We start from the raw sequence: 56,685 nt of genomic DNA on the forward strand, positions 1-56,685 counted from the left end.
ATCCTCTTCCTCTTCGATGGAGGAATGCTCAGCGACCAAGACCTCGCTGCCATCATATTTTCGGATGGCGAGCTGACCGAGTGGCGATTCGCCCATGCCGACGACCTCGACAGGCTCATGCCTGCACGGCTGGTCCGCCGAATCCGTACCGCCATCGAAGCCAAGAACCGCGGAACAGCGGCCTACGCGGAACACGGCGTCGAGCCGCACTTTCGGCCCTGACGCGTTGGTTGTGCGCAGCCGATCTGCGCTCCAGCCGACGAGGCTTGCGAAGCGAAGAGGTGGCGACACAGGGGTGGCCCCGGTCGGAGCCACCCCTGCCTGGTCCTACAGCGTTGTTACTTCTTCGGCGGGACCGTACAGAGCACTGCGGCCGAGGTGTTGTGCGCGTCGTCGACGCCGACGATGCTGGCGTCACCCTTCAGCGTGACCTTGTAGTCCACCGTTCCGCTGCCCGGCTTGACGTTCGGGGTGGCGCCGGGTGCCTGGACCAGCTTGATCCGCGTACCGCTCGGGTACGGGCCGAACACGGCCGAGCTGGCGGTGTCCCGGATGAACACGTCCACGGCGGTGTCGATCAGGTCGGTCGCGCCGATCGTGTAGAAGCCGTCCGGGTTGCTGGAGGCGGGCGTGTTGCCGGCCGGGTTGGTGCCCGGGACGCAGCCGGCGACCGGCGGGGTGGTGTCGTTCACCTTGATCGAGACGTGCTGGACGAAGGCGTCTCCGGCCGGGGCACCGTTGAGCAGGAAGGTCACCGTGCAGTGCAGGGTGGCGCCCTGGGTGGCTCCGGCGGACACCGTCAGGGTCTCGGCGAAGGTGGCGTCGGTGCCGCTGGGCAGGGTGATCTCCGCCTTGTCGAACGTCGCCGTCAGGCCGCCGTCGCACACGGCCTGGTGGGTGACCGTGACGTCCAGGTCGTGCAGGCCGGCGAGAATGGCCGCGCTCACGCCGTCGGAGCTGACCGGCACCAGGGAACCGCCGGTCGCGTTCACCACCGCGGTGGCCTGCCCGTCCGCGTCGAGCGCGCCGACGTTCACCGCAACCACGCGCGCGTTGTCGGCGGTCAGGTCGGCGATGGCTTCGGTGAGAGTGTGCCCGGCGCTCGGGTCGTGGCTGGGCGCGTCGCCGACCACGACCACGATCCGGCTGCTGCCGGTGCGGTAGTCGATCGCTCCCGTGCTGACCTGGACGAGGCCGTTCAGCCAGGCCTCGGGGAGGTCGCCGCCGCCGCCGGCGACGAGGGAGTCGACCCCGGCCTGCACGTCGGCCTCGCTGGCGGTCATGTTCTGCCGCACCTGGAACAGTTCGGCGCCGTCGGTTTCGTCGCGGTACGACGCCACGGCGAACTCGGCCGACGGCTGGCTGGCCCGTACGTTGGTGATGACCGCGTGCAGGTTGTCCCGTACGTTCGCGATCGCCCCGCCCATGGAGCCGGTGGTGTCCACGAGGAGGACGACGTCCGGCTTCGGGGGGATGGCCGGCGTGTGCACCGTTTTGTTGAGCACGAGCGCGGTGCCCGCGTTCATGGCCTGGGTGACGACGGCCGGCTCGACTCCGGGATCGGCTGCGGCAGCCGGTGCGGCGAGCGCTGTCACCAGGGCGACGGCGGCGCCGAGCGCTAGCGCGCTTCGACGGGCGACAATGTTCAAGATTTGCTCCTACATGGACGATATCGCGATCGCGACGGCGTCATCGTAGGGGGGGAAAAAGCTTCAAAATGGACGAACAGGGCGCGAGGCGCCGAACCATCCGAACAGCCGACCCCGGCGAGGGGAAGCCGTTCGGCCGTCGTACCGCGCCGTTCGGCGCCCTCGGGGCCGGCTCGGCGGCGTCAGGGCAGATTGCCCAGGACCACGCGTTCGGAGGTCAGCAAATACTCGCGCAGCAGCTCCGATGCCCGCGCCGCCTCCCCCGCCTCGTACATCGCCGTGATGTCCTCGTTCATCGCCACGAACGGGCGGTGCAGGGCCTCGGGATCCGGCGCCGCGACGAAGGCCAGCCGCAGCTCCGCGGTGAGCTGCCGCATCCAGCCGTCCAACCGCGGACTGCCAGCGAGCGCCACGATCTGCTCATGGAAATGCATGTTCGCCGTTCCCACGCCTCGCCAGTCGGCGGCTTCAGCGGCACGCCGCGCATCGGTGACCGCGGCCCGCATGCCCCGGGCGCGCGGCGGATCGACCGGCGCCTGGGCGAGCGCCGAGCATTCGAGCAGCGCGCGTACGCGGTAGATGTCGGCGATCTGCGCCGGGCTGAGCGTCGCCACGAAAACGCCGCGGTGCGGACGGCGCACCAGCAGGCCCTCCTCGATCAACGTGGAGAACGCCTCGCGGAGGGTGTTGCGGGAGACGCCGAGGGGGCCGGTCAGCGACGCCTCGGCGAGGCGGGTCCCCGGCGCCAGCTCGCCGTTGATCATCGAGTTGCGCAGCTGCTCCACCGCGCGTGCGGCGGAGCCCGGCTTCTCCATGGTCGTCACGGCCTCAGTCAACCAGCCAGGTCCGCGTGCCGGTCAGCCGGGCGCGCGCGTGAAGCGGATCCGGGCGCCCGGTCGGAGCTGGGCCGCGCGGTCCGCCGCCTGCGGGGTGAGGACCGCGATCACCGGGTAGCCGCCGGTCACCGGGTGGTCGGCCTGGAAGACGATCGGCCGGCCGTCCGGCGGCACCTGCACCGCGCCGCGGACCACGCCCTCGCTGGGGAGTTCCTCGGGGCGGGAGCGGGTCAGGGCCGGGCCGTCCAGGCGCAGCCCGACCGAGTTGCTCGCCGGCGAGACGGTGTACTCGGCACTGAGGAAGGTCTCGATCGCCGAGGCGGTGAACCAGTCGTCGCGCGGACCGAGGTCCACCTCGAATGATTCCTGAGGGTCGGGCGTGCTTGGGGAGACAGAGGAGACGGAGGAGACGGGCAGGCCACCGATCGGCAGGACGTCGCCGGGCACGGGCCGGGGCGGGCCAACCCCGGCGAGCTGGTCGGTGGAGCGCGAGCCCAGCACCGGCGGGACGTCGATCCCACCGCCCACAGCGAGGTAGCTGCGCAGACCCCGCTTGGGCATGGTGACCGCGACGGTGCCTTCCGCCGGCACGTGCACCACCTCCTCGACGCCCGCCGCGACGCCGTCCACAGTGAGCACCGCGTCCGTGCCGGTCAGCGCGAGCACGGCCGGTTCGTCGAAGGACACTCGTAGCCCACCGAGCGTGCATTCCAGGACCGCGGTGCCGGGCGGGTTGCCGACGAGGGCGTTGGCTCTCCCGTACGCGCCCCGGTCCACCGCACCGGACGGCGCGACCCCCTGGTGCGCATGGCCGGGGCGCCCCGCATCCTTGAGCACCGTCAACGGCCCGGTACGCAGCACCGTCATCCTCATCCCCGCACCGCCTTGAACACGACCCGTACGCCGGGGACGAGCAGGGCCGGCTCCGGCCGCGACAGGTCCCACATGCGTTCCGTGGTGCTGCCGATCAGCTGCCAGCCACCGGGGCTGTCGGCCGGGTACACGCCCGAGAAGCGGCCCGCGAGCCCCACCGAGCCCGCCGGTATCCGCGTCCGCGGCGTGCTGCGTCGGGGTACGTCCAGCGTCGAATCATCGCCGGTCAGGTAGCCGAACCCGGGGGCGAACCCGGCGAACGCGACGGTCCACCGGGCTCCCGTGTGCCGGGACACCACCTCGTCCTCGGTGATGCCGAGGCGCCCGGCCACCTCGGCGAGGTCGGGGCCGTCGTAGACCACGGGTATCTCGACCGTGCCGGCGCCGGCGCGCCCCGGGCCACCGGGCTCCAGCGCGGCCGTGGCCTCGCGGACGGCGGCCGGGGAGGTCACCGCCGGGTCCAGCCGGATCAGCACGGTGCGGGCCGCCGGGACCAGGTCGACGATGCCGGGCAGCCCGGCGTCGCGCAGAGCGGTGTACAGGGCGAGGGCCGCGTCGAGGTCGTCCACCTCGGCGAGCACGGCCTCCCGTCCGCAGCGCAGAAACCGGAGGTTCAATGCCCGGCTCCGGCGAAGGCGGTGATCCGTACGCCGGCCGCCGTGAGCTCGTCGTGCACCGCCCGGGCCATCCCGACGGCGCCCGGTGAGTCGCCGTGCACGCAGATGGAGTCGGCCTCGATCTTGATCACGGAGCCGTCGACGGCGACCAGGGTGCGGTCGGTGGCCAGCCGGACCATCCGCCGCGCCACCTCGGCCGGGTCGTCCAGCAGGGCGCCGGGCTCGCGGCGGGAGACCAGGGTGCCGTCCGCGTTGTACCCACGGTCGGCGAAGGCTTCGCGTACGGTCCGGAGCCCGGCGTCCTCGGCCAGCCGCAGGAAGGCGGAGCCGGGCAGGCCCAGCACCGGCAGGTCGGGGTCGTACCGGCGGACCGCGTCCACCACGGCGGCGGCCTGCTGCTCGTGGTGCACGACGGCGTTGTAGAGCGCGCCGTGCGGCTTGACGTAGAGGACCCGGTCACCGGCGGCGCGGGCGAGCCCGTCCAGCGCGCCGATCTGGTAGATCAGGTCCGCGACCAGTTCCCCGGTCTCGTAGTCGATGAACCGGCGGCCGAAGCCGGCCAGGTCGCGGTAGCTCACCTGGGCGCCGATGACCACGCCCCGGGCCACCGCCCGTTCGCAGGTGGCCAGCAGCGTACGCGGATCGCCGGCGTGGAACCCGCAGGCCACGTTCGCGCTGCTGACGATCTCGAGCATCGCCGGGTCGTCGCCGAGGCGCCAGGTGCCGAAGCTCTCGCCGAGGTCACTGTTGAGGTCCATGACGTTCCCTTCTCAGCCGGCCAGGTAGTCGAAGATCGTGCGGGCCGAGGTGATGCCCATGTACCACGTGAGGGCGGCGGCCAGTACGCCGAGGATGAGCAGCCAGGCGGGGTAGGCGTACCCCTTCAGCAGCTCGCGGCGCCGCCAGGCCGCGTACAGCAGGATGGTGAACCCGATCGGGAGGATCAGCCCGTTGAAACCGCCGGCGAAGACCAGCAGTGCCGACGGCGCGGTGCCGATCAGCAGGTAGATCACCGTCGAGACGGCGATGAACGCCACCGTCGCCCACGAGCGGGGGCGGCCCTCGCCGAGGGCGGGCGAGAAGGCGGTGAAGAACGACACGGAGGTGAACGCCGCGCCGACCACCGAGGTGATGGCCGCCGCCCAGAGCACGACGCCGAACGCCCGCTGCCCGAACTCGCCGGCGGCTGACTCGAACGCCTGCGCCGTGGCGTTGCCACTGGTGTCGAGAACGACGCCGCCGGCGACCACGCCGAGGATGGCCAGGAAGAGCAGGAAGCGCATCAGGCCGGTGACCGCGATGCCGGTGAGGGCCCCGCGGGTCACCTCCCGGATGTGCTCGGGGCCGGTCGTCCCGCTGTCCAGCAGCCGGTGGGCGCCGGAGTACGTGATGTAGCCGCCGACCGTACCGCCGATGATCGTGGTGATGGCCGCGAAGTCGACCTCGTCCGGCAGGACGGTCTGGCGCAGGGCGTCCCCGACCGGGGGTTGCGAGACGATGCTGACATAGAGGGTCAGCACGATCATGACCACGCCGAGCACGATGAGCAGCCGGTCCATGGCGACGCCCGCGCGTCTCACGGTGAAGACGACGATCGCGAGCAGCGCGCTGAGGGCGCCGCCGAGCTTGGGATCGAGCCCCAGCGCGGCGTTGAGGCCGAGCCCGGACCCGGCCACGTTGCCGATGTTGAAGACGAGGCCGCCGAGGATCACGAGGGCGGCGAGCAGGTGACCGGCGCCGGGGACGACTGCGTTGGCGACCTCGTGGGCGCGCCTGCCGCTGACCGAGATGATGCGCCAGATGTTCATCTGGACCACGAAGTCCACCACGATCGACATCAGGATGCCGAAGGCGAACGCGGCGCCCAGCTTCGCCGTGAAGGTGGTGGTCTGGGTGATGAAGCCGGGGCCGATGGCGCTGGTGGCCATGAGGAAGATCGCCCCGACGAGGGCGGTCCGGCGGGTTCGGGTGCGCGCGGTGGTGTCCGTCGGCATGAGCACTCCTGGATCGGTCGGATTCGATGGAGGCACCGTCGACGCTAGGGATTGTTCAACGATCACACAAGGGTTGTTCAACAATTAAGGACATGCCAGACGCTGGTACGCCGGACCGGCACGCTCTCCAGCGCCTCACTGACCGGCACGTCGTAGGTCGCACGCCGGACCATCCCGTCAGTCGGCAGGTACGCCCGTCCCGGGTCCCCCACCAGCACCAATGCGCCCCGGGCCGCGGCGCGGCGCAGGAAGGGCAGGACCCGACCGGCCATCTCGCGGCTGTAGAAGACGTCGCCGGCCAGCACCACCGCGGCCTCGTCGTATCCGCCGGCGAGCAGGTCGCCCTCGACGAGCTCGACGCGTACGCCGTTGGCCGCCGCGTTCGCCTCCGCCGCGGCGAGCGAGAGGGGGTCGATGTCGTTCGCCGTCACCGGCCGGCCACCCGCCCGGGCCGCGGCCACCGCCACCAGCCCGGAGCCGGTCGCGAGGTCGAGGACGGCGCGCCCGGCGACCAGCTCCGGGTCGTCCAGCACGTGGCGGGCGAGCGCCTGCCCGCCGGCCCAGGCGAAGGCCCAGAACGGCGGCGGCTGCTCCGCACCGCCGGCCTCGGTGCGTTCCCAGAGCTCGATCGGCTCCTCGGCCTGGTGCAGCACCAGCTCGGGCAGGAAGGGTACGGAGGCGAGCCGGGTGTTGGCCCGCACGAAGTCGGTAGCGGTGGACACCCCGCGATTCTGCTCAGCTGAGCCGCCGGGGTACCGATCAGGGTGCCAGTGCGGCCCGATGAACCCGGGAAGGGGAGGAGCATGCCGACACGGCTGGCAGCTGCCCTCTTCTGCGCCGCGATGACCGGCCTCGGCGTCCTCTTCGCCGCGGCTCCGGACTGGCGCACCCCCGTACGGCTGACCGCCGGCGTCTGCACCGTCCTGGCCCTGACCTGGGGCATCCGCCGGCACCGCCCCGAGCACCAGGGTCCCTGGCAGCTTCTCGGCGTAGCCGTCGCGCTGTCCGCGACCGGCTCGGCCGCGTACGGCGCCGGGCCCGGCCTGGCCGAGAAGCTCCCGTGGCTTCACCACCTCGGCATCGCCGTGCTGCTGACCTTCTATCCGGTCCTCGCCCTGGCGCTGTTCCAGTTCATCCGCCACCGCACCGACGGGCGGCGCGACCGCGGCGGCCTGCTCGACGCCCTCACCCTCACCTGCGGGGTGGGGCTGCTCTCGTGGACATTCGTCATCGGCCCGCAGGTCCGCGACACCGCCCTGTCCGCCAATGACCGCTGGATCGCCGTCGCCTTCCCCGTCGGCGGCCTGCTCTGCCTCGGCCTGCTGACCCGCCTGCTGACCGCCTCCGGCCGCCGGCTGATCGCGGCCGGTGTGCTCGCCGCGGGCATGCTCTCGATGCTCCTCGCCGACGTCGTCGCCAACCTCGCGACGCGGCACGACGACCTCAGCTACGTGGGCGTGTTCGGCCGGATCCCGCTCTACGCGGGCGTCGGCCTCGCCGCCATGCTGCCCTCGATGACCCAGCTGACCCGTACCGCCCCGCGGACCTCGACCGAACTGGGCCGGGTCCGGCTGGCGCTGCTGGCGCTCGCCTCGCTGGTCGCACCGACGGTGCTGGTCTTCCAGATGGGCGTCGACGGGCGCGTACCCGATCTCGAGATGATCGCCGCTCTCAGCGCGTGCACCTTCCTGCTGGTGCTGGCCCGGATGGCCGGCATCATGGCGAGTCACCGAATGGCCATGGCCCGCGAGCGCGGACTGCGGGAGGCCTCCGCGGCGCTGGTCTCGGCGAAGGACGCCGAGGAGGTCGCCGACGCCGTGCGCAAGGCCGTGGCGCAGCTGCTGCCCGACGACGTGCCGCACCGGGTCGTGCTGGCCATGGCGTACACCGAGCCCGGGCAACCCATCTCGGCCGAGGCCGCGGCCCAGTCGGCGCAGGACCGCGCCGCCGGGACCGCCGTGCGCCTGGTCGCCACCCGCGACGTCGACTGGGCGGTGGCCGTCCGGCTCACCCAGTTCAACATGGTGCTGCGCTGCCCGCTGGTGCTCGCCGACCGCCCGAACGGCGACCCGCTCGTCGGCGTCCTGCACGTCGGCGGCCCGACGTGGGCGCTGCAAGGCCTGGAGCGCGCCCTCGAGGTGCTCGCCACCCAGGTCGCCCTGGCGCTCGAGCGGATCGCGCTGAGCGTGGAGGTCATCCGCCGCAACAGCGAGGCGTACTTCCGCACGCTGGTGCTCAACACCTCGGACGTCATCCTGATCGTCGACGACGAGGACCGCGTCCGGTACTCCAGCCCGTCCGCCGTCACCGTGCTCGGCGGCGACCCGGTGGGCGCGACGCTGCCCGACATCATCCATCCGGGTGACCGCCCCCGGCTGGCCGAGGTGCTCGCCGCGGTTCGCGCCGGCGAGGTCGTGCAGAACGGCATCGACTTCCGCGCGGTCGGGCGCCGCCGTACCGAAGTCATGCTCGAGATGCACTGCCGCGACCTGCGCACGGACCAGACCGTCGCCGGCCTGGTGGTGACCCTGCGCGACGTGACCGAGCGCCGTCAGCTCGAGCGCGAGCTCACCCACCAGGCCTTCCACGACGCGCTCACCGGCCTGGCCAACCGCGTGCTCTTCGCCGACCGCCTGCAGCACGCCCTGGCCCGCGGCGCCCGCGACGGCTCGGTGGTCGGCGTGCTCTTCATCGACCTCGACGATTTCAAGATCGTCAACGACACCCTGGGCCACGCCGTCGGCGACCAGATGCTCGTCGCGGTCGCCGCCCGCATCGCCGGTGCCCTGCGCAGCGACGACACCGCCGCCCGCCTCGGCGGCGACGAGTTCGCCGCCCTGGTCGAGAACGTCCAGGACCCCGGCGCCGTCGAGGAGACCGCCAGCCGCATCCTGGCCGCGCTCGCCGAACCGATCATTGTGGACGGCGAAGCGCTGCAGGCCGTGGCCAGCATCGGCATCACCACCACCCCGGAGGCGGACAACGCCGACGAGCTGCTGCGCCAGGCCGACCTCGCTCTCTACGTCGCCAAGGGCGCCGGCAAGAACCAGTGGCGGCGCTACCAGAGCCACCTGCACGGCGCGATGGTGGAACGCCTCGAGCTGCGCTCGGCGCTGGACCACGCGGTCAACGAGGGCCACTTCCTGCTGCAGTACCAGCCGATCGTGAGCCTGGCCAGCGACGAGGCGGCCGGCTTCGAGGCGCTGGTGCGCTGGCACCACCCGACCCGCGGCCTGATCGCGCCGGACGAGTTCATCGAGGTCGCCGAGGAGAGCGGGCTCATCGTGCCGATGGGCCGCTGGGTGCTCGACCAGGCGCTGCACACCGTCGCGCAGTGGCGGCGCACCCTGCCCCGCACCCGCCAGCCGTACGTGAGCGTGAACGTCTCGGTGCGCCAGTTCCGCGAGGCCGGCTTCGTCGACCAGGTACGGGCGTCGCTGGAGTTCGCGGGCGTACCGCCGCAGGCCCTGATGCTGGAGATCACCGAGACCCTGCTCATCAGCGACGACGAGCAGATCTGGTCCGACCTGGAGATCCTGCGCGACCTCGGCGTCCGCATCGCCATCGACGACTTCGGCACCGGCTACTCGTCCCTGGGCTACCTGCGCCAGCGGCCGATCGACGTGCTGAAGATCGACAAGATGTTCATCGACGACATGGTCAACAACGACCAGCAGTTCGCCCTGGTACGCGGCATCCTCAGCCTGGCGCAGACGCTGAACCTGACCGTGGTGGCCGAGGGCATCGAGGACGCCACCCACCGCGAGATCCTGGCGCAGCTCGGCTGCCCGCTCGGCCAGGGCTACTACTACTCGTCCCCGCTGGACGCGACCGAGGCGTTGTCCTGGCTCCGCAATCCGCAGCCCATCGCCGCCTGACGGGGCCGCCCGTATAGTGGCGCCGTGACCACCACGGTGACCCGCAGGCTGAGGCCACCGGACGGCTATCACTTCTCCCGCACGGTGCGGTCCCTGCTGGTCGTCCGCCACGACCCGTGCGGCAGGCTCGCCGACGGAGAATTCTGGCTCTCCGCGCGTACCCCGGAAGGGCCGGCATCCCTGCAGCTCACCCGGACCGGCGCGGAACTGACCGCGACCGGACACGGGCCCGGCGCCGGCTGGATCGTCGAGCGGGCGGACGCGATCGCCGGGCTGCGCGACGATCTCGGCGACTTCCCCGCGCTCGCCGCCTGCCATCCGCTGGTCGCCCGCCTGGCCAAAACCTTTGCGGGCGTACGCTTCCCCGCCACCGGCCTGGTGTTCCACCGGCTGATCCGGGCCGTCCTGGAGCAGAAGGTCACCGGGATCGAGGCGCATCGGGCGTACCGGGCGATGGTCAAGCACTTCGGGGAGCCGGCTCCCGGGCCGGCCGGCCTGCTGCTGCCACCCGATCCGGAGGCGGTCGCGGCGACCCCGTACTGGATCTTCCATCCCTTCGGCGTCGAGCAGCGCCGCACCCAGGCCCTGCTGCGCTGCGCCGTCGCGGCGATGCGGCTCGAGCGCTGCGGGGACAGTGCCGAGGCGACGCGCCGGCTGGTCGCCATCCCGGGCATCGGCCCGTGGACCGCGGCGGAGGTGGTACGGACCGCGTACGGCGACCCGGACGCGGTCAGCGTCGGCGATTTCCACATCCCGAACACGGTGGCGTGGGCGCTGGCCGGCGAGGCGCGCGGCACCGACGCCCGGATGCTGGAACTGCTCGAGCCGTTCGCCGGGCACCGAGGACGCGTCTGCGAGCTGCTCGCCGCCGGGGGCATCGCGGCGCCCAAGTTCGGGCCGCGCATGCCGATCCGGTCCTTCGCGCGCTTCTGATTTCCGGATGATTCGAGCGCTTCCGATTTCCGGATGAAATGTCACACTGCACGGGTGGCTTTCACGTTGACGATCGACTGTGGCGGCGGCGGCATCAAGGGGTCCGTGCTCGACGAGGCCGGGACGATGCGGGCGCAGCCGTTACGGGTGCCCACGCCGTACCCGTTGCCTCCGGACCTGTTCGTCAAGACGCTGCTCGCCCTCGGTGAGCGGCTGCCGACCGCCGACAGGGTGACCGTGGGCATGCCCGGCATGCTGCGGCACGGCGTCGTCGTGGCGACGCCGCACTACGTCACCCGCAGCGGGCCGCGCACGAAGGTCGACCCGGAACTGGTCGAGGCATGGTTCGGCTTCGACGCGCGGACCGCGCTGGCCGAGGCGTTCGGCCTGCCCACGCTGGTCCTCAACGACGCCGAGGTGCACGGCGCCGGGGTCGTCGCGGGAACCGGCTGCGAACTGGTCCTCACCCTGGGCACCGGCCTGGGGTGCGCACTCTTCGACGGCGGCGCCCTCGCCCCGCACCTGGAGATGTCGCAGGCGCCGGTGCGCTGGGGAATGAGCTACGACACCTACATCGGCGAGCACGAGCGGCGGCGGCTCGGCGACGCGCTCTGGTCCCGCCGGGTCCGCAACGTCATCGATGGGCTGCGCCCGGTCTTCCTCTGGGACCGCCTCTATCTCGGCGGCGGCAACTCCCGGCTGATCACGCCGGCGCAGCTGGCCCGGATGGGCGACGACGTGGTGGTGGTCCCCAACACGGCCGGCATCGTCGGCGGCGTCCGCGCCTGGACCCTCAACGCCCGCTGATGCTGCCTTCCCCCGTCGCTCTGCTCTTGGACTTCGGCGGCGTGCTGGCCGAGGCCGCCCGCCACGATCCCGCGCCGCCCGAGCTCGTGCTGCGGCTCTACAACCTCACCGGCGGCGCCCTGTCCCCCGGCGATATCAACCGGTCACTGATCGCGGGCGCCGGGGCGTACGCCGCCTGGCGCGACCTCGACGAGCCGGACGAACTCCCCCAGGCGGAGGTCTGGCGCCGCTTCTTCACCCCGGACTGGCCGCAGCGCGCGCAGGAAGCCGTACGCGTCAACGCCGCCAAGCTCAGCTACGACTGGACCTGGCGCAACACCTGGGCCCTGCGCCCCGGCATCCCGGAGGCGCTGCGAGCGGCCCGCGCGGCCGGCCTGCCGATGGCCGTGGTCAGCAACACCCTGTGCGGCGCGGCCCCCCGCGATTTCCTGGCGAAGGCGGGCGTCGGCGGCCTCTTCGCGGCGCAGGTCTACAGCGACGAGGTGGGCGTCCGCAAACCCAACCCCGAGATGATCTGGCATGCCACGCGGGCGCTGGGCGTACCGACGGAGGACTGCTGGTACGTCGGCGACAGCTACCAACGCGACATGGTGTGCGCGCGGCGTGCCGAGACCGGGGTGGCGATCCTCATGCGCTCCCGGCGTACGGCGGCCGAGGATCCGGGGGCCCACGCCGTGCCGGACGTGACCGTGGACGACGGGTTCGGCCTGCGCGACCTGCTGCCCATCTGAGAGCCCTATGGCGCCGCTACAGCTTCGGCTGTTCGGCGCGGCCCGCTGCTGCTTCGTACACCTGCACGGCCACCGCGAGGTCTTGCCATGCCATTCCTACGCTCTTGAACAGCCGGGGCCGGTCGGGCGCTATCACGACACGCTTCGCGACGAGATCGGCGATGGTGCCCCGGACCCCGTCCAAGGCATCGTTCAGGAGTAGATCACCAGCCTCGCGTGCCGCGGCAGCACGTCCGTCGACGACGACTGTTGATCGCCGGACCATCACCTCGTCGACCTCTCGCGCCGACGCGTCGTGGGAGCCGATCGCGACGATCGTCGTGTGCGACTTCGGCAACGCTCCGTCGCATAGCGGCTCGCGGGCGGTGGTGCAACAGGCGATGATGTCCGCCTCGGCGACGTCGCTCGGCCGGCCCGCCTGTGCATCGAGTCCCGGCAGACGGCGGCATCGGTCGAGGAAGTGCGAGAGCCGGGCCGCATCCCGTCCGACAACGCGAACTTCGTCGATGTCCCGTACCTCACGGAGGGCCGCCACGTGGGCCCAGGCCTGGACCCCGGTCCCGAACACGACCAGCCTGCGGGCTTCGGGGTGCGCCAAGCGAGCGACCGCCAACGCCGACAAAGCAGGCGTCCGCAACGCGGTCAAGGCCGCAGAGTCGAGCGTTGCCAGCGGAGTCAGCGTTCGTGCGTCGAAGAGCACGAGCACGCCCCCGACCCGGACGGATGCCCCCGGAGGAGCTACTTCATCGCCACGTTCCAAAGGCTCCTCCCGGATGCGTCGATCCTCGTGACCGGTGTCGAAGATCCATACAGCAACATCCACGGCCCGAACGAGAGCCTTCACCTCGAAGAGTTCGCCAGGGTGTGCCTGGCGGAGGCACTTCTCCTCGGCATGCTCGCCGACACATGGGCCTCCAGTGGGTCGTCCGCGTAGAGGAACGACCCCAACGAACCAACTCCGGGCGACGTGTCACCACTGCACCACGCGATGGTTGTCCAGCAATGAATGGCGGACGTCGCGTCGCCCGGAGACGGCCCTACCCGCTGATCGTTGCGGGACGCCGCTCAGGACGGCGACCCTGACCCGGTGTGCGGGCAGAATGAGAGGCGATGACGACAGCGCCGAGCAGAAGACCACCGCCTAGAACAACCGGTAGTGAGACCTCCTCACCGAGCACGACGACGGCGAATATCGCCGCGGTCAACGGCTCCAGCAACGTCAGGACAACGGCAACGCTGCCTGTCGTGGTGCGTAGTCCCATGTAGAAAAGCGCGTATGCCACCGCGGTGGCGACGATCCCCAGGTATGCGACCATCCAGGTGGCAGCCGACATTCCCGGAAGCACCAAGCCGCCGCTCAGCCATGCGAACGGCAGGAGCGTCAAGGCGCCGATGGCCGTACTGGCCGCAGTCAGGGTCAACGGCCGCACATGCCGGCTGATATCTCGGCTCAGGACCGTGGTGGCAGCGTAACCAAGACCGGAGCCCAGCGCTGCTAGCAGTCCGAGCAGTGGTCGCGGTGCAGCACCGGTGGGCGACACCGTGAAACCGGTGATCAGCGTCAAGCCGATGACTGCCCCGCTGATACTGCACAGCGCGGCCCGGCTCGGCCTGCGATGAGATCGGGCGGCTTCCCAGCCGGTGATGAGGACGGGCGCCAGCCCGAGACTCACCACGGTAGCGATGGCAACACCGCCCCATGCCACCGCAATGAAGTACAGCGCCTGGTATGCGCCCAGACCGGCCCCGACCAATAGGAGCTGCCACCATCGTGTGCGCAGTACAAAGACCGCCGGCCTTAGCTGTCGCACGATGAACAACAGCAAGGCGAGCGCCGCTATAGCTAAGCGATAGAAGCCGATGCCCACCGGGCTGAGGTCGGCCGACTGGCGGATCAACTGCACGACAACGCCCGTCGTGCCCCAGAGAATTCCCGCGACGACGATGGCGATGAGGCCGCTGCGCGCGCCGCCGACCGGCGGCCCGGCATGAGCAGACGTTTCCGATGACATGAACGACTGAGACATTTACTCGCTCCGGATCGTGCGGCGTTGAGGACAACGTCAGCGGAGCGAAAATGTGAAGTAACCGACCGGGTCTACCCGGACGGCTGTCAGCTCATCGCTCCCTCAGGAGCGCGGAGGGGGCAGAACGCCCACGAAAAGCTTCACTCCCCGAAGGTAGCGGATCGCGGTCACACGTGGCCATCGGCATTGCTTGCTCAGTGCCGGAAACCTGCGGCGGCCGGGCCGGGCATGCCGATGGCCCTGACCGCGCTCCCGGTCAGGGCCATCGGGGAGGGTGGGCGGGAACCCGAGTCGGTCCGCGTCACCCGGTGGCGGAGCAGGTAACTCGGCTCGAGTGGGGTCCGCCTCCTTTCGTCAGCCGATTCCTTGCTCGAGCCGCCTGCCGCGGGTGCCGTCCTCAGGGGGGTGGACGGCGGCCGGTCTCCGACGGGGGGTCCCCGGCGGGGCTGCGCCATCGATGTGGCGCGGCCCCGCGGGGTTCGGTTTCCGGATGCGGCAGGGCTCCGTACCTAGTTGTTGTTGTTCCGGTCGTCGTTGTTGTTCTGACCATCCTGCTGCTGACCGTCCTGCTGCTGACCGTCCTGCTGCTGACCGTCCTGCTGCTGACCGTCCTGCTGCTGGCCGCCCTGCTGCTGGCCGCCCTGCTGCTGGCCACCGTTCTGCTGGTCGCCGTTCTGCTGCTGGCCACCGTTCTGCTGGTCGCCGTTCTGCTGCTGGTCACCCTGGTTCTGGTCGTTGCCGCCGCCGACCTCGATGCGGACCGCGTCGAACGCCGGGGTCTGGTTGGCGCGCTGCATCATCGGGATGCGGTGCGAGCCGTCACCGGCCCACGAGGCGCACTGGGCGAGACCGTCGTCCGGCAGGCCCGGAACCTGGATGGTCACCGTGTCGGGGGCCCGGCCACCCTGCTTGTCCTCGGTGGCGACGAAGAAGGCCGGGGCGGGAGCCGGGTCCGGTGCCTCGTTGGTGCTGTTCAGCATGCGGCAGGCGGTGTGGAAGTGGCCGCGCACGATGCCGTCCTGCAGCACCGACGACTCCACGTAGTAGCCGCCCTGGCCGGCCGCGAGGAACCGGTCACGGATCAGGTTGCGGGTGCTGACCTTCAGCGTGAACGGCTGGTTCCGCTGCACCTGCTGGGGCGCCTCGGTGATCAGCAGCGACGGGTTGTTCTGCTGGTCGCCGACCTCACCGAACTCGGTGGAGACGCAGCGGTTGCCGTTCTGGAAGCCGTCGTGCGGCTGCAGCTGGCTCGTCTGGCACGTGTTGGTCAGGATGCCGAGACCGGCGCCGGGCGGCGGCTGCTGCTGTTGGCCGCCGTTCTGCTGGCCGCCGTTCTGCTGCTGGCCACCGTTCTGCTGCTGGCCGCCGTTCTGCTGCTGGCCACCGTTCTGCTGCTGGTCACCGCCGGCGTTGGTGTTGTTCGACGCGGCCGGGCTCGCGCCGCCGCCGCCTTGGTTGTTGCCGGCGTTCTGCATCATCCACTGACGGCAGCGGGCGCGCATCTGCTCGGTGGTCGGCACGTTGCTCGCGCCGTCGTCGGAGTGCTGGGTGACGCGGCCCTTGTTGGTGGTGTACGTGCCCTGACGGGTCTCGGTGGAAAGCCGGGTCCGCTTCGGTGCCTGGAGGTTGTTGCAAGCGGCCAGAGCGCGCTGGGTCGAACGCTTCGTGCTCGCGTCGGACACCTGCGTGACGGTGACGATGCCGCCGAAGGCAACCAGGGTGGCTACCGCGGCGATGATCCGGCGCCGACCGGTGAACCACTTGGAATACTTGGATTCGCGCCGGTACTGCGACCTTCGCATTGCTGACACCTTTCTCTGTCCACACGTGGCGGGCGGTGGAGCCGCCTGGGGTGAAGCTGTTCGGCCTGGTCGGCTGGCCAGGTCGGATCCGTCAGCGAGCTACCGCGTCCGGAAGATGCGCATAGTGGTGACCACGCCGGCCACGAGGGCGACGGCGAGAACGAGCAGGATCACGGAGGTGTTGACCCCGGGGACGCCGCTCGAGCTGCTGGCCGCGGCGACCATCGCGTTGTCGACCGGGACCGGGCCCTTGTTGGCTGCCGCGGGCGGGGGCGCCGTCGGCAGCGAGCCGTAGTCGACGATGCCGCTGCTCTCCAGCAGCGTCATGTGCGTCATCACGAACTGGTTCGCCTGCTGGGCCAGCTTGCGGACCGAGTCGTTGCGGGTGCTGGCCCGGATCGTCGCGATGGCCGGGAAGATCTTGCCGTGCGCCGCCCGGAGCCGGTCGACGTAGATCTGGTTGAACTGCTGCGGCGAGGACGCGTTGCGCATCTCGTTGAGCCAGCCGGCCTGCTGCGTATTGGGCAGGTTCGGCAGCTCGACGCCGAGCTTCTTGGCGACCGCGATGTCCAGCTTGTCGAGCACGACGTGCTGGCCCGCGATCGTCCTGCCGATCTCCTGGATCCGCGGATCGTCGGACTTCTCCGCGGCCATGTTGCCGGCCGGGATCTCCCAGAGCCCGGCCAGCCGGACCTTGACGACGAAGTCCCGGTCGGACATCGCCACGACGCCGGTCCCCCGGTCGGTCAGGCCGGTGTTCGGCGGAATCGGCACTGGCGGGGAGTCGGCCGCCCGGGCGGTGCCGGCGGGAGCCAGCAGGAACGCCAGGGCGGTGGCCAGGACGCCTACCAGCCAGCGCGACGGCCGGCGAGCAGAGCGAGCGGCGATCATCTTTCGCACCTCCGACGACGCGGGTAAATCGATTGGCGAAACGCTAGGAGCAGCTGTTGCGGTGTCGCAATGGAAAACGAACTTCTTACGCCCGACTTAATGAAGACTTATGGGCGGGAATTCGCGGCATCCGGCGGCCGGGCGACGCCGGTGAATAGGCACCGACCGGCCGTTGTGCCGCTCAGTAGCTGTAGTCGGACCCGCCGCTGTCGGAACCGGCGTCGCCGCCGCTGTCCTCGTCGCCCTGCGCGTCGTCGTCCGCCGGCGGCGCGACGGGCTTCGACACGGCGGGCAGGCAGGTGAGGTTCTTCTTGCCCTCCGGCGTGACCACGAACCAGGTGGCGGCCACGTTCTGGCCCTTCCACTGGCCGCGCTCCTTGTCACCGATGTAGGTGTAGAGCGGCCACTTGTCGAGGGTCAGCTGCAGGGTGCCGTCCTCACGCTCGACGGTGCCGACCAGCTCCGAGTCCACGCCCTCGAGCTTCGGCTTCTCGCCCTTGTTGATCAGCGCGGGCGGCCAGATCTTGGCGCAGTCGCCGTTGCAGTTGGAGGCAACCTCCGGCTTCACCTTGTCCTTGTCGAAGCGGTAGAGCACCCTGCCGTCCTGGTTCTGGACGGTCTCGCCCATGCGCTTCACCTTGGTGGCGTTGAGCTCGGTGGTGACCTCGTCGTCGCTGAGCTCGGGCGCGTCCGCACCCTCGTCCGCGCCGTCCTCGGTCTCCGCACCCGGGGTGGCACCCGGCGTCGCGCCCTCGGTGGGCTCGGCGCCCGGCGTGGCGGCGACGTCGTTGGACGCCGGCTGCGCGCCGTAGTCACTGCTGCTGTATCCGGCGGGGGCGCAACCGGGCAGCGCGAACGCCGCAGCGATCGCGGCGCCGACGACGATCAACTTCCGCTTCTCCGGTACCACGAGAGCCCTCCCACTGTTTCCGTCCATCTTCGTGTTCCGGGCTGTAGTACGCAGCGGACGGGTGCGGAGGTTGAAGAATCGGCTCAATCAATTTCTCGAAATTTATTTGAACCGTTCGGACGCGGCGTCCGTGAATGAAAGGCCTTGCGCGCGACACGACTGCGCGCGGTGAGGGCGACTTATGCGTACGGTGAAAAGCATCGAGCCCGGCCGCACAATGGCGACCGGGCTCGAGACCGTTTCGTATCCGTCAGGGGACGCGGACGAGTGTCTCCGTACTCCCCTTGGCGTCGATCGACTGCACCTGGACGTGGGCGATGTCCTTGCGGGGCAGAGCCGTCGCGGCCACCAGGAGCAGGGGCTCCGGTTGGGCGGCCGTGCCCCATCCCTTGTCCCCCACGGTCCAGGTCGACAGGACCTCGGAGTTGCCGTCGGTGCGGACCGCCACCAGCCGGCAGGTCAGCGGGCCCTTGATGTTCGAGACCGCGAAGGACACCTGCGTGCCCCAGTCCTTGGGCTCGAAGCCGACGGCCGCCGAGACGCCGCTGCGACTGTCGGTGGTGGAGAACGTCTCGCCGGGGAGCGCCGTACCGCCGAAGCCACCGCCGCCCTGGGCCAGCGGCAGCGGGTCGAGCACCTTGCTCGAACGCTGGGCCGGCTGCTGGGAGCCCTGGTCCGGGGCGAGCCATTGGGCGCCGGCGAAGAGGGCGCCGATCGACAGCATGGCGAAGACCACGACCGCCGCGGCCAGCGAGTACAGCCGCCGGCTGTTCGCCCGGCGCCGCTCCCGCTTCACCTCGCCGATCATCTTCTTGAGCACGACCCCGTCACGGCGCGACTGCTCGGTCGCCACGAGGGCGTCCGCGTCGACGTCCGACAGGATGTCCACCACCGGCAGCAGCGATTCCAGCTCGATCGCGCACGCCGGGCAGTCGATCAGATGGTCCTCGAAGCGGGCGGCATCGCGCTCGTCGAGCACGCCCAAGGCGTACGCGGCGACGTCGAAGTGCTGTTCCTGCGTCATTACTCTGTCACCCCCCGCTGCTGCAGGGCCGTCCGCAGGGCCCGCAGGGCGTAGTACACGCGCGATTTGGCCGTACCCAGAGGCAGGCCGAGCACCTCCGCGGCTTCCGGAACGGTCCGGCCACGGAAGTACGTCTCAACGAGGATCTCCCGGTGCGACTGGCTCAGCGTACGCAGGGCATCCGTGACCGTCATCAGCTGGAGGACCCGATCCGTGTCGTCGGCCGTACTGGGAAAGCTCTCGAGCTCCCGGTCGTACGTCTCCGGCGGGCGGGCGCTGGTGCTGCGGTGGTCGTCGATCGCGATCCGCCGGGCCACCGTGACCAGCCAGGGCCGCAGCGACTGCTGACCCTGGGCGCCCAGGCGGTGCGCGTTGCGCCACGCCCGCAGCAGCGTCTCCTGAACGATGTCCTCGGCGCGCTGCCGGTCGCCGCCGGTGAGGCGGAGCACGAACATCAGCAGCGGTCCCGCATGCTCCTCGTAGAGCATCCGGACGAGCGTGTCCTCGTGATTCGCGGTCGCCGACCCGGCCTCATGGCGGGCCTGCCGCGGCATCACGGCGTCATCATTGTCCGCACCACGGCCTCCGTCGAGAGCCTGCCACCGGCCTCCGGAACGCTGCTGCGTCATGACGCGCACCCCGTCCGGCGTGAGCCGCTCCATGACCATCGCATGCATCGATTCCTCCTGCCGGTGCTTTCCCCGTCGCCTGTCATACGGCCGGGGTGCCCCGCCGGGATCAAAGCGACCGGGAAATTTTCCGGACCCCGGACAGGAGGGGCGGCATCGACGCGCAGTCGCAAGAGGTTCCTCCGGTTCCAAGCGCGTAGGGCACGCTCCGCCACCCGCGGAAACGGGAGGGCCGGGCGCGCGTGGGGGGCGCAACATTCATCCATAGGCGCCGATATGCGCCCAGGGGCACGCGAATAATACTCAGCAGGGCGGCGGAGTCGACAGACGTGCAGTGCGGCCTTCGCGGCCTCCCCGAAGGCGTTTTCGGCGCACCGTCACGCCATCCTTACCGCGAGTCGCAAAACGCCCATCCCGGATGCGCGTTGAGTAGCGTGACGGCAACGGTGAGCAGCTCCGCCACGAAACGCCGAAAGGTACGAATCGGACTCAGCGGGGCCACCGACCGTCGGCGAGGCCCGGCGAGGCGCCAGAAGGTGGGCAGGGCAGGTCCACCCGGCCGACCCACCGGCCGACCTATCGGCCGCATTTCCTCCCGAGGGACCGCGGGGCCGTCACCGGGTGCGGGCGGTGGCCATCGTCAGCGCGCGGTGCAGCACCCGCGAGTCCCCCAGCATTCCGCGCAACCGCCGCTCCAGCCCGGCGATCGGCACCAGGTTCTGCGGCGCCCGGGGATCCTTGTACGCCGACGACGCGAACCGCGGCAGCGTCGCCCCCGACAGCTCGGCAAGCTCGATCGCCTGCTCGGGGGTCAGATCCGGCGAGCACTCCACGCGCACGATCCCCGACCACGGCGCCCCCGAGGCTCCGGGCAGGCGCAGATACCAGGACCAGCCGCCCCAAACCGTACCGAGGGCGAAGACCGGCGTCCGCTGACCCGGCCGCAGCGCGGTCACCACCTGGGTGAGCTGCGCCGGCAGATACTGCTTCTGCTGCGTCTTCACGTAGCCGATCGTGCGCGGCAACTGGCGGCGGTTGCGCAGCGGCCCGTCCACGACCAGCAGGTCCGCGCCGTCCGAGCCGTGGTCGCGGGCCTCGCCGGAGATCTCGATCTCGAGGGCGGTCAGCGGGCCCTGGACGGCCGCCGGGAGCTTGCTGGCCTCGCCCGTGCCGCTGACCCGGTGGACGGCGTAGCGCACCGACCCCGCCTGCACGTCCTCGGCCGACGGGCTGGCGGTGAACAGGCCCCGGCCCACCCTTGCGCCGGCCAGCTCGGCCACCCCCCGGCGCAGGTCGCACCGGACGACCCCGGCCGCGTACGAAGCGGCGAGACCCGCGTACGACTGGCCGTCCTCCTCGGCGGTCCAGAGGCCGGCGTCGTTGCGGCGTACGCCGTCGACCAGGAGCACCACGTCCGGGCAGCGCACCCCGGCCGACACGTCGATCGGGGCCCACTGCGCCGCGGGCACCTCGACGTCCGTGTCGACCTGGGCGCTGCTCGGCGAGGCCGGCCCGTCCGAGGCGCCGCCCTCGAAGGACGCCCCGTACGCCGGGTCCCACGCGTCGACGAACATCCTCGTCACAGGCCGACCCTCTCCACGTGCGCCGTACGCGCGTCCTTGTGCACCTCGAACCGCACCGGCACCCGCTCGGCCAGGGCGTGCACGTGGGTGACGACGCCGACCATCCGGTCGCCCCGGGCGGCCAGGTTCTCCAGGGTCGCGGCGACCACGTCCAGCGTCGCCGCGTCGAGGGTGCCGAAGCCTTCGTCGAGCACGATCGACTCCAGGCTCGCCGCGGTGGTCGACATCCCGGCCAGCTGCTCCGACAGGGCGAGCGCGAGGGCCAGCGAGGCCTGGAACGTCTCGCCGCCGGACAGCGTGCGGACGCCCCGGGTCAGGCCGGCGTCGTAGTGGTCGACCACGAAGAACTCGCCCTTGTCGTGGATCAGGTCGTACTGACCGCCGGTGAGCTCGCGCAGGATCCGGGAGGCGCCGTCGACCAGCAGGTCCAGCGCCTCCTCGAGCAGCCAGCGCTCGAAGTTGTTGGCGCGCAGGTGACCGGCGAGGGACTTCGCCACCCGGCCGTCGCGCACCAGGGTGGCGCGCTGCTCGGCATATGCCCTGGCTTCCTCGCGGCGATCGGCGAGGCGCTGCCACGCCGCCTCGGCCCGCTCGGCCGCGACCGCCGCCGCCCGGATCAGGTCGGCGTCGGCGCCGCCCGCCGGGGCGGGCAGGCCGCGGTCGGCGAAGAGGCCGGCGACGGCGGCGCGGGTGCGCTGCGTCTCCGCATGGGCGGCCTCCACCGCGGCCGTCGCCTCGTCACGGTCGGCCTGCCGGCGACGGGCCGAATCCTGCGCCCACTCCACCAGGGTCGACCAGGCTCCGGCGAGGTCGTCCCGGTCGGCCGGAGGGGGCGCGAAGCGGGCGACGGCGTCGCGGATCGCGTCGAACGACCGCCACGCCGCACGCTGCTGCTCCTCGGCGGCCGCGACCGCGGCCTGCGCCTTGCGCTGCGCCTCGCGGGCTCCGCGCACCTCCGCGCCGGCCTCGTCGAGCTTGCGCTGCAGCCGGGTCAGCTCGGCCAGCCGGGTGCGCAGCGCCTCGACGCCGGGTGAGTCGGCGAGCCCCGCCTTCACCTCGGCGAGCCGCGCCTTGTGCTGTTCGAACTGCGCGCGCTTGCGGTCCAGGCCGCGTTCCAGCTCCCGGGCGACGGCGTCGCGCTGCTTCCACGCCGTCGACGCCACGTCCGCGGCGGACCGGGCGGCCTTGCCCTGGCGTTCGGCGGCCTGCACCGCCGAGCCCTCGGGCATGGGCGGCACGGTGGTCACCGTCTGCTCGCACACCGGGCAGTCGTGGCCGGCGGTCAGGTGCGCGCGGAGCGCGGCGGCGCGGTCGAGGGTCTGCGCCTCGGCATAGTCGAGGCGGGCCTGCTCGAGGAGCTGTTCGGCGCCGAGCTGCGCGGACCGGGCCAGCTCCGCGGCGGCGACGGCGTCCTTGTACTCGACCTCGGCGACCGAGACCTCGCCCGCGAACCACTCGGCCTGGCCGGTCAGCCGCTCGCACTCGACGTGCCGATCCAGCAGCAAGCCGAGCGAGCCCGCGTCACCGGCGGCGGCCAGCTCACCCCGTACCTTCTCTTCGTGCTCCTCGGCGGTGCGCACGCCGGCGGCCGCCTCGGCGAGCGCGGCCTGCGTGGTGGCCGCGGCCTCGGCGACCCGCACACTGCCGGCCGGTGCCTCGACCCGGGCCAGTGCCGCGAGCTCCCCGGCGATGGCGTCGCGCGCGGCGGCCAGCTCGGTCTCTTTCTCCCGTACGGTACGCAGCCGCGGCATGGCCTCCTCGACCGCCGACGTCAGCTCACGCATCGCGGCGAGCCGGGCGGCGGCCGCCTCCACCGCCTCGTCGTGGGCGTCGGCGAGCCCGGCCAGCGCCTGGTCGACGACCGTCAGCTGGGCCTCCGCCTTGGTCGCCCGGTTGGCGGCGCGGGTCTGCACCTCCTCGTAGACGTGCAGGCCGAGCAGGTTGACCAGGATCTGCTGCCGGGTCGCGGGCTTGGCGTGCAGGAAGTCGGCGAACTGGCCCTGCGGCAGCACGACACAGCTGGTGAACTGCTCGTAAGGCAGCCCGACCGCCTCCACGATCGCGCGGTCCATCTCGGCCGGGGTGCCCGCGAGCACATCGCCGAGATCCTCCAGGCTCATGCCGGTGTCGAGCCGGGTGACGTCGAAGCCCGGCGGCATGAGCTGCAGCCCCGCCCCGGCGGTCTTGACGTTGCCCCGGCCGTCGCGGCGCACCACCCGGGTCGCGACGTAGCGGGAGCCGGCCGACTCGAAGACCAGGCGCACCCGGGCCTCGGTCGCCGACGGCGCCAGCGCGTTGCCGATGCCCCGGGTGCCACCCCACCGCGGCACGGTGCCGTACAGGGCGAAGCAGATGCCGTCGAGCACGGTGGACTTGCCGGAGCCGGTCGGGCCGACCAGGGCGAAGTAGTCGGCGTCGGTGAAGTCCACGGTGGTCTCGTCGCGGAACACCGTGAACCCGGCCATGTCGAGCCGCAGGGGCCTCATTGCGGGGTGCTCATCTCGTCATACAGCTCGTCGAAGAGTTCGCGGACGCCTTCCTCGGCGTTGCCGCGGTTGTCCAGGTAGTCGCCGAAGAGCTCGCGCGGCGACCGGCCCGCGCGCTGCGCCATGCGTTCGCCGGCCTTGTCGGGCACCATGTCCGGGTCGATGCGCACCTCGAGCGCGTTGGGCAGGAGCTCCTGCACGTCCTCGCGCAGCCCCACCCGCGGCGTCTCACGGACGAAGACACGCAGCCACGCGTCCGGAAGGTTCACCGTGGCGAGCTGCTCGAGGCTGCCCCGGACGGTACGCAGAGTGCGCGCCGAGGTCAGCGGCACGTCCCGCACCTGGGCCGCCTTCTCGGTGGAGACGTCGACGATCGCCACCGAGCAGACGTTCTCCTCCTCGCCGAAGTCCACCGCGAGGGGGCTCCCGCTGTAGCGCACCGGGCAGGGACCGATGACCCGCTGGGCGCGGTGCAGGTGGCCGAGGGCGACATAGTGCGCGTTCGACGGGAAGACGGTGGCGGGCACCGCGTACCCCATCACCGTGTGGGCCTCGCGCTCGCCGCCGCCCGTGCTGGCGCCCACCACGGTCAGGTGGGCGGTGAGCAGGTTGACCACGCCCGGCTCGGCGAAACCCTCGGCGAGGCGGGCGATGAGGCGGGCGACGTGGTCGGCATACGTCTGGGTGGCCTCGGCGGCGGTCAGCTCGTACATCTCCACGGCCCGGACGGCGTAGCGCTGGGACAGGAACGGCAGCGCCGCCAGCTGCCAGCGCTCCCCGTTCGCAGTCTCGCCCCGGAGGATGAGGTCGTCCGGTTTGTCGCGGACCGAGCCGCGCAGCTCGATGCCGGCCGCGTCGGCCCAGGGCCGCAGCGCATCCAGCCCCTGCCCGTTGTCGTGGTTGCCGCCGATGGCCACCACCCGGGCACCGGTCTGGCGCAGCGCCGACAGGGCCCGGGTCACCACCCGGGTCGAGTCCGGCGAGGGCGCAGCCGTGTCGTAGAGGTCGCCGGCCACGATCACCAGGTCCGGCCGCTCCGCGCGCGCGACCTCGACGACCTGGCCGAGCACCCGGATGTGCTCGTCATGCCGGGTGCGTCCCTTCAGGACTTTTCCGACATGCCAGTCGGACGTGTGCAGGATGCGCATTGCCTTTACTTTCGCCGTTTTTGGTCTTGATCTGCGCCGAAGGCGCCTTGGCAGGCTAGAACGGAATGTCGTCGTCCGGCGAACCGCCGCGTCCGCCGACGACCGCGAACGGGTCGACACCCTGCACGATCGAGCGCTGGGTGCCGATCGGCGGCGGCCCGGACTCCGACTTCCGGGTGGCCCAGGCCGGGAACGGGAACTCCACGCAGAGCGGCACCGGGATGTCGGGCTGGTTGACGAACATCGTGCCCGGCCGGGCCAGCAGGGCCCGCTGGCGCATGGCCGGGGGCAGGAAGCCGTATTCCGGGCGGGAGGCCTCGGCCGGGTCGAGGCGGCCGACGACCCGGATCGCCGAGTTGGTCACGATGCGGCGCTCGACCTCGCTCGCGGTCTGCTGCGCCCCGATCAGGATCACGCCCAGGGAGCGGCCGCGCTCGGCGATGTCGAGCAGGACTTCCTTGATCGGCGACGAGCCCTCGCGCGGGGCGTACTTGTTGAGCTCGTCGAGGACCACGAAGAGCAGGGGCCGGCCGGTGCCGGACTTCTCCTTGTCGTCGAACTCGGTCTTGAGCGTCACGCCGACCACGAAGCGCTGCGCCCGGTCCGGCAGGTTGTGCAGGTCGACGACGGTGACCTGGGCGCTCTCCGCGGTCTTGATCTGGTGCGGGCGGCGGGCCGCGAGGTCGCCGCGGATCAGCCGGGCAAGGTCGCGCTTGCTGCCGATCAGGCGCCGGGCGAAGGCGTTGACCGTGCCCATGTTGACCGCGCTGCCTGCCCACGTCGACCGGGTCTCGTCGTCGGTGAGCTGGTCGACGATGTGGTCGACGAGGTCACCGTACGACCCCAGGCGGCGGCCGTCGATGCTGATGCCGCCCTCGGCCGCGACGGCGTGCCGGTGCAGGTGCGCGGTGACCGAGTGCACCACCATCGTGTACTGCTGGCGCTCGTCGTCGGCGTCGGCGAACACGTACGGCAGGAGCCGGTTGGCGCAGAACTCGTCGAGCGTCCAGTAGAAGCTGTCGACCCCGGTGAGCCGGCTGTTCACGTCGGGCGCGCCGGACGAGTCGCCGGCCCGTGGCGGCGCGTAGACCCGCACGTCCGGGAACGCCGAGGCCGGCAGCCCGAGCAGCTTGTAGCCGGCCATGGTCGAGTCGTCCAGCTTGGTGTTCTCGTGGTCGAGGAAGAGCAGGTCCTCACCCTTGACGTTGAAGATCAGCGCCCGGGCGTTGGTGCCGTCGGCGCCCAGCGCGCCCGAACGGAACACCGAGAAGAGCAGGAACGTCGCGAAACTCGTCTTGGTGGCGACGCCCGAGATTCCGGAGATCGAGACGTGGGCGCCGCGGGTGCCGTCGAGGAAGTCGGCGTTGAGGAAGACCGGGACGCCGTCGCGGCCGGTGCCCATCGGGACCCGGCGCTCCATCCGGTCGAAGTGCAGCGCCGCGTCGCGGGCCGCGCCGGTAGCCCGGTGCACGACCGCGCCCGGGGCCGGCGGCACGTAGAGCTCGGGGTCGACGCGGGTGGTGGTGACCTCGGCCGCCTCCTGCACCAGCGCGGGCAGCGTGCCCTCGGCGATGGCGAACACGTCGGAGTCGAACTGTGCGCCCTCGTGCCGCGCGCGGACCTGAGTGACCACGCCAGCGATCTTGACCGGCTCGCGGTCGGGCAGCTCACGGCTGGTCACGACCACGTCGTCGAGCTGGAGGTAGCTGCCCGGCGTCACCGCCGTCCAGAACTGCAACGGGGTGGCGTCGGCGGTGCCGAGGACACGCCCGACCGGTTCGCTTGCTTCGACTGCTTCTTCAGACACGCCGATCATGTTGCACCAGAGGTACGACAGTTGTCGGACGCCGCGTCGGTTGGCACGCGTTGTCCACAACTTCTAGGGGTCGTCCACAGGGTTGTCCACAACTTCTAGCTTCTGCGGGCGTACCGGAGGAAGAGCATGTCGTCCTCGGCCAGGACGCTGCGCAGCGCCATCCGCCGTGGCGGGCCCTCCGGGCCGACGGCGATCCGGCCCGCGCCGCCGCCGGCGAGCAGCGGGGAGACGGTCAGGCAGACCTCGTCGACCAGGTCGGCGGCGATCAGCGCACCGAAGAGGCGGGGGCCGCCCTCGCACAGCAGTCGGGTCGCGCCGCGCCGGTGCAGCTCGGCGACCATCGCCGCCAGGTCCACCTCGCCGTCACCCAGGGACAGGATTTCGGCGACGTCCGCCAGGCCGGGCGGTGGCGTGCCCCCGGCGTGCGTCACGACGAGCGGCGGGACGGGCGAGTCGGAAAAGATCAACTGGTCAGGGTCGAGGTCGAGCGAGCCCGAGACGACCACCATGAGCGGGAACTCGGCGAGCCCGTGGGCCCGGCGCCACGCCCGGCCCGGCTCGTCGAGGCGCAAGGCGTCGTACTTCTCGGTGCGTACCGTTCCCGCCGCGACGACCAGGGCGTCGCAGGTCATCCGGAGCAGGTCGAAGATCTGTTTGTCGCCGGGACCGCCGAGCGGGCCCGACTTGCCCTTCACCGTCACCGCCCCGTCCACGCTCGCGATGAAGTTGACCCGCAGTGTCGGTTCCGCTGCTCGTGGGTAGCGCTCGAGCAGCTCATCGAGGATCATGGCGAGGCCGGGCCGGTCACGGGCGGCGTGGGCTCGACGGGCCGGTGCTGGCAGTCACACCAGGACCCGCCCCTGCAGTCTTCGTGCTTTCGCTCGCGGCATGCGCGGCAGATCATGCCGCAACCCTATGCGTGGAAGGAACCGGATGACCAGGCAACCCGTCCGTTCTCCGGGCCGGCCGACGCTCGACGCCGTCGCGGCTCGCGCCGGGGTGGGCCGGGGCACGGCATCCCGCGTCCTCAACGGGTCCTCCCAGGTCAGCCCGCAGGCCAAGGCCGCCGTGGAGGCCGCGATCCTCGAGCTCGGCTACGTCCCCAACCGCGCCGCCCGCTCCCTGGTCACCCAGCGGACGGACTCGGTGGCGCTGGTGGTCTCGGAGTCGCAGGAGCGGGTCTTCGGCGAACCGTTCTTCGCCGGCGTGCTGCGCGGCATCAACGCCGCCCTGCTGGAGACGCCGCTGCAGCTGTGGCTCGCCATGGCGGCCTCCGCCCAGCAGCGCGAACGTGTCGAGACCCATCTGACGGACCAGCACGTCGACGGCGTACTGCTGCTCTCCCTGCACGACGAGGATCCGCTGCCCCGGATGCTGCGCGAGCGGGGGATGCCGTTCGTGCTCGGCGGCCGGCCGGCCCGTCCGCACCCCGAGGACTTCTTCGTCGACGTCGACAACGCGTCCGGCGCCCGCCAGGCGGTGGAGTATCTGATCGCCAACGGCGCCCGCCGCGTCGCGACGGTCGCCGGGCCGCAGGACATGGAGGTGGGCCGCGCCCGGCTGGCCGGTTACCGGGCGGCGGTGCGCGGTGCCGAGGTCGTCGCGTACGGCGATTTCAGCGAGGAGGGCGGGGCAGCCGCCATGCGTGCCGTGCTCGCCCGCGACCCGGACGTCGACGCCGTCTTCGCCGCCTCCGACCTGATGGCGAGCGGGGCGCTGCGCGCGCTGCGCGACGCCGGCCTGCGGGTGCCGCAGGACGTGGCCCTGATCGGCTTCGAGGACGCACCCGTCGCCCGGCAGTGCGAGCCGCCGCTGACCACCGTCCACCAGCCGGTCGAGGAGATGGGCCGGCGGATGGCCGAAATCCTGGTCAGCCTCATCCGCCGGGAGCCGGTCGAGAATTCCCACGTTCTGCTCGACACCCACCTGGTCCGTCGCGCGTCCGCCTGACCCGTCCTACCCTCTTCAGTGATTCAGGGCATATCGCTGCGCCTTGACGACCGGGACACGGCGGCGCAACGGATGCGAAACGCCGCTCCGGCAGGCTGGCGCCAGCGGGGCGGCACCGCCGTGCCGTCCCATCCGACGGGAGGAGTTGCATGTTGCTGCGGGTACGGGTCACCCTGCCGGACCGTCCGGGCGCCCTGGGCCAGGTGGCGCGCACACTCGGCGTCGCCGGTGCCGACATCGTCCAGGTGGTGGTGCTGGAGCGGCTCGGCGGCCGGGCCGTGGACGACTTCACCGTCGTGTGGCCGGGAGCGTCCCGCGTCGAGCGGCTTCTCGCCGGCCTCGCCGCCATCCCGGGCGTCCAGGTCGACGGCGTGTGGAAGGCGATCGGGGCGCCGGTCTCGGGCGGTCACGACGCCGAGCTGCTGGCACAGGTCGCCGCCAACCCCGTGGACGGCCTCGCGACGCTGGTGGACGCCGTGCCGGGGCTGCTCGCCGCCGACTGGGCCGCCGCCGCGGTGGTGCCGCCCGACTGGGCCGCCCGCTCCGCCGCGCCACGCCCGCTCCCGGTCGACGAGCCGTCGCTGCGCATGACGGCCGGCGGCGAGCCGTCGGTCGCGTACGCGAGCTGGCGAGCCCCGTCCCCGCTGCGCCTGCCGGAGGTCACGCCGCTGCGCGCCCGCCCGATGATCGGCCCGGACGCCACCCGGTACGCGGTGGCACCCTTCGGCCGCGCCGGTCTGGTGCTGGTCGTGGCCCGCTCGGACGACGACGAGCTGCCCGCCGCCGCGTTCCACATCACCGAGGTCGACCGGGCCGCCCAGCTCGTCCGGGCCGCCGCGGTGATCCTGGGCGACCGGCTGGACCGGGCCGGTGTGCCGCCGGTCGCCTCGGCTGTGATCGACCCCTCATAGTTTTCCCAGCTCAGGCAATGTGGGGGTAACACCGGCGAGGGACGCTTAGGTTCGGTAGAGGCGACTCGATCCGGGAAGGAAGTGCCGACCCATGGCGCTGTGGCGGATCCGGGCGACGGTGGACGACCGCCCGGGCTATCTGTCGGTGCTCACCGCGAGCCTGGCCCTGCGCTCGGTCAACATCCTGGCGGTCCAGGTGCACACGACCGAGGGCGGCGCCGTCGACGACTTCCTCGTCGACGCCCCGGACACCATGTCGGAGCTGGAGCTGCAGACCGCGATCGCGCGCGGACGCGGCCGGGACGTGTTCGTCAGCCGCGCTGAGGCGCAGGGCCTGGCCGATCAGCCCACCCGGGCGCTGGCGCTGGCCGGCCGGCTGGTGCACGAGCCCGACGGGCTGGGCGAGGCCCTGGTGGCCCTGCTGGACGCCGCCGAAGTGCGCTGGCGCCCGGCCGGCGCGGTGGTCCTGCACGGCTACGACGAGCAGCACATGACCCTGATCGACCCGGCCGGTGGCACCTACGAGGTGATGCGCCCGGCCCCCGCGTTCACGCCGGCGGAATACGCGAGGGCGCAGGCGCTGGTCGAGGTGAGCGGGGCGATCCTGCGCCGCACCGCGGAGCAGACCACCCTGCTGCTCCCCGACGGCGCCGAGCTTCTGGTACGCCAGGCGACCGGCGATGACCTCGAGGGCGTACGCCGCCTGCAGGCGCACAGCGTCCCGTCGGAAGAGCGGCTGCGCCGCTTGGTCGAGCCGGCGACCGGCGTGACCTTGCTGGCCCTGCACCTCGACAGCGCCTCGGACCAGGAGCGGGTCGTCGCGATGGCCACCCTGCGCACCGAGGGCGACCTCGGCGAGGCGGCGCTGCTGGTCGAGGACGCGTGGCAGCGTCGGGGCATCGGCACGGCCCTGCTGCGCCGGCTGAGCGCGTGGGCCGAGGGGGCGGATCTCGAGGCCGTCGTGGCGCACGTCGACGCCGACAATGTGGCGATGCTGCGGACGCTGCGCCGCCTCGGGGTGACCGGCCCGGGCGAGCGCGACGGCGCGCTGCTGAGCCTCACGCTGCCGATCGGCGATCGCCGGACGGCGACGAGGGATACTCCTGCCACCTCCGGGTGACGGGTGAGAGCGGCGGCGGTGGGCCTGCAGCGCCCACCGTCGCCGATGGGTCCGGCTCAGCGCAGCAGTTCGCCGGCCAGCAGGTCCATCAGCAGGCCGTCGTGCCACGTCCCGTCGGGCCCGCGCTCGTACTGCCGCATGATCCCGACGGGCTGGAAGCCGACCTTGGCGTAGCAGCGGATCGCCGCCGCGTTGTCGGCCGCCGGATCGATCACCAAACGGTGAAAACCCTCGTGGTCGATCAGATGAGCGGCGAGGGTACGCACCGCGTCGGTGCCGACCCCCCGCCCGTGCACCGACGGGTCGAGGAAGATGTCGATGCTCGCGTACCGGTAGTCCGGCTCGTCCTCCGCCGACCACTGGATGGCGCCGGCGATCCGGTCCGCCACGACGATCGCGTAGTAGTGCAGCTCCGGATCGGCGATCGACTCACGCACCTCGGCGGCCAGGTCGCCACCGCGCCACCGCGCCATGACCTCCGGCGTCCCGCGTACGGCGACCAGCGCCTCGACGTCGCCCTCCGCCGCCAGGCGCAGCGTCACGACCGCCCCGCGGAGCGGCTCAGGAGTGGCGGACACCATGCTCCACGCAGGTGGCCGTCCAGCCGGTCGGCACCACCTGCACCTTCATCCGGCGGCGGCAGTCGGGGCAGTAGCGCGGCGGCTCAAGGCTGCGCGCCGCGGTGCACGCGCTGTGGTCGCCCTCCGCGGCCGGCTCGCCGCACCGGTCGCAGTACACCAGGACCGTCACAGGGTGGCCGACAGCGCCTTGACCGGCATCTTGAGCTCCTGGAGCAGCTCGAGGTCGGCCGTCGCCGGGCGGCCGAGGGTGGTCAGGTAGTTGCCCACGATCACTGCGTTGATGCCGCCGAGCAGGCCCTCCTTCGTACCCAGGTCGCCCAGGGTGATCTCGCGGCCGCCCGCGTACCGAAGGATGGTCCTCGGCATCGCCAGGCGGAACGCCGCGATCGCGCGCAGCGCGTCCTTGCCCTCGACCACCGGGCGGTCACCCAGCGGCGTGCCCGGACGGGGGTTGAGGAAGTTGAGCGGCACCTCGTGCGGGTCCAGCTCCGCCAGCTGCGCGGCGAACTCGGCACGCTGCTCGATCGTCTCCCCCAGGCCCAGGATGCCGCCGCAGCAGACCTCCATGCCCGAGTCGCGGACCATCTTCAGGGTGCCCCAGCGCTCCTCCCACGAATGGGTGGTCACCACGTTCGGGAAGAAGGACTGGCAGGTCTCGAGGTTGTGGTTGTAGCGGTGCACGCCCATCGCGACCAGCTCGTCGACCTGCTCCTGGGTGAGCATGCCGAGGCTCGCCGCGACCTGGATGTCGACCGCCGCCTTGATCGCCGCGACGCCCTCGCGCATCTGCGTCATCAGCCGCTGGTCGGGCCCGCGGACCGCCGCGACGATGCAGAACTCCGTGGCGCCGGTGGCAGCGGTCTGCTTGGCCGCCTCGACGAGGGACGGGATGTCCAGCCAGACGGACCGGACGGGCGAGGTGAACAGCCCCGACTGCGAGCAGAAGTGGCAGTCCTCCGGGCAGCCGCCGGTCTTCAGCGAGACGATGCCCTCGACCTCGACCTCCGGGCCGCACCACGCCATCCGCACGTCGTGCGCGAGCTGCAACAGCTCCGGCAGGTCCTCGTCGGGAAGGCGCAACACGTCGAGGATTCCGGCCTCGTCGAGCCCTGCACCGTCAGTCAGCACCTGGGCGCGGGCCCGGTCGAGGATCTCTGGCATGCCCGTACCCTACAAGGCCGTTCCGGGCCGCGGGACTGTCGGTGGTGAGTGGTAGTTTGCCCGGCGGACGGTCGGAACGGGCAAGATTTCCGAGCGGGCGAGATTTCCGAGCGGCCAAGAATTTCGGAGCGGGCAAGAGTGGGGTGCGGGTGACGGGCTGGCAGGAGGCGCTGCAGCGCCAGGCCCGTGCGCGGGCGAAGGCCGGGCTCACCCGGACGCTGCGGCCCCGCGCGGCCACCGACACCGTCGTGGACCTGGCCGGCAACGACTACCTCGGCCTGGCGGTCCACCCCGAGGTCGTGGGGGCCGGGGTCGAGGCACTGCGGGCGTACGGGCTGGGCGCGACCGGTTCGCGGCTCGTGCGCGGCTCGACGGAGGCACACGCGGCGCTCGAGGCGGACCTGTCGGACTGGCTGGGCTTCCCGCAGGCGCTGGTCTACTCGTCAGGCTTTCTGGCCAACCTCGGTGCCGTCCGGGCGCTGGCCGGCCCGGGCACGCTGCTGGTCTCCGACCGCTACAACCACGCCTCGCTGATCGACGGCTGCCGGTCCTCCGGAGCAGACGTGGTGGTCGCCCCCCACGCCGACCCGTCGGCGCTCGCGGAGATCCTCGCCGCCCACCCCGGTCGCGACGTGGTGTTCGTCACCGAGTCGGTCTTCTCGGTGGACGGCGACCTCGCCCCGCTCGCCAACCTGCACGCGGTGACCTCCGCCCACGGCGCCGTGATGCTGGTCGACGACGCCCACGCCCTCGGCCTGCTCGGCCCGGCAGGCGCGGGCGGCGTGGCGGCAGCAGGTCTCGCCGGCGCCTCGGACGTCGTGGTGACGGCGACGCTGTCCAAGTCCCTGGGCGGCGCGGGCGGCGTCGTCGCGGGCCCCGAACCGCTGATCCGGCACCTGATCGACACCGGGCGCACGTTCATCTACGACACGGCCCTGCCCCCGGCGGTCGTGGCGGGGGTGCACGCGGCGCTGCGGATCACCCGGCGGGCGGACGACCGCCGCGCCCTGCTGAAGGACCGCGCCGCCGCGACGGTGGACCGGCTCCGCGCGGCCGGCTTCGAGATCTCGGCGCCGGCGGCCGCGGTGCTGTCGGTGTTCGCCCCGGGCCCGGAGGCGGCGCTGGCCTGGGCGTCGGACTGCCGCGACCGGGACATCGCCGTGGGCTGCTTCCGGCCGCCGTCCACCCCGGACGGCTCGTCCCGGCTGCGCCTGACGCTGAACGCCGGCATCCCGGCGGAGGAGTTCGACCGGGCTTTGGATGTGATCGTGGAGTGCGCACCTTGACGACCGGCGACCGGATCGACCCGCGGCAGTCCCCCGAGACGCCGGCCCAGCCGCCCGTTTTCAGCGGCTCCGTCGCCCCGGTGCCGGACGCCCCGGTGTCACCCGCGCCTGGCACTCCGCTCTCACCCGCGCCTGGCACTCCCTTCTCGCCCGCACCCGGCAGTCCCTTCTGGCCAACGCCCGGAACTCCGCTCTCGCCGGCACCCGGCACTCCGGTTTCGCCCGCGCCCGGCACTCCGCTTTCGCCCGCGCCTGGCACTCCGCTTTCGCCCGCGCCCCTTTCGCCTGCACCCCTTTCGCCTGCGCCGGGCGAGCCGGCGCCGGGCGAGCCGGCGCCGGGTGGTCCGAGGCCTGGGCTGGTTCCCGATGCGCCGGTGTCGCCCGGCGTCGGGCCCGCCGACCCGGCGGACGCCGACGTCGCCCCGCTCACCGTGCCGGTGCCCGACGTCGAGGCACCCGCCCCGGCCGCTCGCACCCAGGCCCGGCCGGCCGAGTCCGGCGAGTGGCGCGGCATCGTGCTGATCACCGGCACCGACACCGACGTCGGCAAGACGATCGTCACCTCGGCCGTCGCCGCCGCCGCGCAGGCCGCCGGGCTCCGGGTGGCGGTGATCAAGCCGGGGCAGACCGGCACCCTCGACGGCGCGCCGACCGACATCGACCGGATCACCCACCTCGCCGCGCCGCACACCTGCCGCACGCTCGCGTCCTATCCGGAGCCGCTCGCGCCACTGGCCGCCGCCCGGGTCGCCGGAATGGCGCCGCTCGAGCTCTACGAGGTGGTCGACGCCATTCGCGCCGAGGCGACCGAGCATGACCTGGTACTGGTCGAGGGCGCGGGCGGGCTGCTCGTGCCGATGGGCGTCCGTCCGTCCGGCGAGCCGTGGACGGTGGCCGACCTGGCGACCACGCTGGGCGTGCAGACGATCGTCGTGGCGCGCGCCGGGCTCGGGACCCTCAACCACACTGCGCTGACCCTCGAGGCGCTCGACCGGCGCGGCGTGCCGGCCAAGGTGGTGCTCGGGGCCTGGCCGGCCGAGCCCGAGCTGGTCCACTGGGCCAACCTCACGGACCTGGTCCCGCACCTGGTCGGCGCCCTCCCGGACGGCGCGGGCCAGATGGACCCGGGAGTCTTCCGGCGGTCGGCTCCGGGCTGGCTGACCCCGGCCCTCTACGGCGTCCTCGACGACTGGCGCGTCTGGGCCGAAGAAGTGAGCTGACCCGGCCCGGCGCCGACGATGCCGGCATGATTCCGGGCGATTGCTCACGGCGTACCCGAAAAAACGGACTTTCCCGCACGGCGCCGCGCGACCGTAACGGTCCGGTCGCTAGCGTGTGGGTCTCGTGATCCCCTACGCCGAGGAGCTGGATGGCATGGGCGGGCAGATCGTGCTCGTGCTGGTGCTCGTACTGGTGAATGCCGCCTTCTCCGGCAGTGAGATGGCGCTGGTCTCGTTGCGGGACAGCCAGGTGCACAAGTTGGAGCGGACCTCGCGCGCCGGGCGGGTGCTGGGCCGGCTGACGCGGGATCCGAACCGGTTCCTGGCCACCATCCAGATCGGCATCACCCTGGCCGGATTCCTCGCGTCCGCGGCGGCGGCCGTGTCGCTCTCCGAGCCGCTGATCGAGCCGCTGGGCTTTCTCGGCGCCGCCGCCCGGCCGACCGCGATCCTGCTGGTCACCATCGTGCTGACCTTCGTCACGCTGGTCATCGGGGAGCTGGCGCCGAAGCGGATCGCGATGCAGCGTACGGAAGGGTGGGCATTGCTGGTGGCCCGCCCGTTGGACCTGCTCTCGACGATCTCCCGTCCGGCGGTCTGGTTGCTCTCCGTGGCCACCGACCTCGTGGTACGCCTGGCCGGCGGCGACCCGCGGGCGCAGCGGGAAGAGGTGAGCACGGAGGAGATCCGCGACATGGTCGCCGCGCAGCAGGACTTCTCCGCCGAGCAGCGCACGATCATCTCCGGGGCGTTCGAGATCGCCGACCGGATCCTGCGGGAGATCCTCGTGCCCCGCCGTGATGTTCTGTCCCTCACCACGGGTCTGCGCAGCCGCGACGCCCTCGCGCAGCTCATCGCCGGTGGGCATTCCCGGGCGCCGGTGGTCGGGCCGGCCGGGCTCGACGACGTGATCGGAGTGGTGCACCTGCGCGACCTGGTCGGGGCTGAAGGACCGGTCGACGCGGTGGCGCGGCCCGGGCTCTTCCTGCCCGAGACGCTGCGGGTCTCCGACGCGCTGCGGCAGATGCGCCTCGAGCGGCAGCAGCTCGCCATGGTCGTGGACGAGCGCGGGGCGATCGACGGGATCATCACCATGGAGGACCTGGTCGAGGAGATCGTCGGCGAGATCTACGACGAGACCGACCGGGACGTGCAGGCGGTCGTCAAGGAGCCGGACGGCGCCCTGCTCATGCCGGGTTCCTTCCCCATCCACGACCTGCCCGACATCGGTTTCGACGGCGACGTCCCGGACGAGGGCGACTACACCACGGTCGCCGGCATGGTGCTGGCCGCGCTCGGGCACATCCCGACCGGGCCGGGCGAGATCGTCACGCTGCCCGAGTTCACCGCCGAGGTGGTCGAGGTGACCGGGCGGGCCATCACCCGGGTCCGGCTCCGGCCGTTGGCGCGCAAGGACGCGAAGATCGCCGATTAGGTACGGCGTTCCGGCGGCCGCGGCGACGGCGGCGCGGGCCGGATCTCCACCGGGTCCAGCGGGATCGTGGTCCGCTCACCGGCCGTCACGGTCAGCTCCGATCCGTAGTGCTCGAAGGTCAGGTCGGCGCCGCTCACCTCGTACGTGACGTCGGCCGGCGTGACCGTCACCCGTACGCTGCTCTCCCGCCACCGCAGGCAGAAGCTCAGCCGGGGCAGGCGCCGGGGCAGGCGCGGCGCGAACGACAGGTGGCCGCCGTGGTCGCGGAGGCCGCCGAAGCCCTGCACCAGCGCGATCCAGGCGCCCGCGCACGCCGCGATGTGCAGGCCGTCGCCGCTGGCCTCGCCGCCGGAGCGCAGGTCGAGCAACGCGGCCTCCGCGGCGTAGTCGTACGCCAGATCCAGGTGACCGGTCTCCGCGGCCAGTACCGCCTGTGCCGGCGCCGACAGCGACGAGTCGCGCACCGTACGGGCCTCGTAGTACTCGAAGTTGCGCCGCTTCTCCTCGGGGCTGAAGACGTCGCCGCGCAGCATCATGGCCAGGACCAGGTCTGCCTGCTTCACCACTTGGCGGCGGTACAGCTCGAGGTACGGGAAGGAGAGCATCAGCGGGTAGTCGTCCTCCTTGGTGGCGTCGAAATCCCACTCCTGCAGGCGGGTGAATCCGCTGTGCTGCTCGTGGACCTCGCGGCGGGACGCGTACGGGATGAAGAGCCGCCGCGCCGCCGCCCGCCACGCGCCGATCTCCTCCGCGGTGACGCCGGGAGCACCGAGCCGCTCGGCGGCGTCCGCGGCGCCGAGCAGGTTCTGCTGGGCCATGAGGTTGGTGAAGACGTTGTCGTCCACCAGCGCGCTGTACTCGTCCGGACCGGTGACCCCGGCGATGTGGACGACGCCCTCATCGTCGGCGTGGGTGACCCGGCACCACAGCCTTGCGGTCTCCACCAGGATCTCCAGCCCGGCTTCCCGGAGGAACTCCTCGTCGGCACTGGCGGCGACGTAACGCAGCACCGCCGCCGCGATGTCCGCGTTGACGTGCAGCGCCGCCGTCCCGGCCGGCCAGTATCCGGAGCACTCGTCGCCGCCGATGGTCCGCCACGGGTACGCCGCCCCGGCCAGCCGCAGCGTCCGGGCGCGTTCCCGGGCCGCACCCAGCGTCGCATGCCGCCAGCGCAGGGCCAGACCCACACAGGCCGGATGCGTGTACGTCAGGACGGGCAACACGAACGTTTCCGTGTCCCAGAGCACGTGGCCGTCGTACCCGTTGCCGGTCAGCCCCTTGGCTGCGATGGGGTGCGGCCCGGCCTGGGCGCCGGCCTGCAGCACGTGGAAGAGCCCGAAGCGGACGCCCTGTTGCACCTCCGGATCCCCGTCCAGCTCGACGTCCGCGGTCTCCCAGAAGTCGTCGAGGTATTCACGCTGCCGGTCCAGCAGCGCGTCGAAGCCCAACCGTACGGCCTCGTCGCGGTCGGCGAGCGCCTTGTCCACAAGGGCCGGAAACCCCGGCGCGTTGTCCACAGGCCCCGCCGCGCCCCACGCATATGCGAGAAACTTGTCGAGCCGCAACGGCGTCCCCGGTTCGAGGGTTGCGCTGACCACGGCACGAATGAGGTCCGGGTCAGAAGACGTGGTGAGGGGAGGACCGACGTGGGCCACGGCGGAAGCCACCTCGATGCCACTGCGCCGGGTGCGGTGCAGCAGCACGTCCGGCGAGTGCGAGACCGGCTCCAGCGGCGCGTGCAGCACCGCCGAGGCCCGTGGGTCGTGGCGCTGGTCCGGCTGCTCCTCGTTGGCGAGCAGATCCGAGTCGATCCGGATCCGCACCGGACGCTCCAGCGCCTCGACCTCGTATCGGATGGCTGCGACGGCCGGCTGCGGGAACGAGACGACCCGGACGCTGCGGATGCGCACCGCCGCCCCGGACGGGGAGACCCACTCGACGTCGCGGCTCAGCGTGCCGGCCCGCAGGTCCAGGCAGCGTTCGTGGCGCCGCAGGATGCCGGAGCGGATGTCGAACCGCTCGTCATCGGCGGTCAGCGAGATCAGCTTGCCGTTGGGGGCGTCGACGATCGTCTCGGTGCGCTCCGGGAAGCCGTAGCCCGCCTCGGGATACTCGAGGTCGCGCTCCTCGAAGAGCGAGTTCAGGTAGGTGCCCGGCATCCCGCAGGGGGTGCCCTCGTCGAGGTTGCCGCGCAGCCCGATGTGCCCGTTGGCGAGGGCGAACACGGACTCCGACTGGCGCAGGGCGGACGTGCTGAGCGCTTCCCCCGACAGGCCCGCCTCTCGTACGGACCACGGCTCCGCCGGCCCTGGCTCACTCACCGGACAGCTCCCGCACCCGCTTTGCCAGGTCTTCGGAGCGCAGGTCCGGGCGGCCGCTGGGATGCCCGACCGTCGCCCCGGACGCGGCCACCGCCCACCGGGCCGCCGTCGCAGGGTCCTCGCCGCGCAGCAGCGACGCCGTCAAGGACGCCGTGAAGGCGTCCCCTCCCCCGGTGGTGTCGACGACCTTCTCGTCGGTAAGCGGCAGCCGCAGGTCACCGTCGCGCCAGACGAAGAGGTTGCCGTCCCCGACGCCGAGCGCCAGCAGCCGCGGGCCCTGATCCAGCAGGCTCCGCGCGTTCTCCACCGTCGGTTCGTCGCCGAGCAGCAGCCTCGCCTCCCGGTCGTCGGCCCGCACCACGTCCGCGGCGGCGAGCAGGTCGTCGCGGCGTTCCTCCGGTACGCCGTCGAGCACCACGAGCCGGCCGGCGTCGTGCCCGATCCGGGCGGCGGCCAGCGCGGCCGCGGGTGGTTGCTGCAGCTGCACGAGTACGGCGTCAGCACCGGCGATGACCGCATGCGCCGCCTCGACGTCATGTTCGGTCAGCAGTACGGCCTCGGGCAGGTGCTGGACGTACCGCCACGTTCCGTCGGACTCGAGCAGCTCCACGATGAGTCCCGTGAGTGTGTCGCGGCGGCGGACCACCGCGGTCACCTCGATGCCGTCCCGCCGGGCCTGGTCGAGCAGCACGTCGCCGATGACGTCATCACCCGCCACGGCGACGAGCCGAGGGCGGACGCCGAGCTGGGCGAGCGCCACCGCCTGGTTGGCCCCCTTGCCGCCCAGTTGCTCCCGCCGGCCGGTGGCGTCGCCGGCTTCCCCGGCGCCGGGCACGGCATCGACGGACAGGACAAGGTCGCGGGCGAGTTGCCCCACTACGGCCGCTACGGGTGTTGTCACGATCATCTAGTACCCGACAGTTTGTGCGACATTCCCGCGTCTCCGCACCGTCGGGGAGATTTGTCGCCGCTCAGCCATTGCGGGCGCCCCCGGAAGTTTCACTAGGCTCACTGTGAGGCTTGTTCGCGACGGTGGTACCACCTGCATGAGCGGGTGGGACCACCTCCGATGAGCAGTTGCGAGCCGGCCTCAGCGACCGAGCGACCGATGCGTGAGGGGATTCCCGTGACGAACAGCAGCCCGGTGTCCGGCGGCGCTTACGAATACCTGGACAACGTCAGCCCCGACGAGCAGCGCCGCCTCGACGCCGTACGCCGCTACCGGCTGGTGGACCAGCCGGTCGAGGACGCGTACGACCGCATCGCCTTCGTGGCGGGCGCGATCTTCGACACCCCGATCGCGACGGTCTCGCTGGTGGAACAGGACCGCGTCTGGCTCGCGGCGTGCCAGGGCCTCACGGGCGTCCGCGAGGTGGGCAAGGAGCCGGGCCTGTGCGCCTCGGTCATCGCCCAGGACGAGGTCTACGTGATCAACAACGCCGCGGTCGACCCCCGGACCCTCGAACACCCGCTGGTCCGCGGCGAGCTGGGCCTTCGCTTCTACGCGGCCGCCCCCATCCGCACCCACGACGGCTACCGCCTCGGCACGGTCAACGTGATCGACAGCCGGCCGCGCGAGGCGTCCGCCCGCCAGCTGAAGGCCCTGGAACACCTGGCCTCGATGGTGTCGGACGAACTCGAGCTTCGCCTGATGGTGATCCGCAGCGCCGCCGCCGAACAACGCATGCGCGAATCGGTGTCTTAGCGGCCGAGGGTTTCCACCGGGGTCGCGCCGGGGCGGGTCCACTGCGGCACGGGACGGCTGGTCGCGCCCCAACTGGCGTTCCCGGCCGCGTCCGAGCGCCAGCACCAGCAGGCCTGACCGCCCGCGGACGGGTGCTCCTCGCGGACATCGCCGAGCACGGGCCGGCCCTCGGGGCTGTCCTCCCAACGCCTCGCCACGGCCGTACGCGGTCATGTCGAGCAGGCCGAGGGACTGTCAGAACCGGGTCATGCGTAGTAATACCGCGGTTCGGGTATCGGCTGCGGCATGCGGACTCCCCGGAAAGTCGCTGTGGTCGCCCATCAGCGCAAGACTCTCGGTGGCGGGCTCGACGAGCTGCGCCGGCGGATCTCGGACGAGGGCGTGGAGGATCTGCTCTGGTACGAGGTGCCGAAGAGCAAGAAGGCCCCCAAGCAGGTCCGGCGCGCCCTGAAGCAGCAGCCTGACCTGCTGATCGTGTGGGGCGGTGATGGGATGGTGCAGCGGACCCTCGACGCCGTCGCCGGCTCCGGGGGCGGGGCCAAGGTGCCGGTCGGGATCATCCCCGCCGGGACCGCGAACCTGCTCGCCACCAACCTCGGGGTCCCTCACGATCTCGAGGGCGCCGTGCAGATCGCCTTCCACGGGCGGCGGCACCGGCTCGATCTCGGGGTGCTCAACGGGGAGCACTTCGCCGTCATGGCGGGGATCGGGTTCGACGGGGCGATGATCCAGGACGCCGACGGGAAGCTGAAGGACCGGCTGGGCAAGCTGTCGTACGTCTACACCGGGCTGCGCCATCTCGACGACCCCGCGCCCAAGGCGAAGATCAAGGTGGACGGCACCGACTGGTTCAAGGACGACGCGACCTGCGTCCTGGTCGGCAACGTCGGGACGATCACCGGGGGCATCACGGCGTTCGACGACGCCAAGCCCGACGACGGGTGGCTGGACGTCGGGGTCTCCACGGCTCGGGGCGCCGCGCAGTGGGCGCGGACGATGGGGCGGATGGCGGTGGGGCGTTCGGAGGACTCGCCGTTCGTGCACATGACGCGGGCCCGGCGCATCGACGTGAAGCTGCGGGAGCCGTTGACGTACGAGCTGGACGGCGGCGCGCGTGATGCGGTGAAGAAGATCCGGATCGAGGTCGCACCGGCCGCTGTCAAGGTCTGCGTGCCACGCGAACGATCGGATAGCTGACACTGCCGTCCGTACCCTGAATCGCTGTTTATGGCGTTTTAGCATTCTCAATCCGCTGGAAACGGGCGGGTCGGCACCCCACACTGAGGTCCGTCCGACACCGCTTCGGCTCCAGGGGGTTCGCATGACGTACCACGTAGCGAGCGTTGCCACGGTGATGAGCGCCACCACCGTGATCGTGATCGGTTACCGGGCCGGGCGGGCCCACGCGGCCTGGCGGGATCTGCGCGCGGCGAAGCGCGACGTTCCCGCCAAGCGGAAGATCGCCTGGGGCCGTACCCGGCCGCTGATCCTGGGCGTCCTGTTCTTTGTCGCCACCTTCGTGGCCGCGGCCTACGACGCCGGGCACTGAGCGACTATCCCTTGAGGCCGGTGTGCGCCAGGCCCTCGATGAACTGCCGCTGGGCGAGCACGAAGACGATCAGCACCGGGATCGCGGTCATCGACGCCGCCGACAGCTGAACGTTCCACAGCGGGCCCTGGTAGACGTCGGTGAACTGGGTCAGGGCCTGCGGCAGCGTGTACTTCTCCTTGCTGGAGATGAACACGATCGGCTCCAGGAACTGGTTCCAGCTGTGCAGGAACGTGAAGATGGCGACCGCGCCCAGGGCCGGCTTCGCCAGGGGCAGGGCGATGCGGCGGAAGATCGCGGAGCGGCCCAGTCCGTCCATCCGGGCCGCCTCCTCCAGCTCGACCGGCAGCGTGACGAAGAACTGCCGCATGATGAACGTCGCCAGCACGGACGGCGCCCCGAATACGGGCACGAGGATCAGCGGCCAGTGCGTGTCGACCAGCCCGAGCGCGTTGAACATCCGGAAGAGCGGCACGATCGTCACCTCGCTCGGGACGAGCAGGCCGGTGATCACCACCAGGAACAGGGCGTTACGGGCCGGGAAGCGGATGCGGGCGAACGCGTAGCCCGCCGGCGCCGCCACCGCCAGCGTGCCGAGGGTGACGACCACCGCGATGTACGCCGAGTTCCAGTACTGCTCGGCGAACGGTTGCATGGTGAAGACCTGCCGCCACGCGTCGAACGACGGGTCCGCGGGCCACAGCCGGGGCGGGTAGGCGAAGATCTCCGCGTTCGGCTTCAGCGAGGACGTCACCATCCACCACGTCGGGAAGACGAACGGGACGCAGAGTACGAGCAGCACGGCGTACAGGAGGATCCGGCTCCTAGGACTCATGGAAGACCCACCTTTTGCGCAGCTGCCACTGCACGACCGTGAGCAGCAGCACGATGAGGAAGAGCAGGACCGACAGCGTCGCGCCGTAGCCGAACGTGTGGAACTGGAAGGCCTGCTGGTAGAGGTAGTAGACGAGCACCGTGGTGGACGTGCCCGGGCCGCCCTGGGTGAGGACGGCGATCTGGGCGAAGACCTGCAGCGAGCCGACGATCGTGATGATCGAGGTCAGCAGCACGGTCGGGCTGATCATGGGCAGGGTGACCCGGCGGAAGACGGTCCAGCGGCCCGCCCCGTCCATCCGGGCCGCCTCGTGGAGCTCCTGGGGGACGCCCTGCAACGCCGCCAGGAACAGCACCATGTTGAGGCCCACGTTCTTGAAGACCTGCACCACGACGACGGAAGCCATCGCGGTGCCGTCGGAGCGCAGCCAGTTGGGGCCCTCGACGCCGATCGCGTCCAGCAGGCCGTTGATGCCGCCGTTGTGCTGGAGCATGAAGCCCCAGACGACGGTCCAGGCGACCAGCGAGACCACCACGGGCGAGAAGAACGCCACCCGGAAGAGGGTGGTGCCGCGCAGCTTCTGGTTCAGGAGTACGGCCAGCAGCATCGCCAGCGACAGGTTGAGCACGACCAGCCCGGCGGAGAAGAAGAACGTGGACCGCAGCACCGAGGACAGTTTCGGGTCGTCCATCAGCCGCCGGTAGTTGCCGGTGCCCACGAAGTCGAAGGTGTCCGCGAGCACGTTCCACTCGTGCAGGCTGTACCAGAGCACGAGCACCAGCGGGACCAGCACGAAGGCGATCGTCCCGGCGAGCTGCGGCGCGATGAACAGACAGCCGGTGAGCCGGTCGCGCCGCCGGTCGGCCCCCGTCACTTCGCCAGCAGCGGCTCGATCGCCGCGCAGACCCCGTCGAGGACCGGCTTCACCTGCGCGTCCGGCTTCCACAGCGGGTCGAGCGCCGACCGTACGGCCTGGGCGATCTCGGCGCTGTCGCGGTGGCTGGGCTTGACCTTGCCGGCGCCGATGCCGTTGATCACCACGTCCTGCAGTTGCTCGGGCTTGAGCAGCGGGTTGCTCTTCGCCAGCGTCGCGGCGGTGAGCTGCGGCTTGCGCGGCGGCGGGAAGAACTGTGCGAGCTTCGCGGAGTTGGCGTCGTCGGTGAAGAAGGTCAGGAAATCTGCGGCCGCCTCCGCGTGCCTGCCCTTCTTGAGCACGCCGAGGCCGCCTTGGCCGATGACCGAGTACTCGCCCTCGGGCCCGGCCGGCAGCGGCACCAGCGTCCACTTGAACGTCGCGTCCTTGAGCAGCGACGCGCGGGAGATCTGCGTAATCGTCATCGCGGCCTCACCGGCGAAGAAGTCCGCCGCGACGCCGGGGCCGGGCATCGCCTTGTCGGTGAAGACCGCCTTGTGGATGAACGTCATCGCGTCCACCATCGGCTGCTGGTTGAAGCCGCAGGTCTTCCCGTCGGCGCTCCACGCCTCGGCGCCCCACCCGTAGAAGACCGATGCCAGGTTGTCCCACGCCTTGTAGTCGAAGTCGCGGACCACGAGCCCCTGCCTGCCGCTGGACTTCGCGGCCGACGCCGCGGCGGCCATGGCGTTCTCCCAGGTCCACTCGCTCCCGGCCGGCAGCTCCTTGACCAGGTCGGTGTTGACGAAGACCCCGAAGGGCGAGGTCGAGAACGGGTACGCGATGAGCTTGCCGTCCTGCCGCCACAGCGCGGTGGCGGCGGGCTCGAGCTCGCCCTCGTTCTCGATCTTTCCGTCCAGCGGCACGAGCGCGCCCGAGGAGACGAAGTCCGGCGCCGACGCCTCCAGGATCCAGGCGAGGTCGGGCGCCTTGCCGCCGGCGATCTGCGTGGTCAGCGTGGTGGTGTAGTTCTCGAACGGCAGGGCGTCGAACTGCACCGTGACGTCGGGGTGGCTCTGCTTGTAGTCGGCGGCGATCTGCTGGAAGAGCTGGACGTGCGCCTCGTTCGCGGACCACGTGGTCATCCGCAGGGTGATCGGGCCGTCGGCACCGGAGTCTCCGCCGCCGCACGCGGCGATGCCGGCGAGCACGACGGTGGCGGCTATCAGGGCTGTTCTTCTCATGGCGGGAGGGGTCCTCCTCAGTAACCGCCGACGTCCGGCCAGCGCAGCTCGACCCCGTCGGCGGTCAGGCGGTCCTGGAAGTCGGCCAGCAGGGCGGGGGTGTGGCGCACCGCGCGGGGGGACACCGCGCGGGCGAGACAGAAGTCGGCGAGGACGCCGGCGACCTCGCCGACGTTCCACTCGACGGGGTGCAGGCGGTGGGATCCGTTGGTGATGTGGGTGGTACCGATGTTCTTGCCGGCGGGCAGCAGGTTCTCCACCCGCTGCGGGATCAGGGCGCCGAGCGGGATCTCGAAGGGGCACGAACCCACGTCGATGTAGGTGTCGCCGCCGGTGGAGGGGTGCAGGTCGATGCGGTACATGCCGATGCCGACCGAGTCGGCGTGCGACACCGCGCCCTTGTCTCCGCGGACGGCCAGCGACAGGTCCTGCTCGACGATCGTGTACTCGGCGCGGATCCGGCGCGACTCGCGGATGTAGGGCGCCATCGCGAGCCCGTCGTCGCCACCGGTGACGTCATCGCGCAGCCGCAGGCCCTTCCATCCGGTGCCGCCGTCGGGGCGCGGCGCCTCGGTCTGCAGCCAGTAGAGGACCGAGAAGGACAGCTCCCTGGCCTTCTCCACCTGGCAAGCGGCGTCCGGCACGTCGATGATCGGCGCCTCGAAGTAATCGATCATCGGCCAGTTCACCAGGCAGATGTCGCTCGGGTAGAAGCCGTCGGCGAAGGTGCGCCGCGCGGCGATCCGCCGGAACGTCCACAGGTTGCCGTCGCCCGGGTCGGCCCGCTGGTCCGCGTCGACCAGCCACGGGTCGTCGTCCGGGTTGGGGGTGAAGGAGCGGGTCGAGATCTCGAGGGTACGGGGACTCGGCGACTGCCAGGACAGCATCTTCGCGCCCCAGAACGGGGGTCGGTGGTCACGCCATTTCGCGTACGAGGCGGGGCGGTCGACGGTGTGGTCGCCGTCCACGTGGTCGACCGCGAAGCAGACCGAGAACGCCTGCATGTTGGTGGGGTCGGCGGTCTCGGGCGCGCTGGGCTCCCCGGTCTGCCCCTGCGACTCGAACCCGGTGACGTATTCGGTGCCGGTGAGCGGCAGGAGCTCCCCGGTCTCGGTGGCGTCCAGAATGTACGGCGCCACGAGGGTCAGCTCCTCGCCGTCCCGCCGTACGGTCACCGCGGTCACCCGGTCGCCGTCGGTTCCGGCCGCGACGGGGACCCACCCGTGCAGCACGGTCAGCCGCCCGCTCCCCCTGAACGGCGCGAGCATCGCCTCGATGACGGCGACCGCGACCCGCGGCTCGTGGCACAGCCTGCTCACGTGCCCGGCGCCCGGATTCAGCTCCCGGGTCCGCCGGGCCCGATCGGTCAGCGGGTAGTGCCGCCGGTAGTAGTCGCGGATGCCGTCGCGCAACGCCCGGTAGCTCGCCGTCACGCCGAACTGCTCGACCCAGCTGTGCTCGTCCGGCGGCACCGCCTGGCTGGTCAGCTGGCCGCCGAGCCAGGCGTACTCCTCGGTCAGGAGCACCGACCGCCCGGCCCGCGCCGCTGCCAGCGCGGCCGCCACGCCGCCGAGCCCGCCGCCCACGACGACGACCTCGGCCCGCCTCTCCTCAGGCACCGGCCACCGCCGCCAGCGTCGTGCCGGCCACCGGCTCGCACGCCAGGATCCGCTGCGTCGGGCCGTCCTCGCCGGCCAGCATCCCGGCGAGCACCTCCACCGCCTGCCACCCCATCTCCCGCCGCGGGATCCGGTAACCCGTGACGTCGATGTCGGTCGCGGCCGGCCGGGTCGGGTCGCCCAGGGCGACCAGCGAGAGATCCTCCGGTACGCGTAACCCGCGCGCGGCCGCGACCTCGGCGATCGCCACCCCGTCGGCGAACTCCTCGACGAAGACACAGGTCCGCCGGTCGGCACGGATCGCGTCGAGCACCTCCGCCGCACCCGAACCGGCGATCGGCAGATGGCGTCCGTCCACACCGGCCGCGGCCGCCGCGGCGGCGAATCCCCGTAACCGGTCGGCGTGCGACTCCGGACCGGCGCCCTGGCCCACGTAGACGAGCCGCCGGTGCCCCAGCGCGACGGCGGCCCGCACCTGGGCCGCGGTGGCCGCGGGGTAGTCGGCACCCACGTACGGCACCGGCCCGCCCGCGTCGTCGCGCCGGCCGACGCTGACGAACGGCTGCGCCTCGGCCACGAGCCGGGCGAGCTCCGCGGGGTCGAGCGAGCGGCCCAGCAGGATGCAGCCGTCGGCGAGCCGCAGCCGGTTGTCCGGATGGAAGATCCGGCGCCGCCCGTCGACCACCGGCGCGCTGGTGAGCAGCAGCAGGTCGCATCCGACCCGCTCGGCGCACTCCTCGATGCCGACCAGGAACGGGTGGTAGAAGTCGCCGAGCCCGGCCGGGAACACCGGCTCGTAGGTGAAGACGCCGAGGATCCGGTTGTGCCGGGCGGCGAGCCGGCGGGCGATCGGGTCGGCCACGTAGCCGGTGCTCCGGATCGCCTGCAGCACCCGCTCGCGGGTCCCGGGGGCGATCCGCACGTCGGCGTCGTGGCGGCCGTTGAGCACGAGGGATACCGTCGCCTGGCTCACGCCGGTCATCCGGGCGATGTCCTGCTGCGTCACCCGTCGTCGCGAGCTGGTCACAGGAGCCCCCCTCGGTGTCGCTAATACGCATTAGTCAAGCGATGCACCATCCTGAGGCTCCGCGACACCGATCGTCAAGGACTAATAGGTATTAGCAGGTGGGTACGCGAAAGCCCGGCCGGCAAGGCGACCGGGCTGTCACACGGAACGGATCAGAGCTGCTGCCACCAGCCGTCGACGGGCGGCGGGTTGTCCACGTCGACCCGCTCCCCCGGCCGCGGCACCGCCAGCCGGACGTCGCGCGCCTTGGCCTCGCGCCAGGCCCGGTCGGCCGGCTCCGCCCAGTCGTGCAGGGCGAGGTTGAAGGTGGCCCAGTGCACCGGGATCATCAGCCCGCCCCGGACGTCGACGTGGGTGGCCACCCCGTCCTCGGGAACCATGTGGATGTCCGGCCACGCGTCGCCGTACGCGCCGATCTGCACGAGCGACACGTCGAACGGGCCGTACTGCTCACCGATCTCGGCGAATCCCGGGAAGTAGCCGGTGTCGCCGGAGTAGAACGCCTTGCGGGTCGGCCCGGCAATGACCCAGGACGCCCACAAAGTCTCGTCGCGGGAGAAGCCGCGGCCGGAGAAGTGCCGGGCGGCCGTGGCGATGAACTCGATGCCCGCGACCCTGGCGCGCTCGTCCCAGTCCAGCTCGACGATCCGGGTCGCCGGTACGCCCCACCGCTCCAGGTGCGCCCCGATTCCCAGCGGCACCAGGAACGGCGCGGCCTGCAGGTCGACGAGGGTGCGGATCGTCTCCATGTCAAGGTGGTCGTAGTGGTCGTGGGAGATCAGCACCGCGTCGATCGGCGGAAGCTCGCGCAGCGCCACGGGCGGCTCGTGCAGACGCTTGGGCCCCTGCAGGCGCGACGGGGAACAGCGGTCGCTCCAGACCGGGTCGACCAGCACCCGCCGGCCCTCGATCTCGATCAGCGCTGAGGAGTGCCCGTACCAGGTCACGTAGAGGCCGTCGCCGCCGGTCTCCGGGGTGACCACGGGGATCGGCCCGGCGGGATGGCGGTGCTCACGCCCGGTCAGGGCGGCCGTCAGCAGGCGCGGCATCGACGCGACGGCCACCTCGGTGGCGGGCACGGCGTTGCGGAACTTGCCGTCGGAGAACTGCGGCGAGCGGGCGTAACGGGCCCCGCGCTCCCCCTCAGCGCGACTGCCGATCTTGCGCGAGCCCATCTGCAGCGGGATGTCGCGTGCCGCCCATACCGCGGCCGCACCCAAGGCCAGGGCGATCCAACCGGCTTTTCGTCTCGGTTTTCCGCCGCGGGCAAGCTCAGCCCCGGTGTGCCTTCGACGGCCGTCTGCCTGCTTCGCCATGCGCGGTTCCTCCGTGTCAGTTCCGTCCCGACTGCCAAGTCTGACCGGCTGTGGCCGTCGGCCGCCACCGTGTGCTGTGGATCTCCTCAAGATGTGGTGCTGTGTCACACTGCCGCCGTGACAGTCGACACTCTCCAAAGCCAGCACCAGCTCATAGTGCGTCAGCGCGTGCGTCTCATGGTCAATCAGTACGAGATCCATGCGGTCGCTCCGGACGGGTCGGAAGCGGGCATCCTCGCCTTCGCCCAGCAGAAGCGGATGGCGTTCAAGGAGCAGGTGACCCTCTACTCCGACGACACCAAGACGACCCCCGTCCTCGGGTTCAAGGCGCGTCAGGTGATCGACCTCGGCGCCACGTACGACGTGACGGACGCCGCGGGCACCCCCATCGGCCTGTTCCGCAAGAACTGGAAGGAATCGCTGCTGCGCTCGACGTGGCACCTCGAGCAACCCGGCCACGGCGAGATGATCGGCCGAGAGACGAACGTGGTGGTCGCGATCCTGCGCCGGGTCGTGGACTCGCTGTCCTGGCTGCCGTACCACTTCGAGTTCGTGCTGGGCGACCGCCCGGCGTTCTCCGTGGTCAAGAAGTGGGGCCTGCGCGACCGGTACGTCGTGACCATCCACGACCCGCAGCTCGACCGCCGCCTGGTCGCGGCGATGTCCGTGGCCCTCGACGCGCTGCAGGCGCGCTGACGGATCGCCGTCGCCGATGTAATAGCGTCGGGCGCATGGAGGATCTTCGCGCTCGGCGGCTTTTCGGCGACGGCCTCGTCGCCCCCGGCGACCTGGCGGCCAGCCCGTTCCGCGTGGACCGGGACCGGATCGTCAGCTCGCCGTTCTTCGCCCGGCTGGGCGGCGTCACCCAGGTGATCAGCCCCGGCGGGGGCGGCCTGCTGGTGCACAACCGGCTGACCCACAGCCTCAAGGTCGCCTCGGTCGGCCGGGCCATCGCCGAACGGCTGCTGCGCCAGTACGCCGACACGCTCGAGAAGCTCGGCGGCTGCGACCCGGACGTGGTGGAGGCGGCGGCGCTGGCGCACGACCTCGGGCACCCGCCGTTCGGGCACCTCGGCGAGCGCGTGCTCGACAACCTGGCCCGGGGGCGGCTGCACCTGCGCGACGGCTTCGAGGGCAACGCCCAGTCGTACCGGATCGTGACCAGCACGGAGATCCGCGGCCAGGCGACGATCGGCCTGAACCTGACGGCCGCCACCCGCGCCGCGATCCTGAAGTATCCGTGGACCCGGCGTACGCATCCGTCGCCGCATCCTCGTCTTCTCGACCCGCCGCCGCGGGGCGCCGCGGCTCCCCCGGACGATCCGGACGGCGGTTCGCTCAAGTTCGGCGCATATTCGACCGAGGTCGAGGACATGCTCCAGGCACGCCTGCCCTTCGCCGGGCGGGTCGCCGACTGGCAGCAGACGCCCGAGGCCTCGGTGATGGACACGGCCGACGACATCGCGTACGCGATCCACGACCTGGAGGACGTGCACCGCGTCGGCGTCCTGCAGCAGGGCGCGGTGGCGGCGGAGCTGATGGCGTGGCAGCGCACGGACTTCAGTGAGGCACCGGACGCCGACCTGATCGCGCGCCGCCCGGGCAGCTCGATCGAGGCGCTGCGCCGGCAGCTGCACCGCAAGGACGGCTGGGTCGCCGACGACGACGCCTTCGACGCCGCGGTCGAGCAGGTCCGCGCCGAGCTGGTCGACGGCCTGCTCAGCGTCCCCTTCGACGGCTCGCTCGAGGCGGAGGCGCAGGTGGCCGCGTTCTCCGCGACGTGGACCAAGCGGCTGGTCGAGTCGATCGAGGTGACCGAGACGCCCGCCGTCCGCTCGGGGCACGTGCTGCTGGCCCCCGCGCAATGGCACGAGGTGCAGGTTCTCAAGTTCGTACAGAACCGGTTCGTGCTGGGCCGCCCGGATCTGGCGCTGCACCAGCGCGGCCAGGCCCGGCTGCTGGGCTCGCTGGTGGAGGCGTTGCTGGCCTGGCTCGAAGACCCGGACGAGGCCGAGCGGCTCCCGCGCCGGCTGCGGGACCTGGTCGAGCTGGCCGAGCTGGAGCTGCCCGACGGCACTCCGGACGCGCTGCCCCGGGCCCGGGGCCGTGCGGTGATCGACTTCGTGGCGGCCCTGACCGACAGCCAGGCCGTGGCCCTCATGGAGGCGCTCTCCGGCCGTACCCGTCAGCTCTGGACCGATGCGTTTGTTCTCTAGGCCTGGCGTAATGCTCGCAACGGTGTAAGCATGTAATCATGCGTTACCGTCCCTCGTCCGGTAGCCGGACAGAACCGCCACCCGCCGACGACGCCGCCGCCTGGATCACCGGCGCGGCGCCCGACGGGTGGTTCACCGAGCCGCCCCACGTCGTGATCGACCGCGACGAGATCATCATCTGGGGCCGCGTCCCCGCCCCCGAGCTGGGCGCCGACGCCATCGAGGCCGACCGCACCGCCGCGCAGGCCGGGCGGATCCATCAGTTCCGCGAGGACACCCGCGACGACCGGATCAAGGTCGCCCGCCAGGTCGAGCACCGCTACCAGCGCAAGGTGAGCTGGGGCCTGCGCTGCGGCGACACCCAGGAACTCTTCACCCACCTGTCCGCGCCGGTGATGACCCGGCTGCGCCAGCCCGAGCGGCAGGTGCTCGACACGCTCGTGGACGCCGGCGTGGCCCGCAGCCGGTCCGAGGCGCTCGCCTGGTGCGTCCGCCTGGTCGGCGAGCACACCGACGAATGGCTCACCGAGCTGCGCGACGCCATGACCCGGGTCGAGGACCTCCGCAGGCGGGGACCCGACACGAACTAGGGTAGGCGCGTGCTGCCCGAGGTCACCGCCGTCCGTTACGTCACCCCCCTGCGGGAGGGCGGCTCGCTGCCCGGCATCGTCGAGGCGGGCAACCTCGGCACGTACGTGGTGAAGTTCCGCGGCGCGGGTCAAGGCCCCAAGGCGCTGGTCGCCGAGGTCGTCTCCGGCGAGCTGGCCCGGCGCTTGGGCCTGCCCGTGCCGGAGCTCGTCGTCGTGGAGCTTGACCCGGTCGTGGCCCGGGCCGAGCCCGACGAGGAGGTGCAGGAGCTGATCAAGGCCAGCGCCGGCGCCAACCTCGGCATGGACTATCTGCCGGGAGCGCTCGGGTACGACCCGGTCGCCCACCCGGTCGAGGCGGACCTGGCCTCGCGGCTGCTCGTCTTCGACGCGTTCGTGGAGAACGTGGACCGCAGCTGGCGCAACCCCAACCTGCTCATCTGGCACGGCGACCTGTGGCTCATCGACCACGGCGCGACCCTGTACTTCCACCACAACTGGCCGCGGGCCGGGGCCGTGGTGCATCGCCCGTACAAGTGGGACGACCACGTGCTCAAGCCGTACGCGACGGGTCTCGCCGCCGCGGCCGCCGACCTGGTGCCCCAGCTCACCGGCGAGCTGCTCGACGAGGTGCTGGCCCTCGTGCCCGGCGAGTGGCTGGCCGAGTTCGACTTCGACACCGCGGACGAGGCCCGCGCGGCGTACCGGGACCATCTGCTCGCCCGCGCGGGCCGCCCGGAAGCGTGGGTCCCGGCATGAAAGTCCCTTACGAGTACGCGATCATCCAGGCCGTTCCCCGGGTCGAGCGCGGCGAGGTCATCAACGTCGGGGTGGTGCTCTACTGCCAGCGGCTCGACTTCCTCAGCGCCCGTACGCACCTGCACGAGCAACGCCTCCTCACCCTGGACCCGAACGCGGACCTGGACGACATCCGGGCCGCACTCAAGTCCTGGGAGATCACCTGCGCGGGCGGTGCGGACGGGGGCGCGGCCCGTGAGATGAAGCAGGGCGAGCGTTTCCGCTGGATGGTGGCGCCCCGCAGCACCATCCTGCGCGCCGGGCCGGTCCACATGGGACTGGCCGAGGACCCGGACGCCGAACTCGACCGGCTCGTCGCCCTCCTGGTGCATTAGCCCCAAGGGACGAGTGAAGCCTCAGCGCCGCCGCAGGCCGCGCTGCAGGGCCAGCGCGGCGGCACCGGTCAGCGCCAATGCTCCCGCCGCCACGGCGCCCACCGCCACCCGGCCGAGACGCCGGGTGCCGCCCTCGGTCCGCGGTCGGCTGGCGAAGACGTTGCCGTCGTCCGGCGGCGCGGGCTGCGACCGGGACAGGCCGAGCCGGCCCATGAGCGGGCCGACGAGGGCGTCGTAGACCGGCGGCACCGTGCTGAAGCCGAACGCGATGAAGCGGTTCGTCGCCCCGACGGACAGCTCCCGCCGCGGCCGGTCGGCGAGGCGCACGATGGCGGCGCCCATCCGCTCGGCGCTGTCGACCGGGGGCGGCGGCCGGCCGACGAACCCCGCGTAGTTGGCGGCACTCGTGTAGATGGGCGTGTCGACGCTGCCCGGCACCAGCTCGCAGATGTGGATGTCCGAGGCGTCCCGGGTCTCCTGCCGCAGCGTCCGGGTGAGCGCGCGCAGACCCCACTTGGCCGTCGAGTACGCGGACATGTTCGGCGCCGTGATGTGCCCGACGAGCGAGCTGCACAGGATGAGCGTCCCGTGCCCCTGCGCCCGGAACACGCGCAGCGCGGCCCGCGCCACGTTGGCCGGCCCGAGCAGGTCCGTGGTGACCACCTTGTCGAAGACGTGCGGCGGCAGATCCTCGAAGCGCCCGTACGCCATCACCGCCGCCGTGTCGGCCCACACGTCGATGCGCCCGAAGCGCTCGACCGCCGCCTGGGCCAGCCCGTCGACCTCGGTCCGGACGCCGACGTCGACCGGCACGACGAGCACGTCGCCGTCGCAGTCCACGGCGACCTTCTCCAGGTCGGCCAGGCCGCGGGCGGCGAGGACGAGCATGTCGCCACGGGCCGCGAAGGCCAGCGCGGCGGCCCTCCCGATCCCGCTCGACGCACCGGTCAGGACGACCACACGAGAGCTCATGGCACAGCGATACCCCGCGCCGGGGCCGCGTATCGGCACGTGAGGCTTTCTTTTCCGGCGCGAGCGGGGAGACTGGCGGCATGGACCTGCCGATCAACCCGCCCGTGAAGCCGATGCTCGCGAAGCCGGTCGCCGAGATCCCGCCGGGGCAGCTCTACGAGCCGAAGTGGGACGGCTTCCGCTCGATCATCTTCCGCGACGGCGACGAGGTCGAGATCGGCAGCCGGAACGAGAAGCCGATGACCCGCTACTTCCCCGAGGTGGTCGAGGCGGTCCTGGCGAACTTCCCGGAGCGGTCGGTGATCGACGGCGAGATCATCGTCGCCGACACCGCCCGCAACACCCTCGACTTCGAGGCCCTCCAGCAGCGCATCCACCCCGCGGCGAGCCGGGTCAAGCTGCTCTCCGAGCAGACGCCGGCCGGGTTCGTCGCCTTCGACCTGCTGGCGCTCGGCGACGAGGACCTGTCCACGCGGCCCTTCGCGGAGCGGCGGGCCCGGCTCGAGGAATGCCTGGCCGCCGCGAAACCGCCGGTCTACGTCACCCCGGCCACCGACGACCTCGAGACCGCGCGGCGCTGGTTCGCCGAGTTCGAGGGCGCCGGGCTCGACGGGCTCATCGCCAAGGGCAAGGACCTGGGCTACGAGCCGGACAAGCGGGTCATGACCAAGATCAAGCACAAACGTACGGCGGACTGCGTCGTCGCCGGATACCGGCTGCACAAGTCCGGGGACAACCGGATCGGCTCGCTGCTGCTCGGCCTCTTCGACGAGCGGGACGTGCTGGTGTCGGTCGGAGTCATCGGCTCCTTCCCCATGGCCGTACGTGAGGAGCTCTTCGTGGAGATGCAGCACCTGGTCACCACGTTCGAGGGCCACCCGTGGAACTGGGCGGCGCACGAGTCCGGCGAGCGGACGCCCCGCAAGAACGAGGTGAGCCGCTGGAACAACGGCAAGGACCTCTCGTTCGTGCCGCTGCGCCCGGAGCGGGTGGTCGAGGTCCGCTACGACTACATGGAGGGGATCCGGTTCCGGCACACCGCCCAGTTCGAGCGGTGGCGGCCCGACCGCGAGCCGCGCTCCTGCACGTACGAGCAGCTCGAGCGCCCGGTGCGGTTCAACCTGGCGGACGTGCTGACGAGCCGCTGAGCGAATCCGCTGGGGGCAGCGCGTAGCCTCGTGCGGGAAACCGCCGCTGAAGAAAGGCCGCGCATCGTGCCGCGTACCCCTCGTCTGGTCCTGGCCGCCCTGGCCGCCGCGGTCGTCGCGACCGCGGGCTGCACACTGCCGGTCTTCGCCCCCGAGGATTCCGACGGTGCCGCGCCGAAGACCAGCCACGCCGGCAAGGCGCCGCCCGCGGTCCCCGGCACGCTGGCGCAGTGGCTGCCGTGCCCCGAGGTGCCGCAGGACCTGGTCGGCCGCGGCGCGCAGGGCATGACGTACGACTGCGCCTCGGTCGCCGTGCCGCGCGACTGGAACGCACCCCAGAGCGGTGGCACCTACGACGTGGCGATGATCCGGGTCCGCTCGAAAACCCAGCGGGACCGGATCGGCTCCCTGCTCGTCAACCCGGGCGGCCCCGGCGCCTCCGGCATCGACACCGCCGTCTACCTCTCCTTCGGCCAGGCGCTCGGCGGCCTGCCCAGCGAGGTCACCGACAAGTTCGACGTCATCGGCTTCGACCCGCGCGGCGTCGGGCGGTCCAGCCCGGTCAAGTGCATCAGCGACGCCGACCAGGACGCCACGTTCGCCGCGCAGCCGGATCCGCGCTCCGACGCCGAGTTCCAGCAGGTCGTGGCGATCAGCAAGCGGGTCGCCGAGGGCTGCGGCCAGAAGTACGGCGACCAGCTCGGCACCTTCAGCACCGAGCAGGCGGCCAAGGACATGGACGCGCTGCGCATCGCGGTCGGCGACGCGAAGACGACCTACCTCGGCTTCTCGTACGGCACACTGCTCGGCGCCACGTACGCGCAGTTGTTCCCCGACAAGATCCGGGCCCTGGTGCTCGACGGCGCGATCGACCCCACGCAGGACTTCATCGCCGGCTCGGAGTCGCAGGCCAAGGGCTTCGAGCGGGCCTTCACCAACTTCTCGAACTGGTGCCGCGCCACCGCGGCGAAGTGCCCGATCGCCCCGGACGCCCGCAAGGCGGTGACCGACGCGCTGGCCAAGGCCGAGGTCTCCCCGGTCAAGGGCAACGACGGCCGCGATGCCACCGCCGGCTGGATCCTCGTGGCGGTCATCTCGTCGCTCTACACCGAATCCGGATGGCAGCAGCTCGCCAAGGCCGTCGACAAGCTCCAGGCAGGCAACGCGGAGGCCGTCTTCGATCTCGCGGACCAGTACGCGGACCGCAAGCAGGACGGCAGCTACTCCAACCTCTTCGACGCCAACCTGGCCGTGAACTGCGCCGACTCCGGCCAGGCCCCGACGGCCGAGCGCATCCGCCAGCTGCAGGGCGAGTGGCGAGCCAAGTACCCGCTGTTCGGCTCGACGCTGGCGATGGGCATGCTGCCGTGCGCCTTCTGGCCCGGCAAGAAGGATCCTTATCCGGCCGGGCCCGCCAAGGGTGCCCCGCCGATCGTGGTGGTCGGCACGACCGGCGACCCCGCGACGCCGTACGAGAACACCGCGGAGCTGGCCGGCATGCTGGGCACCGGGCAGGTCCTCACCTGGGAGGGCGAGGGCCACACCGCCTACCCGAGCACGACCTGCATCGTCAGCGCCGTGGACCAGTACCTAATCAATCTGCAGGTGCCGCAGAAGGGGCTGCGCTGTCCGGCACGCTGACGCCCTCGCGCTCCGCGAGTTCCTCGAGGAGCCGGCGGACCTGCCGCAGGTTGTTCTTCAGCTCCTCCTGCTCGTCGTGCTTGAACGCGTCCTGGTCGACGATGAGCTTGCTGGCGAAGTGCGCCGTGATCAGCGGGACGACGATGAGCACCATCAACGACATCAGCAGGGCCCCCATCAACCGGCCCTGCCACGACTCCGGTGAGATGTCGCCGTACCCG

The 56,685-nt window shown here is 71.7% G+C and carries 54 protein-coding genes and 1 pseudogene (2 of these 55 only partly in view); 22 read left to right on the forward strand and 33 right to left on the reverse strand.

Features of this window, described 5'->3' with window-relative positions; genetic code table 11:
- Positions 1-222: the 3' portion of an NUDIX hydrolase gene (locus AB0368_RS16375; RefSeq protein ID WP_366154698.1), read on the forward strand. The gene continues 252 nt to the left of window position 1, outside the view; the window shows 222 of its 474 coding nt (coding positions 253-474); the start codon falls outside the window, past its left edge; its stop codon occupies positions 220-222.
- A gap of 116 nt (positions 223-338) precedes the next feature.
- Here AB0368_RS16375 and AB0368_RS16380 read toward each other — a convergent pair whose 3' ends face one another.
- The 7 genes from AB0368_RS16380 to AB0368_RS16410 all read right to left on the reverse strand — a co-directional run bounded on the left by AB0368_RS16380 (position 339) and on the right by AB0368_RS16410 (position 6,691).
- Positions 339-1,649 (reverse strand): vWA domain-containing protein, encoded by a 1,311-nt coding sequence (locus AB0368_RS16380; RefSeq protein WP_366154699.1) that lies wholly within the window; start codon positions 1,647-1,649, stop codon positions 339-341.
- Positions 1,650-1,831: 182 nt separating this feature from the next.
- The gene (locus AB0368_RS16385; protein WP_366154913.1) at positions 1,832-2,464 is read right to left on the reverse strand and encodes a GntR family transcriptional regulator; all 633 of its coding nucleotides are present in this window, start codon (positions 2,462-2,464) and stop codon (positions 1,832-1,834) included.
- Between the two features lie 42 nt (positions 2,465-2,506).
- Complete coding sequence (locus tag AB0368_RS16390) at positions 2,507-3,358, reverse strand: biotin-dependent carboxyltransferase family protein (protein ID WP_366154700.1); 852 nt, start codon at positions 3,356-3,358, stop codon at positions 2,507-2,509.
- Complete coding sequence (locus tag AB0368_RS16395; protein WP_366154701.1) at positions 3,355-3,975, reverse strand: allophanate hydrolase subunit 1; 621 nt, start codon at positions 3,973-3,975, stop codon at positions 3,355-3,357. Before AB0368_RS16395 ends, AB0368_RS16390 begins: the two co-directional genes overlap by 4 nt.
- Positions 3,972-4,733, reverse strand: a complete 762-nt coding sequence (locus tag AB0368_RS16400) for a 5-oxoprolinase subunit PxpA (RefSeq protein ID WP_366154702.1) — start codon at positions 4,731-4,733, stop codon at positions 3,972-3,974. Before AB0368_RS16400 ends, AB0368_RS16395 begins: the two co-directional genes overlap by 4 nt.
- 12 nt (positions 4,734-4,745) lie before the next feature.
- Positions 4,746-5,969 (reverse strand): NRAMP family divalent metal transporter, encoded by a 1,224-nt coding sequence (locus tag AB0368_RS16405; RefSeq protein WP_366154703.1) that lies wholly within the window; start codon positions 5,967-5,969, stop codon positions 4,746-4,748.
- A gap of 77 nt (positions 5,970-6,046) precedes the next feature.
- The gene (locus AB0368_RS16410; RefSeq protein ID WP_366154704.1) at positions 6,047-6,691 is read right to left on the reverse strand and encodes a 50S ribosomal protein L11 methyltransferase; all 645 of its coding nucleotides are present in this window, start codon (positions 6,689-6,691) and stop codon (positions 6,047-6,049) included.
- A gap of 81 nt (positions 6,692-6,772) precedes the next feature.
- Here AB0368_RS16410 and AB0368_RS16415 point away from each other — a divergent pair, with 81 nt between their 5' ends.
- The 4 genes from AB0368_RS16415 to AB0368_RS16430 are packed head-to-tail and all read left to right on the forward strand — an operon-like array spanning position 6,773 to position 12,318.
- The gene (locus tag AB0368_RS16415) at positions 6,773-9,847 is read left to right on the forward strand and encodes an EAL domain-containing protein (protein WP_366154705.1); all 3,075 of its coding nucleotides are present in this window, start codon (positions 6,773-6,775) and stop codon (positions 9,845-9,847) included.
- Positions 9,848-9,871: 24 nt separating this feature from the next.
- Positions 9,872-10,780: a DNA-3-methyladenine glycosylase 2 family protein gene (locus AB0368_RS16420; RefSeq protein WP_366154706.1), complete on the forward strand. Its 909-nt coding sequence runs from the start codon at positions 9,872-9,874 to the stop codon at positions 10,778-10,780.
- Positions 10,781-10,834: 54 nt separating this feature from the next.
- Complete coding sequence (locus AB0368_RS16425) at positions 10,835-11,587, forward strand: ROK family protein (protein WP_366154707.1); 753 nt, start codon at positions 10,835-10,837, stop codon at positions 11,585-11,587.
- Complete coding sequence (locus AB0368_RS16430) at positions 11,587-12,318, forward strand: HAD family hydrolase (protein ID WP_366154708.1); 732 nt, start codon at positions 11,587-11,589, stop codon at positions 12,316-12,318. The genes AB0368_RS16425 and AB0368_RS16430 overlap by 1 nt, the downstream gene beginning before the upstream one ends.
- Positions 12,319-12,334: 16 nt before the next feature.
- Here the strand turns inward: AB0368_RS16430 and AB0368_RS16435 are convergent, their stop codons facing one another.
- Positions 12,335-13,024: an ornithine cyclodeaminase family protein gene (locus tag AB0368_RS16435; protein ID WP_366154709.1), complete on the reverse strand. Its 690-nt coding sequence runs from the start codon at positions 13,022-13,024 to the stop codon at positions 12,335-12,337.
- Between the two features lie 36 nt (positions 13,025-13,060).
- On the opposite strand from AB0368_RS16435, the pseudogene AB0368_RS16440 reads away from it, so the two are divergent.
- Positions 13,061-13,252, forward strand: a pseudogene (locus AB0368_RS16440) (hypothetical protein); the annotation flags it as partial.
- A 103-nt stretch (positions 13,253-13,355) separates the two neighbouring features.
- Here AB0368_RS16440 and AB0368_RS16445 read toward each other — a convergent pair.
- The 11 genes from AB0368_RS16445 to AB0368_RS16495 form a co-directional block, all read right to left on the reverse strand.
- Positions 13,356-14,345, reverse strand: a complete 990-nt coding sequence (locus AB0368_RS16445; RefSeq protein ID WP_366154710.1) for an EamA family transporter — start codon at positions 14,343-14,345, stop codon at positions 13,356-13,358.
- Between the two features lie 509 nt (positions 14,346-14,854).
- A complete protein-coding gene (locus tag AB0368_RS16450; RefSeq protein WP_366154711.1) occupies positions 14,855-16,147 on the reverse strand; it encodes a Pecanex-like protein 1 in 1,293 nt (430 codons plus the stop codon).
- Between the two features lie 99 nt (positions 16,148-16,246).
- A complete protein-coding gene (locus tag AB0368_RS16455) occupies positions 16,247-17,038 on the reverse strand; it encodes a DUF4142 domain-containing protein (protein WP_366154712.1) in 792 nt (263 codons plus the stop codon).
- Between the two features lie 181 nt (positions 17,039-17,219).
- Positions 17,220-17,927 carry a hypothetical protein gene (locus tag AB0368_RS16460; RefSeq protein ID WP_366154713.1) on the reverse strand — a complete coding sequence of 236 codons (708 nt, stop codon included), beginning with the start codon at positions 17,925-17,927 and terminating at the stop codon, positions 17,220-17,222.
- A gap of 271 nt (positions 17,928-18,198) precedes the next feature.
- Positions 18,199-18,972, reverse strand: coding sequence for a zf-HC2 domain-containing protein (locus AB0368_RS16465; RefSeq protein ID WP_366154714.1), 774 nt, complete (start codon positions 18,970-18,972; stop codon positions 18,199-18,201).
- Entirely contained in the window at positions 18,972-19,649 is a 678-nt protein-coding gene (locus tag AB0368_RS16470; protein WP_366154715.1) for a sigma-70 family RNA polymerase sigma factor, read from the reverse strand. Before AB0368_RS16470 ends, AB0368_RS16465 begins: the two co-directional genes overlap by 1 nt.
- Positions 19,650-20,215: 566 nt before the next feature.
- Positions 20,216-21,184 (reverse strand): hypothetical protein, encoded by a 969-nt coding sequence (locus AB0368_RS16475; protein ID WP_366154716.1) that lies wholly within the window; start codon positions 21,182-21,184, stop codon positions 20,216-20,218.
- Positions 21,181-23,670, reverse strand: coding sequence for an SMC family ATPase (locus AB0368_RS16480; protein WP_366154717.1), 2,490 nt, complete (start codon positions 23,668-23,670; stop codon positions 21,181-21,183). Before AB0368_RS16480 ends, AB0368_RS16475 begins: the two co-directional genes overlap by 4 nt.
- Positions 23,667-24,818 carry an exonuclease SbcCD subunit D gene (locus tag AB0368_RS16485; protein WP_366154718.1) on the reverse strand — a complete coding sequence of 384 codons (1,152 nt, stop codon included), beginning with the start codon at positions 24,816-24,818 and terminating at the stop codon, positions 23,667-23,669. The genes AB0368_RS16480 and AB0368_RS16485 overlap by 4 nt, the downstream gene beginning before the upstream one ends.
- Positions 24,819-24,873: 55 nt before the next feature.
- The gene (locus AB0368_RS16490; RefSeq protein ID WP_366154719.1) at positions 24,874-26,625 is read right to left on the reverse strand and encodes an ATP-binding protein; all 1,752 of its coding nucleotides are present in this window, start codon (positions 26,623-26,625) and stop codon (positions 24,874-24,876) included.
- 104 nt (positions 26,626-26,729) lie between these two features.
- Entirely contained in the window at positions 26,730-27,422 is a 693-nt protein-coding gene (locus AB0368_RS16495) for a pyrimidine reductase family protein (RefSeq protein WP_366154720.1), read from the reverse strand.
- A gap of 145 nt (positions 27,423-27,567) precedes the next feature.
- On the opposite strand from AB0368_RS16495, the gene AB0368_RS16500 reads away from it, so the two are divergent.
- From AB0368_RS16500 to AB0368_RS16510, 3 genes are all read left to right on the forward strand, one after another.
- Positions 27,568-28,584, forward strand: a complete 1,017-nt coding sequence (locus AB0368_RS16500; RefSeq protein WP_366154721.1) for a LacI family DNA-binding transcriptional regulator — start codon at positions 27,568-27,570, stop codon at positions 28,582-28,584.
- 149 nt (positions 28,585-28,733) lie between these two features.
- The gene (locus tag AB0368_RS16505; RefSeq protein ID WP_366154722.1) at positions 28,734-29,495 is read left to right on the forward strand and encodes an amino acid-binding protein; all 762 of its coding nucleotides are present in this window, start codon (positions 28,734-28,736) and stop codon (positions 29,493-29,495) included.
- A gap of 91 nt (positions 29,496-29,586) precedes the next feature.
- Positions 29,587-30,615: a GNAT family N-acetyltransferase gene (locus AB0368_RS16510; protein WP_366154723.1), complete on the forward strand. Its 1,029-nt coding sequence runs from the start codon at positions 29,587-29,589 to the stop codon at positions 30,613-30,615.
- A gap of 56 nt (positions 30,616-30,671) precedes the next feature.
- Here the strand turns inward: AB0368_RS16510 and AB0368_RS16515 are convergent, their stop codons facing one another.
- The 3 genes from AB0368_RS16515 to bioB are packed head-to-tail and all read right to left on the reverse strand — an operon-like array spanning position 30,672 to position 32,357.
- Positions 30,672-31,193, reverse strand: coding sequence for a GNAT family protein (locus AB0368_RS16515; protein ID WP_366154724.1), 522 nt, complete (start codon positions 31,191-31,193; stop codon positions 30,672-30,674).
- Complete coding sequence (locus AB0368_RS16520) at positions 31,177-31,365, reverse strand: hypothetical protein (protein WP_366154725.1); 189 nt, start codon at positions 31,363-31,365, stop codon at positions 31,177-31,179. Before AB0368_RS16520 ends, AB0368_RS16515 begins: the two co-directional genes overlap by 17 nt.
- Positions 31,362-32,357: a biotin synthase BioB gene (gene bioB / locus AB0368_RS16525; RefSeq protein WP_366154726.1), complete on the reverse strand. Its 996-nt coding sequence runs from the start codon at positions 32,355-32,357 to the stop codon at positions 31,362-31,364. The genes AB0368_RS16520 and bioB overlap by 4 nt, the downstream gene beginning before the upstream one ends.
- Before the next feature lie 149 nt (positions 32,358-32,506).
- Between bioB and AB0368_RS16530 the strand changes: the two genes are divergently transcribed.
- The 3 genes from AB0368_RS16530 (at position 32,507) to AB0368_RS16540 (ending at position 36,298) form a co-directional block, all read left to right on the forward strand.
- Positions 32,507-33,643 carry an 8-amino-7-oxononanoate synthase gene (locus AB0368_RS16530; RefSeq protein ID WP_366154727.1) on the forward strand — a complete coding sequence of 379 codons (1,137 nt, stop codon included), beginning with the start codon at positions 32,507-32,509 and terminating at the stop codon, positions 33,641-33,643.
- 512 nt (positions 33,644-34,155) lie between these two features.
- A complete protein-coding gene (gene bioD / locus AB0368_RS16535; protein ID WP_366154914.1) occupies positions 34,156-34,863 on the forward strand; it encodes a dethiobiotin synthase in 708 nt (235 codons plus the stop codon).
- Positions 34,864-35,017: 154 nt separating this feature from the next.
- On the forward strand, positions 35,018-36,298 hold the full coding sequence (locus AB0368_RS16540; protein ID WP_366154915.1) for a hemolysin family protein: 1,281 nt from the start codon (positions 35,018-35,020) through the stop codon (positions 36,296-36,298).
- Here the strand turns inward: AB0368_RS16540 and AB0368_RS16545 are convergent.
- Positions 36,295-38,619, reverse strand: a complete 2,325-nt coding sequence (locus AB0368_RS16545; protein WP_366154728.1) for a glycosyl hydrolase family 65 protein — start codon at positions 38,617-38,619, stop codon at positions 36,295-36,297. The two genes, AB0368_RS16540 and AB0368_RS16545, sit on opposite strands and share 4 nt — an antisense overlap.
- On the reverse strand, positions 38,612-39,520 hold the full coding sequence (locus AB0368_RS16550; protein WP_366154729.1) for a PfkB family carbohydrate kinase: 909 nt from the start codon (positions 39,518-39,520) through the stop codon (positions 38,612-38,614). The genes AB0368_RS16545 and AB0368_RS16550 overlap by 8 nt, the downstream gene beginning before the upstream one ends.
- Positions 39,521-39,745: 225 nt before the next feature.
- Between AB0368_RS16550 and AB0368_RS16555 the strand changes: the two genes are divergently transcribed.
- The gene (locus tag AB0368_RS16555; protein WP_366154730.1) at positions 39,746-40,324 is read left to right on the forward strand and encodes a GAF domain-containing protein; all 579 of its coding nucleotides are present in this window, start codon (positions 39,746-39,748) and stop codon (positions 40,322-40,324) included.
- Here the strand turns inward: AB0368_RS16555 and AB0368_RS16560 are convergent.
- On the reverse strand, positions 40,321-40,521 hold the full coding sequence (locus AB0368_RS16560; protein WP_366154731.1) for a hypothetical protein: 201 nt from the start codon (positions 40,519-40,521) through the stop codon (positions 40,321-40,323). The genes AB0368_RS16555 and AB0368_RS16560 overlap by 4 nt on opposite strands.
- 88 nt (positions 40,522-40,609) lie before the next feature.
- Between AB0368_RS16560 and AB0368_RS16565 the strand changes: the two genes are divergently transcribed.
- A complete protein-coding gene (locus AB0368_RS16565) occupies positions 40,610-41,521 on the forward strand; it encodes a YegS/Rv2252/BmrU family lipid kinase (RefSeq protein WP_366154732.1) in 912 nt (303 codons plus the stop codon).
- Positions 41,522-41,645: 124 nt separating this feature from the next.
- The gene (locus tag AB0368_RS16570) at positions 41,646-41,873 is read left to right on the forward strand and encodes a hypothetical protein (protein ID WP_366154733.1); all 228 of its coding nucleotides are present in this window, start codon (positions 41,646-41,648) and stop codon (positions 41,871-41,873) included.
- A 4-nt stretch (positions 41,874-41,877) separates the two neighbouring features.
- Here AB0368_RS16570 and AB0368_RS16575 read toward each other — a convergent pair whose 3' ends face one another.
- From AB0368_RS16575 to AB0368_RS16600, 6 genes are all read right to left on the reverse strand, one after another.
- A complete protein-coding gene (locus AB0368_RS16575; protein WP_366154734.1) occupies positions 41,878-42,708 on the reverse strand; it encodes a carbohydrate ABC transporter permease in 831 nt (276 codons plus the stop codon).
- Complete coding sequence (locus AB0368_RS16580) at positions 42,698-43,582, reverse strand: sugar ABC transporter permease (protein ID WP_366154735.1); 885 nt, start codon at positions 43,580-43,582, stop codon at positions 42,698-42,700. The genes AB0368_RS16575 and AB0368_RS16580 overlap by 11 nt, the downstream gene beginning before the upstream one ends.
- A complete protein-coding gene (locus tag AB0368_RS16585; protein ID WP_366154736.1) occupies positions 43,579-44,805 on the reverse strand; it encodes a sugar ABC transporter substrate-binding protein in 1,227 nt (408 codons plus the stop codon). Before AB0368_RS16585 ends, AB0368_RS16580 begins: the two co-directional genes overlap by 4 nt.
- Positions 44,806-44,822: 17 nt before the next feature.
- On the reverse strand, positions 44,823-46,424 hold the full coding sequence (locus AB0368_RS16590; protein WP_366154737.1) for an FAD-dependent oxidoreductase: 1,602 nt from the start codon (positions 46,422-46,424) through the stop codon (positions 44,823-44,825).
- A complete protein-coding gene (locus tag AB0368_RS16595) occupies positions 46,417-47,451 on the reverse strand; it encodes a LacI family DNA-binding transcriptional regulator (RefSeq protein ID WP_366154738.1) in 1,035 nt (344 codons plus the stop codon). Before AB0368_RS16595 ends, AB0368_RS16590 begins: the two co-directional genes overlap by 8 nt.
- Before the next feature lie 152 nt (positions 47,452-47,603).
- Positions 47,604-48,767: an MBL fold metallo-hydrolase gene (locus tag AB0368_RS16600; RefSeq protein WP_366154739.1), complete on the reverse strand. Its 1,164-nt coding sequence runs from the start codon at positions 48,765-48,767 to the stop codon at positions 47,604-47,606.
- Positions 48,768-48,884: 117 nt separating this feature from the next.
- Between AB0368_RS16600 and AB0368_RS16605 the strand changes: the two genes are divergently transcribed.
- The 5 genes from AB0368_RS16605 to AB0368_RS16625 are packed head-to-tail and all read left to right on the forward strand — an operon-like array spanning position 48,885 to position 52,703.
- Positions 48,885-49,463 carry a hypothetical protein gene (locus tag AB0368_RS16605; protein ID WP_366154740.1) on the forward strand — a complete coding sequence of 193 codons (579 nt, stop codon included), beginning with the start codon at positions 48,885-48,887 and terminating at the stop codon, positions 49,461-49,463.
- Positions 49,464-49,498: 35 nt separating this feature from the next.
- Complete coding sequence (dgt, locus tag AB0368_RS16610) at positions 49,499-50,983, forward strand: dGTP triphosphohydrolase (protein WP_366154741.1); 1,485 nt, start codon at positions 49,499-49,501, stop codon at positions 50,981-50,983.
- Positions 50,984-51,021: 38 nt separating this feature from the next.
- A complete protein-coding gene (locus AB0368_RS16615) occupies positions 51,022-51,573 on the forward strand; it encodes a hypothetical protein (protein ID WP_366154742.1) in 552 nt (183 codons plus the stop codon).
- 9 nt (positions 51,574-51,582) lie between these two features.
- Positions 51,583-52,329 carry a HipA family kinase gene (locus AB0368_RS16620; RefSeq protein WP_366154743.1) on the forward strand — a complete coding sequence of 249 codons (747 nt, stop codon included), beginning with the start codon at positions 51,583-51,585 and terminating at the stop codon, positions 52,327-52,329.
- Entirely contained in the window at positions 52,326-52,703 is a 378-nt protein-coding gene (locus tag AB0368_RS16625) for a DUF3037 domain-containing protein (protein ID WP_366154744.1), read from the forward strand. The genes AB0368_RS16620 and AB0368_RS16625 overlap by 4 nt, the downstream gene beginning before the upstream one ends.
- 21 nt (positions 52,704-52,724) lie before the next feature.
- Here the strand turns inward: AB0368_RS16625 and AB0368_RS16630 are convergent, their stop codons facing one another.
- On the reverse strand, positions 52,725-53,675 hold the full coding sequence (locus AB0368_RS16630; RefSeq protein ID WP_366154745.1) for an SDR family NAD(P)-dependent oxidoreductase: 951 nt from the start codon (positions 53,673-53,675) through the stop codon (positions 52,725-52,727).
- An 80-nt stretch (positions 53,676-53,755) separates the two neighbouring features.
- On the opposite strand from AB0368_RS16630, the gene AB0368_RS16635 reads away from it, so the two are divergent.
- On the forward strand, positions 53,756-54,823 hold the full coding sequence (locus AB0368_RS16635) for an ATP-dependent DNA ligase (protein WP_366154746.1): 1,068 nt from the start codon (positions 53,756-53,758) through the stop codon (positions 54,821-54,823).
- A gap of 66 nt (positions 54,824-54,889) precedes the next feature.
- Positions 54,890-56,464, forward strand: coding sequence for an alpha/beta hydrolase (locus AB0368_RS16640; RefSeq protein WP_366154747.1), 1,575 nt, complete (start codon positions 54,890-54,892; stop codon positions 56,462-56,464).
- Here the strand turns inward: AB0368_RS16640 and AB0368_RS16645 are convergent.
- A protein-coding gene (locus tag AB0368_RS16645) for a potassium channel family protein (protein WP_366154748.1) crosses the window boundary here: on the reverse strand, positions 56,418-56,685 show its 3' portion. The gene runs 185 nt beyond the window's last position; only the last 268 of its 453 coding nucleotides appear in the window; its start codon lies off the right edge, out of view — the gene reads right to left on this strand; its stop codon occupies positions 56,418-56,420. The genes AB0368_RS16640 and AB0368_RS16645 overlap by 47 nt on opposite strands.

The sequence above is a fragment of the Actinoplanes sp. NPDC051475 genome (genome assembly GCF_040689425.1).
GTDB lineage: Bacteria > Actinomycetota > Actinomycetes > Mycobacteriales > Micromonosporaceae > Actinoplanes.

Coding starts and splice junctions, on each gene's coding strand:
- AB0368_RS16600 (WP_366154739.1), bottom strand. CDS start 48,767: ATGGCGAAGCAGGCAGACGGCCGTCGAAGGCACACCGGGGCTGAGCTT.
- AB0368_RS16570 (WP_366154733.1), top strand. CDS start 41,646: ATGACGTACCACGTAGCGAGCGTTGCCACGGTGATGAGCGCCACCACC.
- AB0368_RS16565 (WP_366154732.1), top strand. CDS start 40,610: ATGCGGACTCCCCGGAAAGTCGCTGTGGTCGCCCATCAGCGCAAGACT.
- AB0368_RS16615 (WP_366154742.1), top strand. CDS start 51,022: ATGCGTTACCGTCCCTCGTCCGGTAGCCGGACAGAACCGCCACCCGCC.
- AB0368_RS16415 (WP_366154705.1), top strand. CDS start 6,773: ATGCCGACACGGCTGGCAGCTGCCCTCTTCTGCGCCGCGATGACCGGC.
- AB0368_RS16485 (WP_366154718.1), bottom strand. CDS start 24,818: ATGCGCATCCTGCACACGTCCGACTGGCATGTCGGAAAAGTCCTGAAG.
- AB0368_RS16495 (WP_366154720.1), bottom strand. CDS start 27,422: ATGATCCTCGATGAGCTGCTCGAGCGCTACCCACGAGCAGCGGAACCG.
- AB0368_RS16540 (WP_366154915.1), top strand. CDS start 35,018: ATGGGCGGGCAGATCGTGCTCGTGCTGGTGCTCGTACTGGTGAATGCC.
- AB0368_RS16405 (WP_366154703.1), bottom strand. CDS start 5,969: ATGCCGACGGACACCACCGCGCGCACCCGAACCCGCCGGACCGCCCTC.
- bioB (WP_366154726.1), bottom strand. CDS start 32,357: ATGCCAGAGATCCTCGACCGGGCCCGCGCCCAGGTGCTGACTGACGGT.
- AB0368_RS16445 (WP_366154710.1), bottom strand. CDS start 14,345: ATGTCTCAGTCGTTCATGTCATCGGAAACGTCTGCTCATGCCGGGCCG.
- AB0368_RS16385 (WP_366154913.1), bottom strand. CDS start 2,464: ATGGAGAAGCCGGGCTCCGCCGCACGCGCGGTGGAGCAGCTGCGCAAC.
- AB0368_RS16575 (WP_366154734.1), bottom strand. CDS start 42,708: ATGAGTCCTAGGAGCCGGATCCTCCTGTACGCCGTGCTGCTCGTACTC.
- AB0368_RS16625 (WP_366154744.1), top strand. CDS start 52,326: ATGAAAGTCCCTTACGAGTACGCGATCATCCAGGCCGTTCCCCGGGTC.
- AB0368_RS16585 (WP_366154736.1), bottom strand. CDS start 44,805: ATGAGAAGAACAGCCCTGATAGCCGCCACCGTCGTGCTCGCCGGCATC.
- AB0368_RS16510 (WP_366154723.1), top strand. CDS start 29,587: ATGGCGCTGTGGCGGATCCGGGCGACGGTGGACGACCGCCCGGGCTAT.
- AB0368_RS16390 (WP_366154700.1), bottom strand. CDS start 3,358: ATGAGGATGACGGTGCTGCGTACCGGGCCGTTGACGGTGCTCAAGGAT.
- AB0368_RS16635 (WP_366154746.1), top strand. CDS start 53,756: ATGGACCTGCCGATCAACCCGCCCGTGAAGCCGATGCTCGCGAAGCCG.
- AB0368_RS16430 (WP_366154708.1), top strand. CDS start 11,587: ATGCTGCCTTCCCCCGTCGCTCTGCTCTTGGACTTCGGCGGCGTGCTG.
- AB0368_RS16470 (WP_366154715.1), bottom strand. CDS start 19,649: ATGCATGCGATGGTCATGGAGCGGCTCACGCCGGACGGGGTGCGCGTC.
- dgt (WP_366154741.1), top strand. CDS start 49,499: ATGGAGGATCTTCGCGCTCGGCGGCTTTTCGGCGACGGCCTCGTCGCC.
- AB0368_RS16500 (WP_366154721.1), top strand. CDS start 27,568: ATGACCAGGCAACCCGTCCGTTCTCCGGGCCGGCCGACGCTCGACGCC.
- AB0368_RS16465 (WP_366154714.1), bottom strand. CDS start 18,972: ATGACGCAGGAACAGCACTTCGACGTCGCCGCGTACGCCTTGGGCGTG.
- AB0368_RS16630 (WP_366154745.1), bottom strand. CDS start 53,675: ATGAGCTCTCGTGTGGTCGTCCTGACCGGTGCGTCGAGCGGGATCGGG.
- AB0368_RS16505 (WP_366154722.1), top strand. CDS start 28,734: ATGTTGCTGCGGGTACGGGTCACCCTGCCGGACCGTCCGGGCGCCCTG.
- AB0368_RS16450 (WP_366154711.1), bottom strand. CDS start 16,147: ATGCGAAGGTCGCAGTACCGGCGCGAATCCAAGTATTCCAAGTGGTTC.
- AB0368_RS16400 (WP_366154702.1), bottom strand. CDS start 4,733: ATGGACCTCAACAGTGACCTCGGCGAGAGCTTCGGCACCTGGCGCCTC.
- AB0368_RS16480 (WP_366154717.1), bottom strand. CDS start 23,670: ATGAGGCCCCTGCGGCTCGACATGGCCGGGTTCACGGTGTTCCGCGAC.
- AB0368_RS16455 (WP_366154712.1), bottom strand. CDS start 17,038: ATGATCGCCGCTCGCTCTGCTCGCCGGCCGTCGCGCTGGCTGGTAGGC.